The organism is Streptomyces sp. NRRL F-2664, from assembly GCF_000719345.1.
Lineage (GTDB): Bacteria > Actinomycetota > Actinomycetes > Streptomycetales > Streptomycetaceae > Streptomyces.
Genome location: NZ_JOFX01000015.1, coordinates 57,672 through 113,164 on the forward strand (window position 1 = coordinate 57,672; position 55,493 = coordinate 113,164).

A 55,493-nucleotide genomic window follows, 5' to 3' on the forward strand; every position below is an offset into this window, starting at 1 on the left:
GTCGATGTCCAGGCCGTCCAGCCCGTACTCGTCGATGATCTTCCCGACGGAGGCGACGAAGGTGTCGCGCGCGGCGGTGGTCGGCAGCTGGACCTGGCCGTTCTGGCCGCCGATGGAGATCAGCACCTTCTTGCCCGCGGCCTGCTTGGCCCGGACGGCGGCCTTGAACTCGGCGGGCGTCTCGACGTTCGGGCATTCCGCGACCGGGCAGAGGCGGAAGCGGATGTCGCCCGAGGTCACCGAGGTCGGTTCGCCGAAGGCGAGGTTGATGACGTCCCAGGAGGCGGGGACGTCGGCCATGCGGACGTAGCCGGAGCCGTTGGCGAAGCTCGTGTGCAGGTAGCCGACGAGCGCGTGGGCGGGGAGCCCGCCGCCGCCCCCGCCGCCGCTGCCCGTCGTCACGGTGACGGGTGCGCTGCGCGGGGACTCGCCGGCGGCGTTCACCGCGCCGACCCGGAAGGTGTACGGGGTCGAGGCGGCCAGTCCGGTCACAGTGGCCGAGGCGGCGGTGACCGCCAGGGGTGCGGCGCCGTCCCGGTGGACGGCGTACGAGGTGGCGCCGGGTACCGCCGTCCAGGACAGCAGGACCGAACTCGACGAGGTCGCGGAGGCGGTCAGGCCGGTGGGGGCGGCCGGTGGCCGGGGCTGCCCGGGGCCGACGAGGGTGACGTCGTCGGTCAGGTGGGCCGCCTGGCCGTACCAGCCGTGGGTGTGGACGGTGACCGAGGTGGTGGCCGGGCCGGTGCGGAAGGTGGTCGTCAGCTGCTTCCAGGCGCCCGGGCTCTGGGTCCAGACCGACACGTCGGTGGTACCGGTCCCGGCGGCGCCGAGGTAGACGTACGCGCCCTGCACCCAGGCGCCGAGCGTGTACGTGGAGTCAGGGGCGACGGTGACCGTCTGGGAGCAGCGACCGTTGTCCTGCCCGGCCGGGGTGGCCTTCAGGGCGGACGTCCCGCCGTGGACGGGGGTGGTGACGACGGCTCCGCTGCCGCCCGAGCAGCTCCAGCCGTCGAGGCCGACTTCGAAGCCGCCGTTGCGGACGAGGTCGGCGTCCGCGGCCGCGGCGGGCGGGCCCGCGGCGAGGAAGCCGGCCGCCATGAGGGCGACGGCCGTGAGGAGGGACCGGGTTCTGCGCACAACTGCCTCCGGGACGTGGGGGGATGGATCCGGGCTGCCGGCACGGGCACAGCGGCGCCCAAGATGGTCCAGACCAATCACCTTGTCAAGGGGTGCTGTGCTCCCCCACGACCGCGCGCGCGGCCGCCTCGTGCAGCGCCAGCTCCAGCAGGACGGGGTCCGTGAGGGTGCCCTCCCCGTCCGGGAGCACCTCCCAGCGCACCCCTCCGGTCGCGCGGCCCGGGTACGGGACCACGATCCACGCCCCGCGCCCGGCCCCCCGGACGCCCGTGCCGATCCAGTGCGAGGCGGTGCCCGCGGGCACGAAGAAGCCCAGCCGCGACGCGCCGAAGTCGGCGAGCACCGGGCCGGGCCGGTCGGTGAGCGGGCCGAGCACGTCGAGGGCGGTCCGCCCCAGCCCGCCGGGCAGGATCAGGACGTCCCAGAGCCGTCCCGCGGGCAGCAGGGCGACCCCGAGGGGGTTGCGCTCCCACGCCCGCCGGCAGGCACCGGGATCCGGCGCCGCCGAGGCCAGCCATTCCACCGCAGTCTTGTCCCCCGGGGTCGTCATCGCCCGGCCTCCGTTCCCTGTAGGTGAGGCGTACTCACCCGCAGAGAGCGGGGCCGGGTCCGGCTATGACGCGGGTTGCGTCACTCCGTGGGGGTGAATCGGGTCACACGGCGAACGGCGCGTGCGGCGCGCGGCGTTCCGACCGCGGGGCATGCCGGGGCGCCCCGCCCGCTCAGCTGTCGAAGCCGAGGCCGAGCTTGTCCATGGCCTTCAGCCAGAGGTTGCGGTGCCCGCCGCGGGCGTCCGCGCGGGCCAGCGACCACTTCGTCAGCGCGATCCCGGTCCAGGCGAACGGCTCCGGCGGGAACGGCATGGGCTTGGACCTCACCATCTCCAGCCGGGTCCGTTCGGTCGAGAGCCCGTCGAGCAGGTCCAGCATCACCTCCGCGCCGAAGCGGGTGGCGCCGACCCCGAGGCCGGTGTAGCCGGCCGCGTACGCCACCCTGCCGGCATGCGCCGTGCCGAAGAAGGCGGAGAAGCGCGAGCAGGTGTCGATGGCCCCGCCCCAGGCGTGGCTGAACTTCAGGCCCTCCAACTGAGGGAAGGCGGTGAAGAAGTGCTCGGCGAGCCGCAGGTAGGTCTCGGGGCGGTGGTCGTATTCGGAGTCGAGCCTGCCGCGGTAGGGGTAGATCGCGTCGTAGCCGCCCCACAGGATCCGGTTGTCCCGGGTGATCCGGAAGTAGTGGAACTGGTTGGCGCTGTCCCCCAGGCCCTGGCGGTTCTTCCAGCCGACGGACGCCAGCTGCGCCTCGTCCAGCGGCTCGCTCGTCAGGGCGTAGTCGTAGACGGGGACGGTGAAGGGGCGGATCCGCCGGACCAGCGAGGGGAAGATGTTGGTGCCCAGGGCGACCCGGCGGGCGAGGATCGTGCCGTAGGGCGTCTCCACGGTCATCCCCCGGCCCGCCGCGGCGAGCTTCAGGCCGCGGGTGTTCTCGTAGATCCGCACCCCGAGGTCCAGACACGCCTGCTTCAGGCCCCAGGCCAGCCTCGCCGGGTTGAGCATGGCGACGCCGTCGCGGTCCCACAGGCCCGCGAGGAAGGTCGGGGAGTCGACCTCGGCGCGCACGGCGTCGCGGTCGAGCCATTCGGACGTGCCCGCCAGGCCCAGGCGCAGCGCCTCCTCGTGGAGTTCGCGCAGCTCCTCGACCTGGTGGGGTTCGGTGGCGACGTCGATCTCGCCGGTCCGCTCGAAGTCGCAGTCGATGCCGTAGCGGGCGACGGCCTCCTCGATGGCGTCGAGGTTGCGGGCGCCCAGCTCCTCCAGCTTCGCCAGCTCACCGGGCCAGCGGGCGATCCCGTTGCCCAGGCCGTGGGTGAGGGAGGCGGCGCAGAATCCGCCGTTGCGGCCGGAGGCGGCCCAGCCCGCCTCCTTGCTCTCGATCAGTACGACGTCCCGGTCGGGGTCGCGCTCCTTGGCGATGAGCGCGGTCCACAGGCCGCTGTAGCCGCCGCCGACGACCAGCAGGTCGCAGCGCTCGTCGGAGGTCAGCGCCGGCTGCGGGGCCGGCCTGCCGGGGTCGTCCAGCCAGTACGAGACCGGCTTCGCTTCGGAAAGGGATTTTGCAGCACTGCGCATGGCGACTGGGGCCATGTCTTCCAACTCCCTACGGGAACCACGGAACTATTTCGGTTGTGCCTTCTTGCGGCGGTTGCCGACCATCTGGCCGGCGAGGACCACCAGCACCGCGATGACGAACATCGCCGTGCCGATGACGTTGATCTGCACGGGCGTACCGCGCTGGGCCGATCCCCACACGAACATGGGGAAGGTGACGGTGTTGCCCGAGTTGAAGTTGGTGATGATGAAGTCGTCGAACGAGAGCGCGAAGGAGAGCAGCGCGCCCGCCGCGATACCCGGTGCCGCGATGGGCAGGGTCACCCGCAGGAAGGTCTGCACCGGGCCCGCGTAGAGGTCCCGGGCGGCCTCCTCCAGCCGCGGGTCCATGGACAGGACACGGGCCTTGACCGCGGCGACGACGAAGCTGAGGCAGAACATGATGTGGGCGATGAGGATCGTCCAGAAGCCCAGCTCGATGCCCATGTTGAGGAAGAGGGCGAGCAGCGAGGCCGCCATCACGATCTCCGGCATGGCCATGGGCAGGAAGATCAGTGAGTTGACCGCGCCGCGTGCCCTGAAGCGGTAGCGCACCAGCGCGAAGGCGATCGCGGTGCCCAGGGCGGTCGCGGCGAGCGTGGACCACAGGGCGATCTGGAGCGAGAGCCCGAGGGAGCCGCACAGGTCGGCGACGCCGCAGGGGTCCTTCCACGCGTCCAGCGAGAACTCCTGCCAGGCGTAGTTGAACCGCCCGGAGGGGTTGTTGAAGGAGAAGACGGTGACGACGACGTTCGGCAGGATCATGTAGGCGAGCGTGGCGAGGCCCGCGATCACGACCAGGTTGCGCCGCAGCCAGGCGAGGGGGGTGCGCATCAGACCAGGTCCTCCGTCCCCGCTCGGCGGATGTAGATGGTGACCATGATCAGCACGATGGCCATGAGGATGAACGACAGCGCGGCCGCCGTCGGGTAGTCGAGGATCCTGAGGTACTGCGACTGGATGACGTTGCCGATCATCCGGGTGTCCGTGGAGCCGAGCAGCTCGGCGTTCACGTAGTCGCCGCTCGCCGGGATGAAGGTGAGCAGGGTCCCGGAGACCACGCCCGGCATGGACAGCGGGAAGGTGACCTTCCGGAAGACCGTGGCGGGGCGGGCGTACAGGTCCCCGGCCGCCTCGTGCAGGCGGGTGTCGATGCGCTCCAGCGAGGAGTACAGCGGCAGGATCATGAAGGGGAGGAAGTTGTACGTCAGGCCGCAGACGACCGCGAGCGGCGTGGCCAGCACCCGGTCCCCCTCGGTCATGCCGAGCCAGCTGGTGACGTCGAGGAAGCCGACGGCGTTGAGGCCGGCGACCACCGGTCCGCCGTCGGCCAGGATCGTCTTCCAGGCCAGGGTGCGGATCAGGAAGCTGGTGAAGAACGGGGCGATGACCAGCACCAGGAGCAGGTTGCGCCAACGGCCGGCCTTGAACGCGATCAGGTAGGCCAGCGGGTACCCGAGCAGCAGGCACAGCGCGGTGGCGGTGCCGGCGTACAGCAGGGAGCGCAGGAACTGGGGCAGGTACTCGGTGAAGGCGTCCCAGTACGTCTGGAAGTGCCAGGTGACCCGGAAGCCCTCTTCGAGGGAGCCGGTCTGCACGGAGGTGGAGGCCTGGTAGACCATCGGCAGCACGAAGAAGACCAGCAGCCACAGGATGCCGGGGAGCAGCAGCCAGTACGGGACCAGCCGCTTGCGCACGGACGGCTTGTGCACCGGGGGTTCGGCGGGGGCGGGCGCCTGGGGCGGCGCGGCGGTGGCGGTCACGCGCTCTCCTCGACCGTCTCGATGCCCGCGTCGATGTCCTGGGCCGCGTCGAGCCCGAAGGTGTGCTCGGGATTCCAGTGCAGAACGACCTCGGCGCCCGGGACCAGGCGGCCGTCGCGCTCGATGTTCTGGACGTAGACCTCCAGCTCGGGGCAGACGGGGCTGTCGATGACGAACTGGGTGGAGACTCCGATGAAGGAGGAGGCGGCTATCCGGCCGGTGATCCTGTTCCGGCCGGTGGCTACGGTGTGCTCCTCCTCGGCCGGCACCAGGGAGATCTTCTCCGGCCGCACCCCGACCAGCAGCTTCCCGCCCGTGCTGGGCGTGGTCGAGCAGCGGGCGGCGGGCAGCCGCAGGGTGGTGCCGCAGGCCGAGACGACGATGTCGGAGGCGGCGGACTCCACGGAGGCCTCGATGAGGTTGGAGGTGCCGAGGAAGTTGGCGACGAAGGTGGTCCGCGGGTTCTCGTAGAGCCCGGCGGGGGCGCCCAGCTGCTCGACGCGGCCGCCGTTCATCACGGCGACCGTGTCGGCCATGGTCATGGCCTCCTCCTGGTCGTGCGTGACGTGCACGAAGGTGATGCCGACCTCGGTCTGGATGCGCTTGAGCTCCAGCTGCATCTGGCGGCGCAGCTTCAGGTCGAGGGCGCCGAGCGGCTCGTCGAGGAGCAGCACCTGGGGGTGGTTGATCAGGGCCCGGGCGACGGCGACGCGCTGCTGCTGGCCACCGGAGAGCTGGTGCGGCTTGCGCTGGGCGAACTGGCCGAGCTGGACCAGCTCCAGCATCTCGTCGACCTGCTTCTTGACCGACTTGATGCCGCGGCGGCGCAGGCCGAAGGCGATGTTCTCGAAGATCGTCAGGTGCGGGAAGAGCGCGTAGCTCTGGAAGACCGTGTTGACCGGGCGCTTGTGGGGCGGCAGGTGGGTGACGTCCCGGTCGCCGAGGTGGACGGTGCCGGTGGAGGGCTCCTCCAGTCCCGCGATCATGCGCAGGGTGGTCGTCTTGCCGCAGCCGGAGGCGCCGAGCAGGGCGAAGAAGGAGCCCTGGGGGATGGTCAGGTCCAGCGGGTGCACGGCGGTGAAGGTGCCGTAGTGCTTGCTGATCCCGGAGAGGCGGACGTCGCCGCCCGCGGTCTTGTCAGTCATGGATGGTCCCGGGGTTGGTGGGCGAAGAGGTCGAGGGGGGAGGGCCGCCGCGGGGCGGCCGGCGCGGTCGGCCTAGGCGCCGATGAGCTTGGCGAACTTCTCCTCGTACGCCGTCTCTTCCTCGCCGGTGAGGGAGCGGAAGGCGTGCGACTTGGCGGTCATCGCCTTGTCCGGGACGATCAGGGTGTTCTCCGCGAGCTCGGGGTCGAGCTTCGCCAGCTCCTCCCCCACGCCCTCGACGGGGCAGACGTAGCTGATGAAGGCGGCGAGCTGCGCGGCGACCGGGAGCTCGTAGTAGTAGTCGATGAGCCGCTCGGCGTTGGCCTTGTGCCGGGCCTTGGCCGGGACCAGCAGGTTGTCGCTGGAAGTGATGTAGCCGGCCGCGGGGATGGCGAACTTGATGTCCGGGTTCCCGGCCTGGAGCTGGATGACGTCGCCCGCCCAGGCGAGACAGGCGGCGAGGTCGCCCTTGTCCAGGTCGGAGGTGTAGTCGTTGCCGGTGAAGCGGCGGATCTGGTTCTTGTCCACGCCCTTCTGGAGCCGGCCTATCGCCTCGTCGAAGTCCGCGTCGGTGAAGGAGGACGGGCTCTTGCCCTGGTCGAGCATGGTCATGCCGACGCTGTCGCGCATCTCCGTCAGGAAGCCGACGCGGCCCTTGAGGGAGGGGTCGTCGAGCATCTGCGTGACGGAGTCGACCTTCTTGCCGTCGGTCGCCTTCTCGTTGTAGGCGATGACGGTGGAGATGCCGGTCCAGGGGTAGCTGTAGGCGCGGCCCGGGTCCCAGTCGGGGCTGCGGAACTGCGGGGACAGGTTGGCGTAGGCGTGCGGCAGGTGCGCCGGGTCGAGCTTCTGGGCCCAGCCGAGGCGGATGATGCGCGCGGCGAGCCAGTCGGTGACGACGATCAGGTCACGGCCGGTGTCCTGGCCGGCCGCGAGCTGCGGTTTGATCTTGCCGAAGAATTCGACGTTGTCGTTGATGTCCTCGGAGTACTTGACCTTGATCCCGGTCCGCCGGGTGAACTCCTCCAGCGTGGGACGGGACTTCTCGTCCTCGCTGGTGTCCATGTACTCGGTCCAGTTGGAGAAGGTGATCTCCTTCTCCCGGTCCGAGTGGTCGTCGGAGGCAGCGGCCGGGCCGCTCTCCCGCTTGGCGGGCGGGATGCCGCACCCGGCGAGGGTGGACAGGCCGCCGAGGGTGAGCGCTCCGACTCCGGAGGCGCGCAGCAGTGAGCGGCGGGTGAGGGCGCCGCGCCCGCTGGTGAGGCTGCGCCGCATCGCGGCGAGTTGCGCCGCCGAGAGACGGTCGGGCTCGTACTGCTCCATGCGCTGTGGCCTTTCGGGAGGTGGTCCGCTGGTCAGGCGGTGATCGGCTATCGGTCCCCGAAGATCGTGCGGTGCCAGTCCTTCGCGGCCACCGCGGTGTTGTCGTACATCACGTGCTTCACCTGCGTGTACTCCTCGAAGGAGTAGGCGGACATGTCCTTTCCGAATCCGCTCGCCTTGTAGCCGCCGTGGGGCATCTCGCTGATGATCGGGATGTGGTCGTTGACCCATACGCAGCCCGCCTTGATCTCACGGGTGGCACGGTTCGCCCGGTAGACGTCGCGGCTCCAGGCGGAGGCCGCGAGTCCGTACGGGGTGTCGTTGGCCAGCGCGATGCCCTCGTCGTCGCTGTCGAAGGGCAGGACCACCAGGACGGGGCCGAAGATCTCCGACTGGACGACCTCGCTGTCCTGGGCGGCGCCGGTGATGAGGGTGGGCCGGTAGTACGCGCCGGCGGCGAGTTCGCCGCCGGGGACCTCGCCGCCGGTGACGACGGTGGCGTAGCCGCGGGCGCGCTCGACGAAGCCGGCGACGCGGTCGCGCTGGGCGTGCGAGACCAGCGGGCCGAGGTCGGTGCCGGGGGCGAAGGGGTCGCCGAGCCGGACGCTCTCCATCAGCTCGGCCACCCGGGCGGTGAAGGCGTCGTGCAACGGGCGCTGCACGTAGGCGCGGGTCGCCGCCGTGCAGTCCTGGCCGGTGTTGATCAGGGAGGCGGCGACGGCGCCGTGCGCGGCGGCCTCCAGGTCTGCGTCGTCGAAGACGAGGAAGGGGGCCTTGCCGCCGAGTTCCAGGTGGAGGCGCTTGACGGTGGCGGTGGCGATCTCGGCGACCCGCTTGCCGACGGCGGTGGAGCCGGTGAAGGAGGTCATCACGACGTCGGGGTGGCCCACCAGGTGCTCGCCCGCGTCGCGGCCGGCACCGGTGACGATGTTGATCACGCCGTCGGGCAGGCCCGCCTCCTTGGCCGCCTGGGCGAACATCAGGGAGGTCAGCGGGGTGAGCTCGGCGGGCTTGAGCACGATGGTGTTGCCCGCGGCGATCGCCGGGAGGATCTTCCAGGCAGCCATCTGCAGGGGGTAGTTCCAGGGGGCGATGGAGCCGACGACCCCGATGGCCTCGCGGCGTACGTACGAGGTGTGGTCGCCGGAGTACTCCGCGGCGGCCTGTCCCTGGAGGTGGCGGGCGGCGCCCGCGAAGAAGGCGGTGTTGTCGATGGTGCCGGGGACGTCGAACTCCGTGGACAGCTTGATCGGCTTGCCGCACTGGAGCGACTCGGCGTACGCGAAGTCCTCGGCCTGCTCCGCCAGTACGGCGGCCAGCCGGTGCAGCGCGTCGGAACGCTCGCCAGGGGTGGCGCCGGACCAGGCGGGGAAGGCGCGCCGGGCGGCGGCGACCGCCTCGTCGACGTCCGCGGTGCCCGCCAGCTCGTAGGTCAGCACCTCCTCGCCGGTCGCCGGATCGACCACCGTGTGTGACCGGCCGGAGGTCCCGGCCCGGAGCTGTCCGTCGATGTACTGCGCGCCGTCTGCGAAACGGTCCTTGACCTGGAAGCGGTTGCCCATCACGCTCTCACGCTCTCCGTAGCTACAGTTCGAGCTACAGCTCGAATTGAGTGCCGATCCTGACAGAGGTGATGCCCCCGGCCAAGTGATTCCGTTGTTGCCTTTTGATTACGCGACGGATTCGGTCGACCATGTGTCGAGGCGCGCCGGAAATCCCGTACGAAGTGTCAGTGGCGGGTGTCAGACTCGCGTGCATGGAGATGATCGACAACCTGATCGAGCAGGTCAGCCGCGGTGAGCGGGTGAAGTACCTGCCGTTCTGGGGGCATCGGCCGCGTCCCGACGGCACGCTCGGCCCGAGCTGCCTGAGCCAGTGGTGGCCGTCCGCTTTCACTGTGGGTGACGTCCGGTATGCCACGGCCGAGCACTGGATGATGGCCGGCAAGGCCCGGCTCTTCGGCGACCGGGAGGCGGAGCGCGCCGCGCTGGGCGCGAAGACCCCGGCCGAGGCGAAGAAGGCGGGGCGGCAGGTGCGCGGCTTCGACGACGCGGTCTGGGAGCGGGAGCGCTTCGCCCTGGTGGTGGAGGGCAGCGTGCACAAGTTCGGCTCGGATCCGGCGCTGCGCGGCTACCTGCTGGGCACCGGGAACCGCGTGCTGGTGGAGGCGAGCCCGATGGACCGGATCTGGGGCATCGGTCTGGCCGCCGACGACGAGCGCGCGCTGGATCCGGCGCGCTGGCGCGGGCTGAACCTGCTGGGATTCGCCCTGATGGAGGCCCGGGAGCGGCTGCGCGCCGGCGGCGCATGACGGGGCGGCGCCGGGTAGCCGCTGTGATCATCCGCGACGGCTGCGTCCTCATGGTGCGCGAGCGGGGGCCGGGCTCCACGGGACGGCACGACGGGCCCGAGTACTGGACGCTGCCGGGTGGCGGCCTGGAGGAGGGCGAGGACCCCGAGGACGCGGTGCGCCGGGAGGTCGCCGAGGAGGTGGGTCTGCGCGCCCTGGCCGTCCGGTTCGCGTACGAGGCGCCCTACCCCTCGGGCTGGACGACCTGCTTCCGCGTGGAGGTCGCGCCCGGCGATCCGGTGCTCGGGGTCGACGCGGACCTGGAGTGCGACTGCCCGCGGATGGTCGGGCTGGTCTGGGTCCCGCTGGCGCGCGGCACCGCCGACGGCGAGGCCATGGTGCCCACGCTGCTGACGGCGGCGAAGGTCTGAACCGGACGCCGTCGGCTGCGGAGGGGGCCGGGCGTTACCGGCTGCGGAGGGGGGCCTGGCGTTACCGGCTGCGGAGGGGGGCCGGGCGTTATTGGCTGGCGGTGCCGGCGGCCTCCGCCTAGCGTGTTCCTCGTCCAGGTGCGAAGGCGAGACCTACTTCGACTCTGATCGGGCGGCCGCGGGTTCGAGTCCCGTCACCGGCTTCACGGCCGGTGCAGCTCAATGGGTAGAACACCATGTGGTTTCGCCGGCCTTGCGCCCCGGACACCTACGTCACGCACCTCCCGGTGCGCAGGCTGCGGCTCCTTCTTCCGCAAAGAAACCCAGGCCGCCGCCACCTTGATCTCGGGAGGCCCGCGTGGGGGTTGCCCGGTGCGCAGGCGACGGTTACTTCTGCCCATCAGCGGGTCGCGGGTTCAAGTCCCGCCCGGCTTCCGGCCGGTAGCTCAGACGGGAGAGCAGCTGACAAGTCCGCCGCCGACTCCGATCTCGGGCATCCCCCACGCAACGCCTCCCCCGCTTCCATCGAATTCGGGGGGATTGACATGGCTCGCTTCAACGTGCGCGCACGCAAACCCGCGCCTGCGTCGCCGACTTCGCCGGTGCGCTCCACCGGCCCGGCCCGCACCGCCGAGGGCGGACCGGGCCGGCTGCGTGATCCACGCTCCGAACTCTTCCTGCTCGCCGTCGCCGACTTCGTCACGCAGCGCACCGCCTACGAGAGCGGCGGGGCGCGCGACGACCGCTTCGCCGCGCTCGTGCGCACCCTCGCCGTCGAGGATCCGGTGTGGACGGCCGGCCTGCTGGGCTGGCTGCGCGGGGACGCGAACATGCGCACCGCCTCGCTCGTCGGCGCCGCGGAGTACGTCAAGGCCCGGCTCGACCGGGGCGTCACCGCGGGACCGTCCAACCGCCGGGTGGTGGACTCCGTCCTGCGGCGTGCGGACGAGCCCGGCGAGCTGCTCGCCCACTGGACGGCCACGTACGGGCGGACCGTGCCCAAGCCCGTCAAGCGCGGGATCGCCGACGCCGTGCGCCGGCTCTACTCCGGCACCTCGCTGCTGAAGTACGACACCGACTCCAAGGCCTACCGCTTCGGTGACGTCCTCAACCTCGTGCACGCCTCGCCCGATCCGGACAAGCCGTGGCAGGGCGAGCTGTTCCGCTACGCCCTCGACCGCAGGCACAACCCGCAGAGCGCACAGGTGCCGGCGGGCAACCTGACCCTCGCCGCGCACCGGGCGCTGATGGGGCTTCCGGTCTCCGAGCGGCGTGGCGTGGTCCTCGCCCGGGACGGCGCCGAGCGGCTGGCGGCGGCGGGCATGACCTGGGAGGCGCTGGCCGGCTGGCTGCAGGGCCCGCTGGACGCGGCCGCCTGGGAGGCCGTCATCCCGTCCATGGGTGCGATGGCGCTGCTGCGCAACCTGCGCAACTTCGACGAGGCCGGGGTCTCGGACGCGGTGGCCGCGCAGGTCGCCGCGAAGATCTCCGACCCGGAAGTCGTCGCCCGGTCCCGGCAGTTCCCCTTCCGCTACCTGGCCGCCTACCAGCACGCACCCTCCCTGCGCTGGGCGTACCCGCTGGAACGGGCGCTCGGCCACTCACTGGCCAACGTACCGGCGCTGCCCGGCCGCACGCTGGTCCTCGTCGACCGGTCCGGGTCGATGTGGTCTCCGCTGTCGGACCGCTCCCGGCTCAACCGGGCCGATGCCGCGGCCGTCTTCGGGGCGGCAGTGGCGCTGCGGGCGGAGCGGGCCGACCTCGTGCAGTTCGGCACGGCCAGCGCGGCGGTCCCCCACGTCCGGGGAGAGTCCGTGCTGAAGGTGCTCGAACGGTTCGGGAGCCTCGGCGGGACCTGTACGGCGGAGGCCGTGAAACAGCACTACCGGGGTCACGACCGGGTGCTGATCGTGACGGACGAGCAGGCCGCTTCCCACGGATACGGCGGCGACCCCACGGAGCACGTGCCGTCCGACGTCCCCGTCTACACCTGGAACCTGGCCGGCTACCGGGTGGGCCACGGGCCGTCGGGCTCGGGGAACCGGCACACCTTCGGAGGGCTCACCGACGGGGCGTTCCGGATGGTGTCGCTGATCGAGGGCGGGCGGAACGCCGACTGGCCGTGGCTTCAGACCCGTTCGTGAAGCCGTGAGTCCGAGGAGGGGCTCTCGCGGCGCGGGCTGTCGTCCCATCCGCCGTCGAGGAAGGGGGCGAACATGGCGAACAGCATCAGGAGGCCCAGCGCGATACCGACCGCGCCCAGGATGATGCCGGCCAGGGCCATCCCGCCGTTGTCGGCCTCGCCGCGGTTGGCCTTGCCCCTGCCGAGCGCGCCGAAGACGACGGCCCCGATCCCGAGGGCGACGGCTATGAAACTGGTGATGCAGCCGACGACCGCGAGGATGCCGAGGACGAGCGCGGTGATGCCGAAGCCGTTGCTGGGCCGGGGCCCGTACGGCGGGTACGCGCCGGGGAAGGGGTACCCCGGCTGCGCGGGATGGCCCGGATAGGCCGGGTATCCGGCGTCGCCGGGGTATCCGTAGCCGTATCCGGCGTCGCCGGGGTATCCGTAGCCGGGCGTCGGTGCCGGATGGCCGTACGTCGCCGGGGCGGGCCCGGCCGCCGGCGTCGCGGAGGCGGCTGCAGGGCCCGGCGCGGAACCGGGCACGGCGCAAGCGGGTGAGGCGAAACCGGGTGCGGCGGAGGTCGCCCGCTCGCCCGGCATCCCGGCGAGCGTCGGCTGGTCGTGCACGGACGGCGGTCCCGACGCTCCCGCCGGTGTGCTGTGCGGACCCTGCGCCGCGCCCCGGTCCACCGCGGGCCGCTCCGGCGGCGCCCACGGGTCCCGCGGCTCGGGACTGCTGTCGTTCATACGGAGCCCCCCTCTCTCGTACAGCCATGCTAAGCGCTGCGACCGACAGTGACCGCCGTGCCTACGATGAGGACGACCTGCCCGCCCGTCCGTCCCTCCGGAGGCATCCCCCATGACCGACCTGCACCCCTTCATCGCGGGGCTGCCCAAGGCCGAGCTCCACGTCCACCACGTCGGTTCGGCCTCCCCGCGCATCGTGGCCGAGCTCGCCGCCCGGCACCCCGACTCGAAGGTGCCCACCGACCCCGAGGCCCTCGCGGACTACTTCACTTTCACGGACTTCGCCCACTTCATCGAGGTCTACCTGTCGGTCGTCGACCTCGTCCGCACCCCCGAGGACGTGCGGCTGCTGACCTTCGAGGTCGCCCGTGACATGGCGCGCCAGAACATCCGCTACGCCGAGCTGACCATCACCCCGTACTCCTCCACGCGCCGCGGCATCGACGAGAAGGCCTTCATGGAGGCGATCGAGGACGCCCGCAGGGCGGCCGAGAAGGAGCTCGGCGTCATCCTTCGCTGGTGCTTCGACATCCCCGGCGAGGCCGGCCTGGAGGCCGCCGCCGAGACCGCGCGCCTCGCGGTGGACCTGCGCCCCGAGGGTCTGGTCTCCTTCGGCCTGGGCGGACCGGAGATCGGTGTTCCGCGGCCGCAGTTCAAGCCGTACTTCGACGCTGCACGGGCCGCCGGCCTGCACAGCGTGCCGCACGCGGGCGAGACCACCGGTCCGGAGACCGTCTGGGACGCCATCCGCGAGCTCGGCGCCGAGCGCATCGGCCACGGCACCAGCTCGGTCCGGGATCCCGAGCTGCTGGCCCACCTGGCCGAGCACCGCATCGCGCTGGAGGTCTGCCCGACCTCCAACATCGCCACGCGCGCGGTCGCCGACCTCGACGCGCACCCCGTCAAGGAGATGGTCGCGGCGGGCGTGCTCGTCACCATCAACAGCGACGACCCGCCGATGTTCGGCTCCGACCTCAACAACGAGTACGCGGTGGCCGCCCGGCTCCTCGACCTCGACGAGCGCGGGCTCGCGCAGCTCGCGAAGAACGCCGTCGAGGCCTCCTTCCTGGACCCGGCCGGCAAGGAGAAGCTGAACGCGGAGATCGACACGTACACCGAGCAATGGCTCGCGCGCTGACGTCCCCCCGAGAATGGGCCCATGCGCTCCCTGACTGCCATCGGCCACCGCGGCGATCCGTACCGCGTCCGTGAGAACACCCTGCCGTCGATCCGCTCCGCCTTCGCCCGGGGGGCGGACGCGGTCGAGGTGGACGTGCGGCTGACCCGTGACGGGGTGCCGGTCCTCCTCCACGACGAGTCGCTCCAGCGGCTGTGGAACCACGACGTGCGACTCGACGAGATCTCGGCGGCACAGCTGAAGGAGATGACGGAGGGGGCCGTTCCGACGCTGCGCGACGCGCTCATGGTCCCCGGGGCAGGCCGGCTGATGCTCGACCTTCCGGGCGCCGCGCCCGAGGCGGTCCGCACCGTGGTGGACCTGGTCCGGGAGTGCGGTGCGGGCGAGCGTACGTTCTACTGCGCGGGGCCGGGGTCGATGCTGGCGGTCCGCGCGGCCGATCCCGGTGCGGAGATCGCGCTGACCTGGACCACGCTGTCACCGCCCCGGCGGGTCCTGATCGACGCGGTGGCGCCGCGCTGGCTCAACTACCGCTTCGGGCTGGTGAGCCGGGAGCTGGTGGACGCCCTGCACCGGGACGGCCTGCTGGTGTCGGCCTGGACCGCGGACACCCGGCGGACGATGAAGGGGCTCATGGCGGCCGGGGTCGACGCGATCACCACCAACCGGGTGGACGCGCTGACGGCCGTGCGGGCCGAGTTCGGCCGGTGATACCCCCGCTGGGCCGACCGGTCCGGCCGCTGCGCGCAGCCCGGCCCCGGCTCGTGGACGTGGGGCTGACCGTGCTGGTGCAGCTGGCCGTGACGATGCCGTTCGTGCTGCCGCGCGAGCCCGGGCTGCCGCCGGTGACCTGGGCCTCGTACGCCGTCACCACGCTCGGGGTGGTGCCTCTGGTGTGGCGGCGGCGCCGGCCCGTGCTCGTCCTGGCGGCGATCCTGCTGATCGGCGGGGTCTACCGGGTGGCGATGGACGGGCCCGGCCAGCCGCTGCCCTACGCAGGGCTGATGGCCTTCTACACGGTCGCCCTGCAGTGTCCCGGACGGGTGCGGGCCGCGGTCGCAGCGGGCTCGGTGGCGGTGGTCGCCGCGTCCGCGGGGCTGCGGACGGGCACGGCCAGGGAGTTGTCGTTCACCTTGTTCTGCGCGGGCGCCGCCTACGCGCTGGGCCGGTTGCAGTACACCCGCCAGGCCTATACCGCGGCCGTCGAGGACCGGGCGGCGCAGCTGGAGCGGGCCAACCGGATCGAGGCGGAGCAGGCGGTGGCCCGCGAACGGGCCAGGATCGCGCGGGAGATGCACGACATCCTGTCGCACGCCGTCAGCCTCATGATCGTGCAGGCCGAGGCCGGGCCGGTGGCGGTGCGGCGGGCACCGGAGCGCGCCGAGGCGGCCTTCGAGGCGATCTCCGAGACGGGCCGGGAGGCGATGGCGCAGCTGCGCACGATGCTGGGGCTGCTCCGCGAGACGGACGGCCCGGCGCCGCGCGAGCCGCAGCCGGGGGTGGCGGCGCTCCCGGCGCTGCTGGACCGGGTGCGCCGCGGCGGGCCGGAGATCGTGTTCGAGGAGACCGGCGAGGCAGGGGGCCTGCCCGCGGCGGTGGACACGGCGGTGTACCGCATCGTGCAGGAGGCGCTGACGAACGTGGTGAAGCACGCCCGGGCCGAGCGGGTGCAGGTCCGGCTGCACCACGGGGCGCGGGAGGTGGCGGTCACCGTGACGGACGACGGGCGCGGGCCGGCGGTCGGGGGCGCCGGCGGGGGGCACGGACTGATCGGGATCCGGGAGCGGGCGGCGGCGCACGGGGGTGCGGCGGTGTGCGGGCCGGGGCCGGACGGCGCCGGCTTCTCGGTACGGGCGGTCCTTGTAACCTCGCCGCTGGAGGTGGGGAGTTGACGATCCGTGTGGTGGTGGCCGACGACCAGGAGCTGGTGCGCAGCGGGTTCGCGATGATCCTCGACGTCCAGGAGGACATCGAGGTGGTGGCGGAGGTCGGGGACGGTGCGGCGGCGGTCTCGGCCGTGGCGCGGCTGGCACCGGACGTGGCGCTGCTGGACGTGCGGATGCCGGTGCTGGACGGGATCGAGGCGTGCCGGTCGATCACGGCGCGCAGCGCCTGCCGGACGGTGATGCTGACGACCTTCGACTCGGACGAGTACGTCTACGAGGCGCTGCACGCGGGCGCGAGCGGGTTCCTGCTGAAGGATGTGCGGCGGGACGACCTCGTCCACGCGGTACGGGTGGTGGCGGCCGGCGAGTCCCTGCTGGCGCCCTCGGTGGCGCGCCGGCTGATCGAGGAGTACACGGCGGCGACGGTGCGGACGCCGGCGCTGCCCGCGGAGCGGCTGGAGGTGCTGACCGCGCGGGAGCGGGAGACGCTGCTGCACCTGGGGCGGGGGCTGTCGAACGCGGAGATCGCGGCTGCGCTGGTGGTGAGCGAGCACACGGTGAAGTCGCACGTCGGGAACGTGTTGGCGAAGCTGGGGCTGCGGGACCGGATCCAGGCGGTGATCTGCGCGTACGAGACGGGCCTGATCGCGGCGGGTACTCCCTCCGGGGAGTGAGGGGGCGGTGTGTCGCCTCCCTCGCGCCGGTGAGTCGTCGTACCGGTGGAACCCCTCCCGTGGGTGATCCGCAACGACCCCTGTGCGCAGGAGCATGGAGTGGTCGGGGCGGAGGGCCCCGAAGGATCTCAGGGGGGTACACCGTCATGAACGCAGGCATGCGCACGCTGATCGCCACAGCACTGGTTCTCGGGATCGCGTCCGGTCCGGCCGTCGCCCACGCCGCACCGGCGTCGTCGGCGGCGGCGACACCGACGCCGGCCTCCGCGGACTCGGGGCGGCCCGCGCCGCTGGTGTCGACACCGCCGAACGCCGCCGCGCTGGAGGCGGCGATCGCCGGGCTCGGTCCGCTGCACCGGGACGCGACGGCCGCGCTGGTCCGGGTGGGCGGCACGGCCGGGCGCTGGCAGGGCAGTTCGGGCGTGGCGGACGTCCGTACGGGGCGGGCCGCCGTGGCGCAGGGCCGCTTCAGAGCGGGCTCCGTGACCAAGGTGTTCACGTCGGCGGTCGTCCTGCAACTGGCGGCGGAGGGACGGGTGGATCTCGACGGGCCGGTCCGGCGCCATCTGCCCGGCGTCGTCCCCGACCGCTACGGGGCCGTCACCGTACGGCAGTTGCTCAACCACACGAGCGGCATTCCGGCGGCCGACGGGCCGGGGGGCTCCTTCGAGGCGCAGTGGGAGCACCGGTTCGACGTGACCGATCCGCGCGCGCAGGTGGCGGAGGCGGTCGCGAAGGAGCGGGAGTTCGCTCCCGGCACGGCCCAGCACTACCTGAACATCAACTACACGGTGCTGGGGTTGCTGATCGAGGAGGTGACGGGCGGGCGGTACGAGGACGCCGTCGGTGTGCGGATCCTGAAGCCGCTGGGTCTGCACGGGACGTCGTTCCCCGGGCGGACCGGGACGCGGATCCACGGCCCGCACAACCGGGGCTATCAGGCGATACCGCAGGCCGACGGCTCGCGAGAGCTGCGCGACGTGACCGAGTGGAACTCCTCGGGCCGGTGGGCGGCGGGCGACATCATCTCGACGACGGCAGATCTGGAGCGTTTCACGGTGGCCCTGTTCAGCGGCCGCGTCGTACCGGAGCAGCGGCTGGAGGAGATGTTCACGGTGCCGGACGTGAAGGACTTCGCAAGCGGCGACCCGGCGGTGCTGACGGCCGGCCTGTCCCGGCTCGTCCTGCCGGACGGCACGGTCGCCTGGGGCAAGACGGGCAGTCGGCACGGCTACAGCACCGCCATCGGCGCGACCCGCGACCTGTCGCGCACCCTGGTCTACTCGGTGAACGCCACGGACGCCAAGGGCCAGGACACCAATCCCGTGCCCGTCGGCATCGCCATGGCGGCCTTCACGAAGTAGCGGCGCTCTCCAGGCTTTTGATCATGCGGCGCAGGAACAGGAGGGGGATTACGCCGAAGACACCGAAGGAGATGTCGATGACGCTCCACCAGAAGGGGATACCGCGGATCGGGCCGCAGATCAGGGCCAGCGGGACCACCCCGGCGCAGGCGATCATGCCGGCCTCCACGATCCAGATGTTGCGGACGGGGTCGCGGTACACGCCGTAGAAGAAGACGGCAATGACCAGGTGGGCGAAGGCGAGCCAGTCCGTCCCGTACAGGAGGAAGGGGTAGTCGGCGTCGGCCCGCTCCAGTCCTTCGCCTACGCGTCGCAGCCATACGTTGTCGACCAGGGCATTGCCCCAGCGGACCTCGCTGACCAGGGGGAAGGCCGTGAGGCCGCTGAGCACCAGGCAGATGACGAAGACGATCAGCCAGGCACGGATCCGCCATTCGAGGGCGCTTCTCTCGCTCATGGAAGGAGTCTAGGCAGCTTTCTGAACACGTTCAGCCAAAATACCTGAACATGTTCAGTTCCGTGTCCGGACCGTGACCGCGACCTCCGAGCACGCAGCGGCGCGAGAGGGCGGGAGGGGGCATGGCCGAGCCCTTCGCGAACGCGGAAGGGGCGGGCAATGGACGTGATGTCCACTGCCCGCCCCTTCGGAGCCCTGCTGTGATCGATGCGGCCGATCAGCCGTCGAGCGAGGTCATCACGTGCTTGATGCGCGTGTAGTCCTCGAAGCCGTAGGCGGAGAGGTCCTTGCCGTAGCCGGACTTCTTGAAGCCGCCGTGCGGCATCTCGGCGACGAGCGGGATGTGGGTGTTGATCCACACGCAGCCGAAGTCGAGGTTCTTGGACATGCGCATCGCCCGGCCGTGGTCCTTGGTCCACACGGAGGAGGCGAGGGCGAACTCGACGCCGTTCGCGAACTCCAGGGCCTGGGACTCGTCCGTGAAGGACTGGACGGTGATGACGGGGCCGAAGACCTCGTTCTGGATGATCTCGTCGTCCTGCTTGAGGCCGGAGACCACGGTCGGGGCGTAGAAGTAGCCCTTCTCGCCGACCTGGTGGCCACCCGCCTCGACCTTGGCGTGGGCGGGGAGCCGCTCGATGAAGCCCGCGACCTGCTTGAGCTGGTTGGGGTTGTTCAGCGGGCCGTACAGCACGTCCTCGTCGTCCGGCGCGCCGGTCTTCGTGTCGGTGGCAGCCTTGGCGAGGGCGGACACGAACTCGTCGTGGATCGACTCGTGCACGAGCACGCGGGTGGCGGCGGTGCAGTCCTGGCCGGCGTTGAAGTACCCGGCGACCGCGATGTCCTCGACGGCCTTGGGGATGTCGGCGTCCTCGAAGACCACGACCGGGGCCTTGCCGCCGAGCTCCAGGTGGACGCGCTTGACGTCCTTGGAGGCGCTCTCGGCGACCTGCATGCCGGCGCGCACCGAGCCGGTGATGGAGGCCATCGCCGGGGTCGCGTGCTCGACCATGGCCCGGCCGGTCTCCCGGTCGCCGCAGATGACGTTGAAGACGCCCTTGGGCAGGATCGAGTCGATGATCTCCGCCATCAGGACGGTGGAGGCCGGGGTGGTGTCGGAGGGCTTGAGCACGACGGTGTTGCCCGCGGCGATCGCCGGGGCGAACTTCCACACGGCCATCATCATCGGGTAGTTCCACGGCGCGACCTGGGCGCACACACCGACCGGCTCGCGGCGGACGATCGAGGTCATCCCGTCCATGTACTCGCCGGCCGAGCGGCCTTCCAGCAGACGGGCGGCGCCCGCGAAGAAGCGGATCTGGTCCACCATCGGCGGCAGCTCCTCGCTGGCCGTGAGGCCCAGCGGCTTGCCGGTGTTCTCCGACTCGGCGGCGACGAGCTCGTCGGCGCGCGCCTCGAAGGCGTCCGCGATCTTCAGCAGCGCCTTCTGGCGCTCGGCGGGGGTGGTGTCGCGCCAGCCCGGGAACGCGGCCGCGGCAGCGGCCATGGCGGCGTCGACATCGGCCTGGCCCGAGAGCGGGGCGGTCGCGTACACCTCGCCGGTGGCCGGGTTGACCACCTCGGTGGTGCGCCCGTCGGCGGCGTCCTTGAACTCCCCGCCGATGTAGTTGCGCAGACGACGCAGTTCGGTGGTCACTACAGCCACTCTCCTGATCACATGTCCAACGATTGAGACGAATACCAAGCCTAGCCCCTCGGCGGAGGCTTTCGACAGACCCGAAGGCCACCACCTACGAAATCAGTGACATCCAAGACGCCAAACAACGGATTTCATCGATTCCGTCTTGCGGAACAGACGACTCCTCGTGCACAGTGGGCTCGTGGTCAGTCGAAGCGCAGATTCCAGGAACAGACAACCGTCCCCTTCGGTCGATGCTGTGTCCCTGGCGATCATCGAGCAACTGCAGGAGGACGGCCGCCGTCCCTATGCGTCGATCGGCAAGGCCGTCGGCCTGTCGGAGGCTGCCGTACGCCAACGCGTGCAGAAGCTGCTCGACCAGGGCGTCATGCAGATCGTCGCCGTCACCGACCCGCTCACCGTGGGCCTGCGGCGTCAGGCCATGGTCGGCATCAACGTCGAGGGCGACCTCGACCCGGTGGCGGACGCCCTGACCGCGATGGCCGAGTGCGAGTACGTGGTGATGACCGCGGGTTCGTTCGACCTGATGGTGGAGATCGTCTGCGAGGACGACGACCACCTGCTGGAAACGATCAACAAGAAGATCCGCACGCTCCCCGGCGTGCGATCTACCGAAAGCTTCGTTTACCTGAAGCTGAAGAAGCAGACCTACATGTGGGGAACCCGATAACCGTGACCCAGGACCTGTCCAAGACCGCGTACGACCACTTGTGGATGCACTTCACCCGCATGTCGTCCTACGAGAACTCCCCCGTCCCCACCATCGTCCGCGGTGAGGGCACCTACATCTTCGACGACAAGGGCAAGCGCTACCTCGACGGTCTCGCCGGACTGTTCGTGGTCAACGCCGGTCACGGCCGCAAGGAGCTGGCCGAGGTCGCCTACAAGCAGGCGCAGGAACTGGCCTTCTTCCCGGTGTGGTCCTACGCCCACCCCAAGGCCGTCGAGCTCGCCGAACGCCTGGCGGACTACGCCCCGGGCGACCTGAACAAGGTCTTCTTCACCACCGGCGGCGGCGAGGCCGTCGAGACGGCATGGAAGCTGGCCAAGCAGTTCTTCAAGCTGCAGGGCAAGCCCACCAAGTACAAGGTCATCTCGCGGGCAGTCGCCTACCACGGCACCCCCCAGGGCGCCCTGTCCATCACGGGCCTGCCGGCCCTGAAGGCTCCCTTCGAGCCGCTGGTGCCCGGCGCGCACAAGGTGCCGAACACCAACATCTACCGCGCCCCGATCTACGGCGACGACCCCGAGGCCTTCGGCCGCTGGTGCGCCGACCAGATCGAGCAGCAGATCCTCTTCGAGGGCGCCGACACCGTCGCCGCCGTCTTCCTGGAGCCGGTGCAGAACGCCGGCGGCTGCTTCCCGCCGCCGCCCGGCTACTTCCAGCGGGTCCGCGAGATCTGCGACGAGTACGACGTGCTCCTCGTCTCGGACGAGACGATCTGCGCCTTCGGCCGCCTCGGCACGATGTTCGCCTGTGACAAGTTCGGCTACGTACCGGACATGATCACCTGCGCCAAGGGCATGACCTCGGGCTACTCCCCCATCGGCGCCTGCATCGTCTCCGACCGCATCGCCGAGCCGTTCTACAAGGGCGAGAACACCTTCCTGCACGGCTACACCTTCGGCGGACACCCGGTGTCCTCCGCCGTGGCCATCGCCAACCTCGACATCTTCGACAAGGAGGGCCTCAACCAGCACGTGCTGGACAACGAGGGCGCCTTCCTGAAGACGCTGCAGAAGCTGCACGACCTGCCGATCGTCGGCGACGTCCGCGGCAACGGCTACTTCTACGGCATCGAGCTCGTCAAGGACAAGGCCACCAAGGAGTCCTTCACGGACGAGGAGACCGAGCGCGTGCTCTACGGCTTCCTCTCCAAGGCGCTCTTCGAGAACGGCCTGTACTGCCGGGCCGACGACCGCGGCGACCCGGTCATCCAGCTGGCGCCGCCGCTGACCGCGGACCAGGGCACCTTCGACGAGATCGAAGGCATCCTGCGCACGGTGCTCACCGAGGCGTGGACCAAGCTCTGACCAGGCTGTAAATAGTCTGAGGGTGCAGTAGTCCGATCACACGGCCCGGATCCTTCGTTCGAGTGAGAACGCGGGGGTCCGGGCCGTGTGCTGTCACCATCCAAGCGGTTCATCTCTTTACATCTCAGTGCGGCGCCAGTGACCGACCCGGCTCCGCTTCGTTCCCTCGGACGGAGGTGTACGCCATGGTGGCCCCACCGGACAATGCCCCGCCGGACAATGACGTTCTCTGGGCGCGGTCCCTTCATTACGCGCACGGCGGTGCCCCCGCCCTCGTCGACGTCTCCCTCGGAGTCCGCCAGGGCGAGGTCCTGGCCCTGACCGGACCCCACGGCAGCGGCAAGACCACGCTGCTGCGGTGCCTTTCCGGGCAGCTGCGCCCCTCCGAGGGCGAGGTGTGGTTCAACAGCGTCCCCGTGCACACCATGGGAGACCTGGCTCGCGAACGGCTGCGCCGCGACCGCTTCGGCTGGCTCGGTCCCCGGCCGCAGCTGCTGCCGGAGCTGAAGGTGTGGGAGAACGCCGCCCTGCCGCTGCTGCTCGCCGGGGCCTCCCACCGCAGCGCCAAGCACGCCGCCTGTGCCTGGCTGGACCGGCTCGACATCGCCGCCCACGCCCGCAAGCGCCCCGCGGCGCTGACCCGCGCCGAGTGCCAGCGTGTCGCCCTGGCCCGGGCCCTGGTGAACGAGCCGTCGGTGATCTACGCCGATGAGCCCACGGCCCCCCTGCACCGGGCCGACCGGGCCCTGCTGCTGCGTACCCTGACCACCGCCGCCCGCTCCCACGGGATCACCGTGCTGCTGGCCACCGACGAGGAGGCCACCGCGGCCGTCGCTGACCGCCGCCTCGCCCTGGTCGACGGCCGTCTCGCCGTGAACGCCGGCACCTCCTCGTTCCCCGACACCCCGGAGGGCCAGGCCGCGTGCTCGCTCTCCGCCTAGCCCGGGGCTCCCGGCCCGCCGTCCAGCTGCGGCGGCTGCTCGTCGCCGCCGCCTCCGCCGGGACCGGCTTCCTGCTGCTCTACGTACTTGCCGGCGCCGTGGCCCGGCCTGCCGGATCGTTCCCCCGCCTGGTGTGGGCGCTGGTCCCGCTGGCCGCGACGGTCCACTTCGCCGTCGCCGTGGCCCGCGCCGATCCCGCGACCCGCCCCCGCGAGGGGATGGACGCCGCCGGGCTGGGGCGCGTGCGCCTGACCCTGGCCGCCGCGATCTCCACTGCCCTCGCCTGCACCCTGGGCAGCGCCCTGGCCCTGGCCGTCTTCCTCCACCTGCGCGGGGACCTGTCCGGGCTGCCGTTCGACGGCTCCGGCGCCCGGCTGCTCCACGCCGAGCAGCCCCTGCCGCTGGCGGCCGCCCTGACCCTGCTGGCCCTCGTACCGGTCACCGCGTCGGCGGCCACCGTCCTCGCGCTGCGCCCGCGCCGGCCGCTTGCCCCGCAGACCGCCCTGCCCTGGGGCATCGCACTGACCGCCTGCGGGCTGGCCGTCGAGGCGTACGCCGGCCGGGACGGCGGGGGGATCCTCGCCGGCTGGGTCCTGACCGCCGTCGGACTCGCCCTGGCCGGACCGGGCCTGGCCTACGCCTGCGGAACCCTGGTCCAGGCCGCGCGCCCGGGTGCGCTCCGGCTGCTGGCCGGACGGTCCCTGCAGGAGCAGGCCTCCCGCATCGGACCGCCGCTGGGCGTCCTGTGCTCCGTGGCCGCCGGAGCCCTCACGGCCTTCGCCCTGCGGGACCAGGGCGGGCTGCAGGTCCCCCTGGGTCCGCTGGCCTGGCCGGCCGTCGCCCTCGTGGCGCTGTGCGCGGCAGCGACCCTTCTCACATCCGCCGTGGAGACCCGCCGGGCGGGCGCCGCCCGCCGCGAGGGACTGCTCGATCTGGCCGCTCCCGCAAGGGTCCTGAGGACCGCGGCAGGTCTGCGGGCCGCGGCGCTCGTGGCCGTGTGCGTACCGCTCAGCTGGGGTGTGGCACAGCTGACGTCGCTCGCGCTGACCCGCTGAGGTACGCAGCCCTTAGGGTGGGCCGAATGGTCAACGCAGACATCGAGATCGAGACGCTCGCCGAATTCGACCAGGTCGTGGCACGCGGCTCGCTCAGCGGCTACCGGATCCAGTCGGTCAACCTGCTGGAGCGGACCTTCGCGCTGCTGGCCGCCGACACCTCGGCGGCCGTCTTCCTGGGCTGCGCGATGGAGCCCGATGCCTCGGCGAAGGTCCGTGCGGACGGCGCGCTGGTCTTCCCGCCCGTTCCGGACCTGCCCTTCGACCCGTACCGGGGCCTGCTCTACACGCCGCAGGAGCTCTTCGCGGGGCTGCCCGACGGGTATGAGGCCACCCCGGACGCCGGGGCGTACGCCTGGTTCCAGGAGACCGCGGCCGACGGCGACGTCTTCTCCTCGATGCTGCGGTCCCTCCACGACGACGCTCTCTCCGACGCCCTCGACGAGCACCTGGCCGCAGCCCGCGTGGTGGGTGTGATGGGCGGCCACGCCATGTCCCGGTGCGGCGCGGACTACCGCGGTGCGGCGGAGCTCGGCCGGGCGCTGACCCGCTCCGGGCTGACCGTGGCCACCGGCGGCGGCCCCGGTGCGATGGAGGCCGCCAACCTCGGCGCCTACCTGGCGCCGGCCCCCGACGACGCCCTCGACGAAGCCCTGGAGATGCTGGCCAAGGCGCCCTCCTTCGCGCCGTCGGTGTCCGACTGGGCGCGCGCGGCCTTCGCCGTGCGGGAGCGATGGCCCGGCGGCGGCGACTCGGTGGGCATCCCCACCTGGTTCTACGGCCACGAGCCGCCGAACGCCTTCGCCGCGCACATCGCCAAGTACTTCGCGAACGCCACCCGCGAGGACGGGCTGCTGGCCCGGTCCACGGCGGGCGTGGTGTTCCTGCCCGGCGCCGCCGGCACCGTCCAGGAGATATTCGACGCGGCGACGCCGAACTACTACGGGTCCCGGGGCGAGCCGGCGCCGATGGTCCTGGTCGACCGCAGCCACTGGACCGAGCACCTCCCGGCCTGGCCGCTGCTGCGGGCGCTGGCCCGGGGCCGGGCGATGGAGTCGCGGATCGCGCTCGTCGACTCGGTGGACGAGGTCCCCGGCGTGCTCGCTTCGATGAGCTGAGCGCCGGAGGCAACTTCCGGGGCGATTCCGACGTCTGGCAGAGGTACCGCACAACCTGCCAGACGTGAACGGAGCCCTCGGTGCTCATAGGCCTGCTGACCGCTGTCGCGGCATCCATCTGCTACGGCACGGGATCCGTGCTGCAAGCCGTCGGATCGCGCCGCGCCGCCCGGATGTCCCCGGCGGCGGGGGTGACCGCCCACGGCGGCCCCAACCTCTCGTCCACCGCTAAGGCGGCGATGACGTGGGAGTTCATCGTCGGCACGATCCTCGACTTCGTCGGCTTCGGGCTCGGTGCCCTGGCCGCGCGCATGCTCCCGCTCTTCCTGTCCCAGACGGTGATCAGCGCCAACCTGGTGATCACCGCCGTGCTGAGCGTGAGGATGCTCGGTATCCGGCTCACCCGCAAGGAATGGGCCTCGATCGGGGTCGTCTGCACCGCGCTGGTGCTCCTGGCGACGGCGGCGGGCCACGAGGGCGGCCACCACGCCCCGATGTCCACGCACTGGTGGCTGCTCGGGATCACCGCACTGCTGATGATCGGCGGCACCGTGGCCGTCCGCCTCCTCGGCGGCGGGGCCGCGATCCTCGCTGGCCTGCTGTCGGGCCTGGGCTTCGGCGCACTCGGCGTCGGCGTGCGGATCCTGGACGGCGTCGACCCGTTCGACCTCGCCACTCTCCTCACCGACCCGGCGCTGTACGCCATCCTGCTGGCCGGCGTCGGAGGCATGTACCTGCACACGGTCGCCCTGCAGATCGGCTCGGTGAACGGCGCCACGGCCGCCCTCGTCGTCGGCGAGACGGTGCTGCCCGGCGCGATCGGCGTGCTCTGGCTCGGCGACGCCTCGCGCCCCGGCCTGGGCTGGCTGGCGATCGCCGGTTTCGTCATGGCGGTGACCGGCGCGGTCGCCGTCGCCTGGTACGGCAAGCACGGCTCCGAGGAGGAGGAGAAGCAGGCCCCGGTACCGGTCCCGGAGCCGGTCGGCTGACACCGCGGTCGGCCGGGCGGCAGCCGCCCCCGCGCCCCTCACCCGGTCGGCCCTCCCCGGTGGTGGCGCGGCGGAGGCTGTCGCTTGCTGGACCGGGGGAGAGAGCGAGGGGCGCGTGGAGCCCACGACCGATCGGCTGAAGACGCCGCGCGCGGCCGGAATGGCCGGGGTCGCCTTCGCCCTGCTGCTGGCCGCGGCGATCGTCCTGATGCGGATCTCCCTACCGGCCGGCGACGCCGCCGCCGACGCCACCATCGACCAGGACCGCCGCTGGGCGGTCCAGCTGGCCCTGCAGATCGTGCCGTTCGCCGGCATCTTCTTCCTCTGGTTCATGGGCGCTCTGCGCGCACACACCGGGGAGGCCGAGGACCGGTTCATGGCGACCGTGTTCCTCGGCAGCGGCTTCGTGTTCGTGGCCACCCTGTTCGCCGCCGCCGCGGCGGCCGGCACCGTGCTGGACGAGGAGACGCCCTCCGACTTCGGCCGCCACTACGCCTACACGCTGCTCGCGACGTACTCCATGCGCATGGCGGCGGTCTTCGTCCTCGCGACCTCGATGATCGGGCGGCTCCTCGGTGTCTTCCCCAGGCCGCTGGCCGGACTGGGCACGCTCGTCGGACTGGTCCTGATCGTGGTGGGCTCCGGCGTTCCCTGGTCGGAGCTGCTGTTCCCGGCGTGGGCCCTGGTCATCAGCCTGTACATCCTGCGCGTCCGCCGCACGCGCGCTCCCGCGGACCCTCCCGGGCCGCTCTGAACCCCTTCCGACCTGCCGGTCCGTGCTCCGGCAGGCGGCCCGCCGGTACCGCGTGCATGCTGGTGGACGGGGGAGGAACGGGGGTACCCAGGGGGGCGACGGGGATCATCAGCCGAGGGAAAGGCAGATCCGCCATGAGGCTTGTCGTCGACCTCAACCGCTGCCAGGGATACGCACAGTGCGCCTTCCTCGCTCCCGATGTCTTCGCCATGCACGGCGACGAGTCGCTCCTCTACAACCCGCAGGCCCCCGCCGAGCAGCGGGACAACGTCGCCCGCGCCGTCGCGGCCTGCCCCGTCGGTGCGATCCTCCTCGAAGTCACCGACGAGGACATGGCGGACATGGTGGCGCAGGACGCCGCGGCCGGGGCCGGTTCCGGGGGCGCACGGTGACCGGAGAACGCGTCCGCGACGGGGCCCTGGAGCACCTCAAGCGCGAAGGCCGCATCGTCGTCGTCGGCGCTTCGCTCGCCGGTCTGCGCGCCGCCGAGACCCTGCGCGACAAAGGGTTCGGCGGTTCGCTCACGATGATCGGCGACGAGCCCCACGAGCCGTACGACCGGCCGCCCCTGTCCAAGCAGGTCCTGCTGGGCAACGCGCTCGCGGACCACACGGCGCTCCCCCGCCGCCGGGCGATCGACGCCGACTGGCGCCTCGGAGTCCCCGCGACGGGCCTGGACATGGCCGCCCGCCGGGTCCGGCTCGGCAACGGCGACGAGGTCGAGTACGACCGGCTGCTGATCGCCACCGGTGTCCGCGCCCGGCCGTGGCCCCATCCGGAGGAGGCCGAGCTCGAAGGGGTCTTCGTGCTGCGCACCCGCGACGACGCCGAGGCACTGCAACGCGCCCTGGCCGCCGGGCCCCGCCGGGTCCTCGTCATCGGAGCCGGGTTCACCGGATCCGAGATCGCCTCCGCCTGCCGGGAACGCGGCCTGAACGTCACCGTCGCCGAACGCGGCGGGGCGCCGCTGGTCGGTGCCCTCGGCGGGGTGATCGGCGAAGTGGCCGCCGAGATGCACCGGGAGCACGGGGTCGACCTGCGCACCGGCGTCATGGTCACCGGGCTGGAGGGTGATCCCGCCGGCCGGGTCCGCGCCGCCCACCTCTCCGACGGCTCCACCGTGGAGGCGGACGTGGTGGTCGTCTCGCTCGGCGCGCAGCGCAACACCGAGTGGCTCGCCGGTTCCGGGCTGGGCGCCGGTCCCCGCGGCATCGCCTGCGACGCGGGCTGCCGGGCGTTCGACGTCCGGGGCATCGTCACCGACGACATCTACGTCGCGGGTGACGTGGCACGTTCCCCGCACGCCCTGTTCGGCTACCAGTTCCTGTCCCTGGAGCACTGGGGCAACGCCGTCGCGCAGGCCGACACCGCCGCGCACAACATGCTCAGCGAGAGCTCGGACCGCCGCCCCCACCTGTGGGTGCCGGCCTTCTGGTCCTCGCAGTTCGGCGTGAACATCAAATCGGTCGGGGTCCCCCCGATGGGGACGGAGCTCCTCATCACGCAGGGTTCGCTCGCCGAGCGCCGGTTCGCGGCGGTCTACGGGTACCAGGGCCGCGTGATCGCCGCGGTGACCTTCGACAACTGCCGCTGGCTGCCGTTCTACGAGCAGCAGATCGAGGGGACGGCACCGTTTCCGCCGCCGTTCTCCACGGTGGACCGCAGGCCGGAGGGGAACAAGCCGCTGCCGGCGGACTTCCCCGACCCCTCGGTGCCGACCCACGGCCCGACCATCACCCTCAGCGGCTACTCGCCCGCCGACCGGAAGATGACCTTCACCCCCGGGCACTGACGCGCCGCGCCCGCCCCCGAGGATCACGAGGACCCGCCATGACCCAAGCCCTCCTGCGGGAGATCATCGACTACGCGAGCCGAGCCAATCCGTACCCGCTGTACGAGGAGCTCCGTAAGACCCCGGTGTCCCACGAGGGCAACGGCCCGTACGTCGTCAGTACGTACTACGAGATCCATAGCCTGCTGCACGACCCCAGGATCAGCTCCGACTCGCGCAACCTGAAGGCGACCGGCGACGATCCGCTGGGGCAGTCCGCCGGCGACGAGGGGACGGCGCTGCCGCCGTCCTTCCTCAAACTCGACCCGCCGGACCACGACCGGCTGCGACGGATGACGAACCGGCCGTTCGGGCCGCCGCACGCCCCGCGCCGGGTGCACGACATGCGCGGCGAGCTGGACGGCCTCGTCGCCGGGCTCATCGACGGCATCGCCACCTCCGGGAACCTGGACCGGGTGGACCTGGTCGACCAGTTCGCCTACCCGTTCCCCGTGACGGTGATCTGCCGGCTGCTCGGGGTACCGCACGAGGACGAACCGCGCTTCCACGTCTGGGCGGAGACCCTCGCCGCCAGCCTGGACCCCGACCCGGACGCGGACCCCGCCCAGCTGGGCAGGGGCGCCACGGACGCCCGCACGGAGCTGGGCATGTACCTGGCCGGGCTGATCGAGGAGCGGCGCAAGAACCCGGGCGACGACATGCTGTCGCAACTGGCGACCGCGGACGGCCCGGACGGCGCGATGACCACCATGGAGGCGCTCAGCACCTCCGCGCTGCTGCTCATCGCGGGCCACGAGACCACGGTCAACCTCATCACCAACGGCATGCTGACCCTGCTGCGCCACCCTGAGGTCCTCAAGCGGCTGCGCGAGGACCCCGGTCTGTCGATCCCGATCGTGGAGGAGCTGCTGCGGTACGAGCCGCCGGTGCAGCTACTGCCGCAGCGCACCACGCTCTGCGACATCGAGGTCGCGGGGGTCCCCATCCCCAAGGGCGCGTCCCTGTGGCTGATGCTGGCCTCCGGCAACCGCGACCCGAAGCGGTTCGAGCACCCGGACCGCTTCGACCCCGACCGCAAGGACATCCAGCACCTGGGCCTGGGCAGCGGCATCCACAGCTGTTTCGGGGCCCCGCTGGCCCGGCAGGAGGCGCAGCTGGCGCTGAGCGAACTGGCCCGCCGGCTGGTGAACCCGCAGCTGCTGGAGGACCCGCCGCCCTACCGCCGCAACGCGGTGCTGCGCGGCCCCCGCCACCTGCCGATCTCCTGCGACGGCGTCCTGCCGAGGGCCGCCTGAGCCGTACCGGGCCGGGCGGCCGGGACACGCCTAGCGGTCGCCCGGCGGGAGAACGACCACCTCGGCGGGGGCGAAGGTGACGGCGACCCGGTCGCCGACGGCCGGGGCCCCCGCCAGGCCGCACTCCGCCTCCAGCACCGGTCCGCCCTCCGGTCGCAGCTGCAGGGTGACGTGGGTGCCGCGGAAGGTCCGGGCCGCCACCTCGCAGCGCAAGCCCGCCTCGCAGAGCACCACGCCCGCCGGGCGGATCAGCAGCCGCTGCTGCCCCTCGGGGGAGCCTGCCGGGACGGGGACCCTGCCCCACGGGGTCGCCGCGGCCGCTCCCGCCACGGTCGCCGGGACGACGTTCTCGAAGCCGAGGAAGCGCGCCACGAACTCCGAGGCGGGCCGCTGCCACACCTCCAGCGGGCTCCCCGCCTGCGCGATCCGGCCGTCCCGCATCACCACCACCCGGTCGGCCAGCGCGAAGGCCTCGCCCTGGTCGTGCGTGACGGCGAGGACCGTCGTCCCCAGCCGGGAGAACAGCCCCCGCAGTTCGACGACGAGCCGTTCCCGCAGGCCCCGGTCCAGCTGCCCGAGCGGCTCGTCGAGCATGAGCAGCCGCGGTGACGGCGCCAGCGCCCGGGCCAGCGCCACCCGCTGCTGCTCGCCGCCGGACAGCGAGGCCACCGCCCGGCCCTGGGCCCCCGGCAGCCCGACCAGCTCCAGCAGCTCGGCGACCTGCGCGGCGTACGCCGCGCGGCCGGCGCCGCGCATCCGCAGCCCGAAGGAGACGTTGGCCCCGACGTCGCGGTGCGGGAAGAGCTGGTGGTCCTGGAACATCAGGCCCACCCCCCGCCGGTGCACGGGGACGCAGGCCTGGTCGGCCCCCTCCAGCAGCACGCGCCCCGCGGACACCTGCTGGAGCCCGGCAACGACCCGAAGCAGGGTGGACTTCCCGCTGCCGCTCGGGCCGAGGACGCACACGATCTCGTGTGCGTCGACCGCCAGGTCGACGGAGTCGACGACCGCGCGCTCACCGAAGCGGACCGACACCCCTTCCAGCTGCAGCAGGGTCATCAGAACTCTCCGGAGGTCTTGTCGGGGCGCAGCCGCTCCAGCACCAGCAGGGACACCGCGCACACCAGCATCAGGATCGTGCTCAGGGCCATCGCCTGCCCGTAGTTCAGCTCGCCGGCCCGCCCCAGCAGCCGCGCCACGGCCACCGGCAGCGTCGGCCGGTCCGGCCGCGCGATGAAGACGGTCGCGCCGAACTCGCCGAGCGATACGGCGAAGGCGAACCCCGCCGCGATCAGCAGCGCCCTGCGGACCAGCGGCAGGTCCACCTCCCGCCAGGCGCGCAGCGGTGACGCGCCGAGCACGGCGGCGGCTTCCCGGAGCCTGCCGTCGACGGCGCGCAGGACCGGCAGCATGGTGCGTACGACGAAGGGCACGCCCACCAGGGCCTGGGCCAGCGGCACCAGGATCCACGAGGTCCGCAGGTCCAGCGGCGGTTCGTCCAGGGTGATCAGGAAGCCGAAGCCGACCGTCACGGCGGACACCCCGAGCGGGAGCATCAGCATCGCGTCGAAGCCGCGGGCGAAGCGGCCTCCTCGCCGGGTCAGGGCGGCGGCCGCGAGTCCCCCGACGACCAGGGCGATCGCGGTGGCGGCGAGCGCGTACTGCAGGGAGTTCCAGATCGCCTGCAGCGGCGGCACGAGGAAGGTGCCGCCACCGGCGCCCGTCTCCTGCAGGGCCCGGTAGAAGCCGAGGCCGTGGCCGCCGGGGGTGTCGAAGGACCGCTCGACGAGCACGGCCAGCGGCGCGACGATCAGCAGCCCGACGGTCAGCAGGACGCCGCCCAGGAGGGTGCGCTGCGCCCAGCCGCGCGGGCGGTGCGCGGTGCGGCCCGGGTCGACCAGGCGCAGCGCCGTCTCGCGCCGGCGCACCGTCCAGGCGTGCAGGGCGAGGATCGCGCCGATCGCGGCGAACTGCACCATGGTCAGGACGGCGGCCGTGGACAGGTCCAGGAGCTGTGCGGTCTGCCGGTAGACCTCCACCTCCAGGGTGGAGTAGGCGGGTCCGCCGAGGATCAGTACGACGCCGAAGGAGCTGAAGGTGAAGAGGAACACCATCAGGGAGGCGGCGGCCACGGCCGGGCCCAGCGCGGGCAGGGTCACCCGGCGCCAGGCGGCGAACCGGCCGGCGCCCAGCACCCGCGCGGCCTCCTCCTGGCGCGGGTCGAGCTGGGCCCACAGCCCGCCGACCGTGCGGACGACGACGGCGTAGTTGAAGAAGACGTGCGCGAGCAGGATCGCCCAGACGGTGGTGTCGAGCCGGACGCCGGCGTGTTCGTCCAGCAGTCCGCCGCGGCCGAGCAGCGCCAGGAAGGCGGTGCCGACGACCACGGTCGGGAGCACGAAGGGGACGGTGACCACGGCCCGCAGCAGTTGCTTGCCGGGGAACTCGAAGCGCGCGAAGACGTACGCGCCGGGCAGGGCGATCAGCAGGGTGAGCACCGTGGAGGCGAGCGCCTGCCAGGTGGTGAACCACAGCACGTCGGCGATGTCGGGCCGGGACAGTACCTCGCCGAACCGGCCGAACTGCCATCCCGCGGCGGTCTTGAGGCCGCGGCCGACGATCGCGGCGACGGGGTAGGCGAAGAACAGCCCGAAGAAGGCCACGGGGACGGCCATCAGGGCGAGGCGGACGGCGGTGGACCGCCCGTCCCCGCCCCTTCGGGGACCCCTCCCCGGTGCGGGGGCCGGGGCGGTGCCGGCCGGCGCCGCCCCCAGCTCCTTCGTACCGGTTACTTCACGACGAGCGCGGTCCATGCCTTGACCCACTGCTCACGGTTCTTGGCGATGGTCTCGGGGGCCACGACCTCGGGCTTCTCGACGACCACTCCGTGCTTGGTGAACAGCTCCGGCAGCGCGGCGTCCTTGGCCACGGGGTTCACGAACATCTGGAGCGGCATGTCCTCCTGGAACTTCTTGCTGATCAGGAAGTCCACGAGGGCCTTGCCGCCCTCCTCGTTCTCGGCCCCCTTCAGCAGGCCCGCGAACTCGATCTGCCGGAAGCAGGTGCCGGTGGCGACACCCGTGGGGGCCTCGGCCGGCTGCGGCTCGCCGTACAGCACCTCGACCGGCGGGCTGGAGGCGTAGGAGACGACCAGCGGGCGGTCGCCCTTGGCCTTCTTGCCGCCCGCGGAGCCGGAGAAGCGCTCGTTGTAGGCCTGCTCCCAGCCGTCGACGACCTCGACGCCGTTGGCCTTCAGCTTGCTCCAGTAGTCCTTCCAGCCCTCCTCGCCGTACTTGCCGACGGAGGCGAGCATGAAGCCGAGGCCGGGCGAGGAGGTCGCGGCGTTCTCGACCACGAGAAGGTTCTTGTACTCGGGCTTCACCAGGTCGTCCAGCGTCTGCGGCGGGGCGATCCCCTTGTCGGCGAAATAGGCCTTGTCGTAGTTGACGCAGATGTCGCCGGAGTCGACCGGAGTGACCCGGTGCTCCTTGTCGAGCACGTACTCCGGCTTCACCCCGGCCAGGCCCTTGGCCTCGTAGGGGGTGAAGATGCCGTTGTCGAGGGCGCGCGAGAGCAGGGTGTTGTCCACGCCGAAGAAGACGTCGCCGCGCGGGGAGCCCTTGGTGAGGATCTCCTGGTTCAGGGCGGCTCCGGCGTCGCCGGACTTCAGGACCTTGACGGTGTAGCCGCTCTGCTGCTCGAACTCCTTGAGCACCGATTCGGTCGCGTTGAAGGAGTCGTGGGAGACGAGGGTGACGGTCTTGGACTTCGGGGCGTCGCCCGCGCCGGCGGGCTTGTCCTTGGTGTCGCCGCCGCCGCAGGCGCTGAGAGCGGTGACGCCCAGCGCGGCCGCGAGGGCCGCGCCCGCGATCTTCTTGGTGGTGCTCACTGGTGAATTCCTCCTGGGATGACCAGGAGAAGACGCGGCCCTGCCCGGCGCTCTGTGGAGCGGACGCCGGGCAGGGCGCAACAGCTTGAGTGGTGACCGAACTTCCTACCCCGAATGACCGGGGCGAGGTTCAGAGGGTCTGCGGATGACGGAACCGCACTCTCAGCGCTGTGGCGCTCCCCTGTCGGAATATGCAATTGGTTCGGCCACAGGGTACCTGGTGGCCGAATGCGACCGGTCGGGAGCGGACGTCAGCGCTCGGAAGCGGCCAGCTGGCCGCACGCGCCGTCGATCTCCTGACCGCGGGTGTCACGGACGGTGACCGGCACGCCATGGCGGGCGATGGCCTCGACGAACGCCTTCTCGTCCTCGGGCCGCGAGGCGGTCCACTTGGAGCCGGGCGTCGGGTTCAGCGGGATCAGGTTGACGTGTACGCGCTTGCCCTTGAGCAGGCGGCCGAGGAGGTCGCCGCGCCAGGCCTGGTCGTTGATGTCCCGGATGAGGGCGTACTCGATGGAGATCCGGCGGCCGGACTTCTCGGCGTACTCCCAGGCGGCGTCGAGGACCTCGCGGACCTTCCAGCGGGTGTTCACCGGGACCAGGGTGTCGCGCAGCTCGTCGTCCGGGGCGTGCAGCGAGACGGCGAGGCGGCACTTGAAGCCCTCGTCGGCGAAGCGCAGCATGGCCGGGACCAGGCCCACGGTGGAGACGGTGATGCCGCGCTGGGACAGGCCCAGGCCGTCGGGCTCGGGGTCGGTGAGCCGGCGGATGGCGCCGACCACGCGGTTGTAGTTGGCCAGCGGCTCGCCCATGCCCATGAAGACGATGTTGGAGAGGCGGGCGGGACCGCCGGGGACCTCACCGTCGCGCAGCGCCCGCATGCCGTCGACGATCTGGTGCACGATCTCGGCCGTGGAGAGGTTGCGGTCCAGGCCCGCCTGGCCGGTCGCGCAGAACGGGCAGTTCATGCCGCAGCCGGCCTGCGAGGAGATGCACATGGTGACCCGGTCGGGGTAGCGCATCAGCACGGACTCGACCAGCGTGCCGTCGTGCAGCTTCCACAGGGTCTTGCGGGTGGTGTCGTTGTCACAGCTGATGTGCCGGACGACGTTCATCAGGTCCGGGAGGAGCTCCTGCTGCAGCTTGCTCCGCGAGCCCGCGGGGATGTCCGTCCACTCGGCCGGGTCGTGGGCGTAGCGGGCGAAGTAGTGCTGGGAGAGCTGCTTGGCCCGGAAGGGCTTCTCCCCGATCGCGGCGACGGCCTCGCGGCGCTCGGCCGGGGTCATGTCGGCGAGGTGCCGGGGCGGCTTCTTGACCCCGCGGGGAGCGACGAAGGTGAGCTCACCCGGAGCGGGACGGGGGGCCATGCGGTACTCCTCAGTACGACGAGGTGGGGGTCACCCCGCGCGTGCAGGGCCGGTCCGCGGCTCGGCCGCTGGACGGAAAGGGCGCGCCGCGAACACGCGGCGCGCCCTCCAGGATAACCCGACCGGGACCGGTCAGCCGGTGCCGACGAATGCCGCCAGCAGCAGCCACACCACCGGAGCGGTGGGCAGCAGCGAGTCCAGCCGGTCCATGATGCCGCCGTGCCCCGGCAGCAGAGTGCCCATGTCCTTGATTCCCAGGTCCCGCTTGATCATCGACTCGCCCAGGTCGCCCAGGGTGGCGCTGACGGCGACCGCGAGGCCGAGCAGCAGGCCCTGCCACCAGGCGCCGCCGTCGATCAGGAACTCCATGCAGAGCGCGCCGGCGCCCATCGCGAAGGCCACCGCCCCCAACAGCCCCTCGCGGGTCTTGCCGGGGCTGATGCGTGGTGCGAGCTTGGTCCTGCCGAAGCGCCAGCCCACCGCGTAGGCCCCGGTGTCACTGACCACGGTCAGCAGCAGGAAGGTGATCACGCGCTGCGGCCCGTCGTCGGCGGTGAGCAGCATGGCGACGAAGGTGGCGAGGAAGGGCACGTAGAACGCCGCGAAGGCGCCCGCCGTGACGTCCTTGAGGTAGTCCTCGGGCGGTTCGGTCATCCGCCACACCAAGACGGCCAGCACGGTCAGCGCCATGGCGACCCAGGCGCCTTCGGCCCCTCGGACGTATCCGGCGATGACCATGGCCGCGCCGCCGACCGCGAGCGGGACCAGGGGGGCCTTGATGCCCTTCTTCTCCTGCAGCCGCGAGGTGAGCTCCCACAGGCCGACGACGACCGCGACGACGACGACGCCGACGAACACCGCCTTGACGATCAGGAGCGAGGCGAAGATCACCGCGCCCAGGCCGACGCCCACCCCTATCGCTGCGCGCAGGTCCCGCCCCGCGCGCTTCTTCTGCGGCGGGGGTGAGGAGTCCTGCGGGTGCTCTGCATGCGGGGGCGGGGGGCTGGGCATGGGCTCCTGCGGCGGCGTATCGGCGCGGAAGAGGGAGCCGCCGTACGGGGCGGCCCCCCGATCGCGTGCTTCCCGGTCGTCGAAGTCACGGCCGGCGGCATCGGGCACGATGGGCATGGGCCGAGTGTGCGGGCCCACCTGCGCATCGTATGCGGGACCCGCCGGAACCGGCTCCGGCTGCCAGGAAGAGTCGTTCATCAGACTTCGAGGAGCTCGGCTTCCTTGTGCTTGAGGAGCTCGTCCACCTGCGCGACGTACTTCGCGGTGGTGTCGTCGAGCTCCTTCTCGGCGCGACGGACCTCGTCCTCGCCGGCCTCCTTGTCCTTGACGAGCTTGTCGAGCGCGTCCTTGGCCTTGCGGCGCACGGAACGGATGGAGACCTTGGAGTCCTCGGCCTTGTTCTTGGCGACCTTGATGTACTCCTTGCGGCGCTCCCCGGTCAGCTCGGGGAAGGTCACCCGGATGATCCGGCCGTCGTTGCTCGGGTTGACGCCGAGGTCGGAGTCGCGGATGGCCTGCTCGATGTTGCGCAGGGCGGACGCGTCGAACGGCGTCACGATGGCCATGCGCGGCTCGGGCACCGCGAAGGAGGCGAGCTGGTTGATGGGCGTGATGGCGCCGTAGTACTCGGCGACGATCTTGTTGAACATCGCCGGGTGCGCACGGCCGGTACGGATCGCGGCGAAGTCCTCCTTCGCTACGACGACGGCCTTCTCCATCTTCTCCTCGGCCTCGAGGAGGATTTCTTCGATCACCACGTGCTCCTGCATGTCTTGAATGGATGGTTCAGGCGGGCGGGCGGGCCGGTCGGGGCCGCCCGGACCGGCAGCGGACTGCTCAGGCCCGGGTTTCCTGGTCGCTGACGAGCGTGCCGATCTTCTCACCCTTGACCGCGCGGGCGATATTGCCCTCGGCGAGCAGCTCGAAGACGAGGATCGGCAGCTTGTTGTCACGGCAGAGGGTGATCGCCGTGGCGTCGGCGACCTTGAGGTCGCGCGAGAGGACCTCGCCGTACTCCAGCGCGTCGAACTTCACCGCGTCCGGGTTCTTCTTCGGGTCGGAGTCGTAGACCCCGTCGACACCGTTCTTGCCCATGAGGAGGGCCTCGGCGTCGATCTCCAGGGCGCGCTGGGCGGCCGTGGTGTCGGTGGAGAAGTAGGGCATGCCCATGCCCGCGCCGAAGATGACGACACGCCCCTTCTCCAGGTGGCGCACGGCGCGCAGCGGGATGTACGGCTCCGCGACCTGGCCCATGGTGATGGCGGTCTGCACGCGGGAGTCGATGCCCTCCTTCTCCAGGAAGTCCTGGAGGGCGAGGCAGTTCATGACCGTGCCGAGCATGCCCATGTAGTCGGACCGCGCCCGGTCCATGCCGCGCTGCTGGAGTTCGGCGCCGCGGAAGAAGTTGCCGCCGCCGATCACGACCGCGATCTCCGCGCCGTCGCGGACCACTGCGGCGATCTCACGCGCGATGGCGTGGACGACGTCGGGATCGACGCCCAGTCCTCCGCCGCCGGAGAAGGCCTCGCCCGACAGCTTCAGCATGAAGCGGCGGCCCTTCTTGAAGTGGTCGCTCTTGTTGTCGGATGCGGTGTGGGGGTCCACGCCCTGATTCATGGAGATCTCCTCGTGCACATACGAAGAAGGCCATTGCCGGTGGGTCCTTGCGGTTCCCTCTACGGCAATGGCCTCCTCGTCAGATCTGCGGTCGCCTCGCGCAAGCGCGGACGACTGCTTCAGACCCTACCGGGGTCCGGTGTCCGTCGCGTACGGACGGACTCAGATGCCGACCTTGATGCGGGTGAAGCGCTTCAGGGTGACACCGGCCTCGTCCAGGACCTTCTGGACGGACTTCTTGTTGTCCAGGGCGTAGGCCTGGCCGAGCAGCGTGGCGTCCTTGAAGAAGCCGTTGACGCGACCCTCGACGATCTTGGCGATGGCAGCCTCGGGCTTGCCCTCCGCGCGGGTGACCTCTTCGGCGATGCGGCGCTCGGACTCGACCTTCTCGGCCGGGACGTCCTCGGCGGACAGCCACTGCGGGGCGAACGCGGCGATGTGCTGCGCGACGCCGCGGGCGACCTCGGCGTTCTCCTTGTCGAGCTCGACCAGGACGCCGATCTGGAACGGCAGGTCGGGCATCGTGCGGTGCATGTACGCGGTCACGTAGCCGCCGGTGAACTGCGCGAAGCGGTCCAGGACGATCTTCTCGCCGAGGTTGGCGTTGGCCTCGTCGACGAAGGCGGTGACGGTCTGGCCGGGCTTGATCTCGGACGCGAGGAGCGCCTCGATGTCGGCCGGGGAGGTGGCGGCGACGTGCGCGGCCAGCTCGTTGGCGACGGCAAGGAACTTCTCGCCCTTGGCGACGAAGTCCGTCTCGCACTTCAGCTCGACGAGGACACCGGAGGTGTTGTCGTCGGCGATGAGGGAGACGACGGCACCGTTCTCGGCAGAACGGCCCTCGCGCTTGGCGACGCCCTTCTGGCCCTTGATGCGGAGGGCTTCCTGGGCCTTCTCGACGTCGCCGTCGGCGTCCACGAGCGCGTTCTTGCAGTCCAGCATGCCGGCGCCGGTGAGCTCGCGGAGCTTCTTGACGTCAGCGGCGGTGTAGTTCGCCATGAGTCTGTGATTCTCTCTCGAAGTCGTAGATCTACGGGTGAACGGCGGAGGCGCCGCGCTCGTGGCGCGGCTCCCCCGCCGTCATCGTCCGTGCTGTGAGTGCCCGGCGCATGAACGCCGGGCGCTCTCAGTGGGTCAGGCCTGCTCGGCGTCGGCGGCCGGAGCAGCCTCGGCGGTGGCGTCGGCGGCCGGAGCAGCCTCGGCGGCGGCGTCGGCGGCCGGGGCCTCGTCAGCCTTCTTGTCGCCCTCGAGCAGGTCGCGCTCCCACTCGGCGAGCGGCTCGGCGGCGGCCTTCTCGCCCGGCTTCGAGTCGCCGGTCGCGGCGCCGGAGCGGGCGATGAGGCCCTCGGCGACGGCGTCGGCGATCACGCGGGTGAGCAGGGTGACGGAACGGATCGCGTCGTCGTTGCCCGGGATCTTGTAGTCGACCTCGTCGGGGTCGCAGTTGGTGTCGAGGATCGCGACGACCGGGATGTGGAGCTTGCGCGCCTCACCGACGGCGATGTGCTCCTTCTTGGTGTCGACGATCCAGACGGCGCTGGGAACCTTCGACATCTCGCGGATACCACCGAGGGTCTTCTCCAGCTTGGCCTTCTCGCGGGAGAGGACCAGGAGCTCCTTCTTGGTGAGACCCGAGGCGGCGACGTCCTCGAAGTCGATCGCCTCAAGCTCCTTCAGACGCTGGAGGCGCTTGTAGACGGTGGAGAAGTTGGTGAGCATGCCGCCGAGCCAGCGCTGGTTGACGTACGGCATGCCGACGCGCGTCGCCTGCTCGGCGATGGCCTCCTGGGCCTGCTTCTTGGTACCGACGAACATGATGGAGCCGCCGTGCGCGACGGTCTCCTTCACGAACTCGTAGGCGCGGTCGATGTACGACAGCGACTGCAGCAGGTCGATGATGTAGATGCCGTTGCGCTCGGTGAAGATGAAGCGCTTCATCTTCGGGTTCCAACGGCGGGTCTGGTGACCGAAGTGGACGCCGCTCTCCAGCAGCTCCCGCATCGTGACGACGGCCATGGCCATCTCCTTGGTTTCTCGGTTTGGTTCCTGACGCCCCACCGCGCCCTGCCCCCGTGGAGGGGACCGAGAGACGCTGTCACCTGGCCGTTTCGGGCTGGTGCCGGGGCGTGCGAAGTCGACCCGGTGACCCGGATCGCCACAAGAAGTGTACGGGACCCGGCGGTATGCCGGGTGACGCCGTTGTCCCCAGTGCCCGGGCCGTCCACAGCCCGGCCCGCGTCCCGACCGGCTGCGGCACGCTCTGCTGCATGATGACACTGCTGCTCAGCCTGCTCCTGGCCGTGGCCCAGGCCGCCTTCCCCGCCGTCCGCCCGCTGCCCGCGCCGCTGTCGGTGGCGCGCTGGTGGGATCCGCCCCCGACCCCGTACGCCGCGGGGCACCGCGGGGTGGACCTGGCCGCGCCGGTGGGCGCGCGACTGCGGGCGGTCGCCGCCGGCCGGGTGCACTACGCGGGACAGGTCGCGGGCCGCGGGGTGCTCTCGCTCGCCCTGCCCGGCGGGCTGCGCACGACCTACGAGCCGGTCCGGCCACTGGTCGCGGAGGGTGAGGAGGTCGCGGCGGGGCAGGTGGTGGCGGTCCTCACGGAGGGGTCCCACTGCCCGGAGCCGTGCCTGCACTGGGGGCTGCTGTCGGGCGAGGTGTACCTCAACCCGCTGACGCTCCTGGCGCGGCCCGCCCCCCGCCTGCTGCCAGAGCCGCTCCCGGGCTCGGACCCGCGGACGCAGCCGCAGCCGCACGGGGCCGAAGGCGGGCCGGCGGGCGCCGGGGCGGCACGGGACTCAGCCCCGGACGCCCCGCAGGGCGATGGCCAGGGCCGTCTCCGTGATGACCTCGGGGTCCTCGGCGGCACCGAGCTCGATGCGCCGCACGGCGGCGTCCACGACGCCCTGGAGGAGCATCGCGGCCAGTCTGGGCTGCTCCTGCCCGAGGGCGGCCAGCGCCTCGACGATCATCGCGATCAGTCCGCCGTGCGCGGCACGGATCTTCTCCCGGGCCCCCGCGTCCAGTTCGCCGGCCGAGATCGCCACGACCGCCCGGTGCCGCCGGTCCCCCACCAGCGCCAGCTGGCTGCGCACGTACGCCTCGACCTTGGCCTCCGGCGCGTCGGCCTGCTCCATCGCCGCCTCGATCTCGGCGGCCCAGACGGGGAAGTCCACGGCGCACAGCTCTTCGACCACGGCGGCGCGGGAGCGGAAGTACTCGTACACGGAGGACCGGGCGAGCCCGGTCCGCTCGGCCAGGGCGGGGAAGGTCAGGGCCTCCGTCCCGCCTTCGGACAGCAGGGAGCGCGCGGCGTCCAAGAGGGCGCCGCGCTGCATCGACCGGTGCTCGGCCACGGAGGCCGCTCGAATCCTGGGCACACGTCCACTCTACGGAGGTACCGCAAGCTCAACGCCCCATATCTGCCAACTTCGCGCGCAACTGCAGCACGGACTTGGTGTGGATCTGGCTGACCCGGCTCTCGGTGACACCGAGCACGTTGCCGATCTCCGCCAGGGTGAGGCCCTCGTAGTAGTAGAGGGTGACCACCGTCTTCTCGCGCTCCGGCAGGGTGTTGATGGCCCGGGCCAGCAGGCGGCGCAGTTCGCGGTCCTCCGCCACCTCGACCGGGTCGTCGGCGGCGGTGTCCTCCAGCGTGTCCATCAGCGAGAGGCGGTCGCCGCCCTCCCCGCCGACGTGCAGCAGTTCCTCCAGGGCGACCACGTTCGCCAGGGACAACTGGCTGAAGACCGCGTGCAGGTCCTCCACACCGATCCCCATCTCCCCGGCGACCTCGGCCTCCGTCGGGGTGCGCCGCAGCTGGGCCTCCAGCGTGGCGTAGGCCCGCTCCACGGCGCGGGCCTTCTGCCGGACGGAGCGGGGGATCCAGTCCAGCGCCCGCAGCTCGTCGATCATCGCGCCGCGGATCCGGGTGATCGCGTACGTCTCGAACTTGATCGAGCGGTCGATGTCGAACTTCTCGATGGCGTCGATCAGCCCGAAGACTCCGGAGGAGACGAAGTCGGCCTGCTCGACGTTGGGCGGCAGGCCCACGCTGACCCGGCCGGCCACGTACTTCACCAGCGGCGAGTAGTGCAGGATCAGCTGCTCCCGCAGCCGCTCGTCACCCGAGTCCTTGTACGAGCGCCACAGCACCTCCAGGGACGAGGGCGCGGTGGACCGCACGCTGCCGCGGGCAGCGGGAGGCACCGCAGCGCGGTCGGACCCTGAGGTGTGTGGGGGCATGCTTCGCCTTTGCCGGAGCCGGATTCGTTGGGAGCGTAGCGTGACGGAAGTGTCGCGGTGCGCGAAGAGTACGGGATGGCGCGGGGGCCGAGGGGCGCCCCGGCTCGCGCGGGCGACCCGGGACCGGCGCCTCGCGCACGGTCCCGGCGACTGCCACCGGGAGGACCGCGTCTGTCATCGCATTCACTCTTCCACCGGAAGTCCCCAGGTCAACGACCGCCTCGCCGAGCGGCCCGGCTTTGTGTGCACCTGATGCCGTTCATCGGCTCAACTGCCAGCCGTCGCCCTGCCGTTCGACGAACCCCAGAGAGTGAAGTTCGTACAGTCTGCCGATGACTTCATCGGCGCCGGTGCCGGCGGCACGTGCCAGGTCGGCGGCGGTCGTCGGCCTGCCGGCCGGGAGCGCTTCGAGCACGCGGGCGGCGTCGGGGTCCAGCAGGTCGCGGGCGAGCACGGGGCCGCGCCGCTCCGGGGCCAGCTCGCCCATGGCGCCGACCAGTTCGACCACCTCCGCCGCGTCGGTGACCAGCAGGGCCTCGCCCCGCAGCAGTTCGTGCACGCCGGCCGAGAGCCCGCTGGTGGCGGGCCCGGGGACGCCCATGGTGAACCGGCCGAGCCGCTGGGCGCGCCGGGCGGTGACCAGGGAGCCGCTGCGGTGGGCGGCCTCCACGACGACGGTGCCGCGGGTCAGGGCGGCGATGACCCGGTTGCGCAGGACGAAGCGGCTGGGCGTGGGGTGGCTGCCGGGCGGCAGCTCTCCGAGGACGAGCCCCTGGCCCGCGATGCGGCCGAGCAGGCCGGCGTGTCCGCGGGGGTAGGCGACGTCCACTCCGCAGGCGAGCACCGCGGCGGTCGCTCCGCCGGAGGCGAGGGCTCCCCGGTGCGCGGCCCCGTCGATCCCGAAGGCCGCGCCGGATACGACGACCCAGCCCCGCTCGGCGAGGCCGGCGGCGAGCACCTGGGCCATGTGTGCGCCGTACGGGGTGCAGGCCCTGGCTCCGACCAGGGCGACCGAACGCAGCGCCCAGGTGCGCAGGTTCGGCCGGCCCCGCAGCCAGAGGCCCACGGGGCGTTCGTCCCCGAGGTCGTCCAGCTGCGTCGGCCACTCCGCCGACCCGGGGTGCACGAAGCGGCCTCCGGCCTCGGCGGCCCGTTCGAGGTCGCGCCGCGGGTCGGCGAGCGCGGCCCGTCTGCGGTAGGCGTCGAGTCGTTGCGGCCCCACCCCGGGCGCGGGCGCCCACCGTGCCTCCGGCTCGGTCAGCAGTCGCATCAGCCCCGGGGCGCCGTGCTCCCGGATCCAGCGGCCGCCGTGCGCGTCCCCCGGCTCCAGCACACGGGTCAGGGCCGCCCGGGCCAGCAGCTCCTCGTCCTGCGGATCCGTCCCGGCCCCGGCCTGCGGATCAAGCTGTGTCCCGGCCCGCGGGTCGGCCTGCGCCCCGGTCATGTCCCGGCTCCCGTCAGCGAGATGGCACCGCGGGCGATGCCGGTCCGCAGCTCCAGCGCCACGGCCACATCGAGCGCCTCGGGACGCTCGCGCCCCCGCAGGTCGGCGACGGTCCATGCGACCCGCAGGACGCGGTCCAGCCCGCGGGCGGTGAGCAGCCCCCGCTCCAGTTCCCGCTCGGCCTGCGCCAGAGCTCCCGGCGCCGCCTGCCAACGGGTACGCAGCTCCGGTCCGGGCACTTCGGAGTTGAGCCGCCAGGGCGTACCGGCGAGCCGCGCCCCGGCGCGTTCCCTCGCTTCCCGCACCCGGTCGGCGACCACCTCGGTGGACTCCCCCCGGCCGCCCCGTCCCAGCAGGTCGCTGCGGGTCACGGGCTCGACCTCCACCCTCAGGTCCACCCGGTCGAGCAGCGGCCCCGACAGCCGGGCCTGGTAGCGCCGCACGGCCGAGGGCGGGCATTCGCATCCCGCGCCGTGCCGGCTGTGCCGTCCGCACGGGCAGGGATTCGCCGCGAGGACCATCAGGAACCTCGCGGGCAGCCGTACCACTCCCGCGGCGCGGGCGATGACCACGTGCCCCGACTCCAGGGGCTGGCGCAGTGCGTCCAGCGCCCGGCTGTGGAACTCCGCGGCCTCGTCCAGGAAGAGGACCCCCCGATGGGCGAGGGAGACCGCTCCGGGCCGGGGCACCCCCGTACCGCCGCCCACCAGGGACTGCATGGTCGCCGAGTGGTGCGGGGCGCAGTACGGCGGCCGGGAGACCAGCGGTTCGCCGGGCGGCAGGATTCCCGCGACCGAGTGGACCGCCGTGACCTCCACGGAGTCCTGGCGGGTGAGCGGCGGCAGGATCCAGGGCAGCCGCTCCGCCAGCATCGTCTTGCCCGCGCCGGGCGGCCCGCTCAGGAACAGGTGGTGGCCGCCGGCGGCCGCCACTTCGAGGGCGCGGCGTGCTGTGTGCTGCCCGGTGACGTCGGCGAGGTCGGGGAAGTCCGCGCGGTCCCCGCCGGGCCCGCCCGGGGCGAGCCCGGTGCCCAGGCCCGCTCCCGGGACGAGCAGTCCGGCCAGTATCGGGTCCGGGCGGCCCGGCGGGTCCCCGGGATCCTCCTGGGGCACCTCGCCGTCGGTGAGGACGGCGATCAGCTGGCGCAGGCTGCGCACGCCGAGCACCGAGACGTCCGGCACGAGCGCCGCCTCGGCGGCGCACTGCTGGGGCACGACCACCTGCCGGTAGCCCGCTTCGGCCGCGGCGAGGACGGCCGGGAGGATGCCCCGCACCGGCCGCACCCGCCCGTCCAGCCCCAGCTCGCCGATCAGCACGAGGTCGGCGATGGCCGCCGGGTCGACGACCTCGGCCGCCCCCAGTACGGCCGCCGCGACGGCCATGTCGAAACCGGCTCCCGACTTCGGCACGGAGGCCGGGCTCAGCCCCACCGTGAGCTTCTTCTGCGGCCAGGCCGCTCCGGAGTTGACCACGGCGGCACGCACCCGGTCCCGGCTCTCCACCAGGGTCTTGTCCGGGAGCCCGACCAGGGTGAAGGCGGCGACTCCGGGCTCCAGGTCGGCCTGGACCTCGACCACCACGCCGTCCACGCCGGCCAGGGCCACCGAGCAGGCCCGCGCGAACCCCATCAGGCCACCCCCCTGACGTGTTCCACCAGGGGTGCGCCGCGCCGCGGCAGCAGCACGCCGACGAGGTCGATGCGGACCCCGCCCGGCGGTGGTCCGCCGTGGTCCGCGAGCCAGCGCCCGGCGAGCCGCCGCAGCCGGTCGGCCTTCGCGGCCCGTACGGCCGCCATCGGGTGCTCGAAGTCACCCGCCCGCCGGGTCTTGACCTCGCACACGACGAGGGCGTCCCCGTCACGCGCGACGATGTCGATCTCCCCGCCGCGGCACCGCCAGTTCCGTGCGATCACGGTCATGCCGGCCTCGGTCAGCCGCCGCGCCGCGAGCTCCTCGCCGTACCGCCCCAATGCCTGTCGTGCCACGCCCTTCGCGTCCATCGGGCACCACCTCCGGCACCGACGGTCCCGCGTCCCCGCCCACCGTGTGGATCTTGGTGGACAACCCCGCCCCTGTGGACGAACCCGTCACCCTCCCGGGTGAGGCGATCAGCTCCCGGGCAGTTCGAGGTCGGTCTTGTTGAGCTCCTCGATGTTCACGTCCTTGAAGGTGAGCACCCTGACCTGCTTGACGAAGCGGGCCGGCCGGTACATGTCCCAGACCCACGCATCGGCCATCGAGACCTCGAAGAACACCTCGCCCTGGACCGAGTGCACCTGCATCTCGTAGTCGTTGGTGAGGTAGAAACGGCGTTCGGTCTCGATCACATACTTGAACAGCCCGACGACGTCGCGGTACTCCCGATAGAGCTTCAGCTCCATCTCGGTCTCGTACTTCTCGAGGTCCTCGGCACTCATGGCATGTTCCCCTTCAGCCGTGCGTCCCCCTATTGTGCGCCAGCGCCGTCCGCCCCTAAACGATTTCCGGGGCCAGGACCACGGGCGCACCCGGAGGACCCTCGTCGAGCAGCGTGCGGAGCAGCTCGGCGAGCCTGGTCGGGTACACCGTCTCACGTGCCGCGAGAAGTTCCTCGGAGGTCCACCACCTGGCTCCGGCGACGCTGCGCCGCTCCAGCTCGGTCAGGCCGTCCATCCGGGTCTCGGTCCGGCGGGTCCGGGCCAGGAAGTACCACTCGTCCTGCTCCCAGCGCCGGCCGTCGAAGGGGAAGGAGCAGTACCGCCGCCACAGCACCGGCCCGAGTTCCACCTCGGTGATCCCGGTCTCCTCGGCCAGCTCCCGCAGCGCGGCCTGCTCCCGGGTCTCGGTCCCTTCGAGGCCGCCGCCCGGCGTGAACCACCAGTCGTCCGAGGGGTCGGCCGGCTCGAAGCCGTGCAGCAGCAGGATCCGGTCCGCCGGGTCCAGGAGGATCACCCGGGACACCTGGCGGGGACCGCGGTCGCCCGCCGGTTCAGGCGGCACCGGCCCGCTCCCGCCGCCCGCGCCCCCGCAGCCGTACGAGGGGCCCGTACGCCGCTCCCAGCACCACCAGGACGGCGCCGGCGACCACGGCCGCCACCTGCAGCCGCAGCGGCCCGTGCCCCGAAGTACCGCCGGGCAGAGCCGCGTAGGTCCTCGGCCGCTCCAGCATCCCCATGGACGGCCAGGCCAGGGCGTCGACGCGGGCGCTGACGGCGGACCGAGGCACGGTGCCTTGCCCGGCCTCCTGCAGGTGGGAGCGCGAGTCCAGCGAGGCGGCGCGCCGGTCGCCGAGCAGGAAGAGGTTGCCCTCGGGCACGGTCACCTCGAAGGGGGTCCCGGGGGGCGGGGCCTGCCCGGGCGGCATGGCCAGGCCGGAGTCCGGCCGGCTGGTGTCGGCGTAGGGCTCGTCCAGCGGGGTGCCGTTCACGGTCAGCTCGCCGCCCGCGCCGCAGCACTTCACGGTGTCACCGCCGACTCCTACGACCCGCTTCACCATGGGCAGGTCGCTCCACGTGGAATCGGTGAAGACGACCACATCGCCGCGGCGCACCTCACCGCCGTCGATGCGCTGCGCCAGCAGCCGGTCGCCGGGCCGCACCGTCGGCATCATCGAGTCCGTCGGGACCGTGTAGGGCCGGTAGACGAGCGCGCCCCACACGAAACCCCCGAGGAACAACGCAAAGCCGATGGCCACGACGATTCCCGACACCACGTTGCCGAGCCCGCCGCGGCCGTCCGCGCCCCTGCGTATCGCTTCTGTTCCGCCCATACCAGCGCCCCCACATCGGGATCGTCGACCTGGGCGGCACCCTACCCGTCGGTACGGCCGCCGGTCAGCTTCCGGCGGCGCCACATCACGACGGGGACCGCTCCGGCGAGCCCCAGCGCGGCCGGGCCGGCGCCGAGCGCGGTGGCCGCGGCCTGGTTGCCGATGCCCGGCTGGTCGAAGGTGTCCGGGACGGGCAGCGTGGACCAGCGGGTCACCGGCCACGCGATCACGACGGCGCGTCCGACGACCTTGTCGACCGGTACGAAGCCCTGGGTGGAGTCCTCCGTGTGGTAGCGGGAGTCCTGGGAGTTCTGCCGGTGGTCGCCCATCACCCAGATCTTGCCCTCGGGCACCTTGAACGGGCCGAAGGGGCGGTCGTCGCACGCGGTGTCGCCGGGGTAGATGTACGGCTCGTCGAGCGCCTTGCCGTTGACGACGACCGGTCCGCCCTTCTTGCACTCGACCGTGTCACCGCCGATGGCGATGGTCCGCTTGATCAGGTCCTTCTCCTCGGCGGACGGCATGAGGCCGATCCAGCTGAGGGCCTTCTGCGCGATGTTCGGCTCCGGCGTGGGCTCGCCCGACAGCCAGTTCGCCGGATCGTGGAAGACCACGACCTCGCCGCGCTCCGGCTCCGAACCGAACCACGGGGTGAGCTTGTCCACCAGCACCCGGTCCCCGCGCTGAAGGGTGTCCTGCATCGAGTCCGACGGGATCGAGAACGCCTGGACCAGGAAGGTCTTGATCAGCAGGGCCAGCAGCAGGGCGATGCCGATGAGGAGCGGCAGCTCCTTCCAGAAGGAGCGGTGCGGCTTCTCCAGAGGGCCGTCCTCCTCGGTCTCGTGCGCGACGGCGTCGTCCGGCCGCTCCTCGCCCTCGTCGCGTCCGGACCGTGCGCCTACCGCCACGTCCCCCACATCCACTCCTCACTCACGAACGCCGCCCGCGCCGAACCGGACACGGGCCCTCCCCTCCCCTAACGAGCGAGAGTTCCCTAAGGCTCGGGAGACCGAGGACACACTATGCGAACGGTGTGCCCGGAGGTTGCCGTCTGCGACCGCGTCCCGCACGACGTGCCTGATCGGGCACCATGCGGAAGGTCGCGGGCTGCTCCAGACGGGCCCAGTGCCCGAACGGCCATGCGATCACCACGGCCTCCCCCACGACCCCGTTCTCGTCGATGGTGCCCTCGAAGGCCTCGTCGAGATGGAAACGGGAATCGGCCGAATTCGCCCGGTGGTCCCCCATCACGAACAGCCGCCCGGCCGGCACCCGCACCTCGAACGGAATGTCGGAGGGCGTGTTGCCCGGCTTCACGTACGGCTCGTCGAGCGGCGAACCGTTGACGGTGACCCGGCCACGGGCGTCGCAGCACTTGACGGTGTCGCCGCCGACCCCGATGACGCGTTTGATCAGGTCCTGCTCGTCGGACGAGGGGAGCAGGCCGATGAAGGTCAGGGTCTGCTTGATCTGCTTGACCACGACCGGGTCCGGGGCCTGCCGGGCCGACTCGCCCTGGAGCCAACCCCCGGGATCCTTGAACACGACCACGTCGCCGCGCTCGACCTTGGAGCCGAACCACGGCGTCAGCTTGTCCACGAGGACCCGGTCGCCGATGCGGATGGTCTGCTCCATGGAGCCCGACGGGATGAAGAAGGCCTGGACCAGGAAGGTCTTGAGGAGCAGGGCTATGCACAGCGCCACCACCACGAGCAGCGGCAGCTCACCGGCGCGGCGCGTGCGACGGCGCCGCCGGATCCGGCGCGCCATCCGGCGGCGTTCGGCCCGGCCGCCGCTCTCCGCCGCGGCCCGCGCCGGCTCCGGTTCGGGCTCGCGGCGGCCCCGCGGCCTTGCGCGCGGCTCCGGCTCGGGGTCGTCGTCGAGCCAGTCCCGCCGGCCCCGCGGCCTGCCGTGCGGCTGGGGCTCGGGCCGATCCCGCCGGCTCCGCGGCCTGCCGTGCGGCTGCGGCTCGGGCTCCCGCTCCCGTCGGCCCTTCGGCCGTCCGCGGCTACCCATGGCCACCGCCCGCGGCGCCCCAGCGCGAAACCGGCCAGCCGATCCAGTCCGCCCGCCCGATCACCTTCTCCACCGGCACCATCCCCCCGCCCGGCTCGCCGAGGTGGTCCCGAGAGTCCCGGGACTGGGAACGATGGTCACCCATCACCCACAGGGTCCCCAGGGGCACCACGATCCGGAAGGGCACCGCCGACGGGGCGTCCCCCGGATACAGGTACGGCTCCTCCAGCGGGACACCGTTGACCGCGACCCGGCCGCCCGCGTCGCAGCACACCACGTCGTCACCACCCACGCCCACCACCCGCTTCACGAAGTCGGAGTCGGAGGGCTCGGCGAGCCCGAGCGCCGAGGCCGCGCCGTGCACGAGGCCGCCGAGCGGACCGGCGTCCGGGCGTTCCCGCACGAAGGACCCCGTGCCGTCGAAGACCACCAGGTCCCCCCGGCGCGGCTGATCGCCGAAACGGTACGCCAGCTTGTTCACCAGTACCCGGTCCCCGACCCGGAAGGTCGGCTCCATGGAGCGGCTCGGGATCATGAAGGGCTGGACCACGAAGTTGCTGAGCAGCAGCAGGAAGACCGTGCAGATCACGCCGAGCACCCCGGCCCGGCGCCAGGTCGGCCGCCTCTCCGGAGCCCCGCCCGCGGCGGACGCGTCGGCGGGGGTCCGGGAGAACGCAGAACGCGGCCACCCTTGCCCCTCGCGGGGGGAAGAGTGGCCGCGCTGCGTGTGAGGTGCTTCGGTGTCCATCGGGGGCGAGCCTATCCGGCCGCCCCCGAACACCGGTGGCGACCTTACTTGTCGCGCTTCTCCTTGATCTTCGCGGCCTTGCCGCGGAGCTCACGGAGGTAGTACAGCTTCGCACGGCGGACGTCACCGCGGGTGACGAGCTCGATCTTCTCGAAGATCGGGGAGTGGACCGGGAAGGTGCGCTCCACGCCGACGCTGAAGGAGACCTTGCGCACGGTGAAGGTCTCGGAGACGCCGGAGCCCTGGCGACGGATGACGACGCCCTTGAACTGCTGGATACGGGAGCGGTTGCCCTCGATCACGCGGACGTGCACGTTGATCGTGTCACCCGGGCGGAAGGCCGGGACGTCCGAGCGGAGCGCGGCGGCGTTGACGCCATCGAGCAGGTGAGACATGTTCTTCGCTGCTTTCTTCGCATGACGCCACAGGTCGCCGATGCGGGTTTCCGTAGAGAATTCGGGAGCCGTGCCACTCGGCGGCCGACGGTCCCCCTGTGGCAGGGGCGTCCGGCGAGCACACAGCAGCCGCCTATTCTTCCACGGCCTGCGGCCTGCGCCAAAATCGGCCGTCCGGCGTCGGCTGCCAGCCCAGGATGGAGAGGATCTCCCGGTCCTTCTTGTCGAAGGCGGAGGCCTCGCAGCGCTCGATAAGGTCGGGGCGGTTGCTCGCGGTCCGGCGGAAGGCCTCGTCCCGTCGCCACCGGGCGATCCTGCCGTGGTGGCCGCTGAGCAGCACGTCGGGGATGTCGCGGCCGCGCCAGACCGGCGGCTTGGTGTAGACGGGCCCCTCCAGCAGGTTCGCCATGTCGCCGGGCGCGAAGGAGTCGTCCCGGTGCGACTCGGCGTTGCCGAGGACGCCGGGCAGCAGTCGCGCCACGGCCTCGGTGACGACCAGGACGGCCGCCTCGCCGCCCGCCAGGACGTAGTCGCCGATGGAGACCTCGTACACCGGCATGCGGGTGGCGTACTCGTCCATCACGCGGCGGTCGATGCCCTCGTAGCGGGCGGGCGTGAAGATCAGCCACGGCCGTTCGGAGAGCTCGGCGGCCAGTTCCTGGGTGAACGGGCGTCCGCTGGGGGTGGGGACGACCAGGACGGGGCCGTGGGCGCCGGCCTCGTAGCCGTCGGCCAGGGCCTCGTCCAGCGCCTCGCCCCACGGCTCGGTCTTCATGACCATGCCGGGGCCACCGCCGTACGGGGTGTCGTCGACCGTGTTGTGCCGGTCGTGGGTCCAGTCCCGCAGGTCGTGGACGTGTACATCGAGCCGCCCGCGGGCGCGCGCCTTGCCGACCAGGGAGACGTTCAACGGCTCCAGGTACTCGGGGAAGATCGTGACGACGTCGAGCCGCATCAGGCGTCGTCCTCGGAGCCTGCGGCCTCGGCGTCACGGGCGGAGGCGGTCTCGGCGCGGTCGTCGATCAACCCGGGCGGCGGGGTGATGACGCAGCGCTGCTCCTCCAGGTCGATCTCGGCGACGATCTCCTCCACGAAGGGGATCATCACCTCGGTGCCGTCGGGGCGTTCGACGATGAAGAGGTCCTGCGAGGGCAGGTGGGAGATCTCGGTGATCCGGCCGACCTCGGTACCGTCCTCCAGCACCACGTCCAGGTCCATGAGCTGGTGGTCGTAGTACTCGTCCTCCTCCTCGGGCAGCTCCGCCGGGTCCACGTCGGCGATGAGGAGGGTGTTGCGCAGCGCCTCCGCGGCGGTGCGGTCCTTGACGCCGGCGAAGCGGAGCAGCAGGCGGCCGCTGTGCACCCGGCCCGTCTCGATGGTCAGCGGGCCCACCGAAGCCGGTTCGGTGCGCAGCACGGCGCCGGGGCTCAGCCGCAGTTCCGGCTCGTCCGTGCGCACCTCGACGGTGACCTCACCCTTGATGCCGTGGGCGCGGCCGATCCGCGCGACTACCAGCTCCACTGTCTGTTGCCTCTCCTGTTCAGACGACGACGGGCCGGGGCGGGCACGTATGCCCTCCCCGGCCCGTGCCGGTGATTCAACTGCTCAGCGGACCTGGTCCACGTCGACGAGGTCGACGCGGATCCCCCGGCCGCCGATGGCGCCCACGACGGTGCGCAGAGCACGTGCGGTGCGGCCGTTGCGACCGATCACCTTGCCGAGGTCGTCGGGGTGGACCCGGACCTCGAGCACCTGCCCGCGGCGCAGGTTGCGCGAGGCGACCTGCACTTCATCGGGGTTGTCCACAATGCCCTTTACGAGGTGCTCAAGAGCCTCCTCGAGCATGCTCAGGCCTCGGTCGACTCGGCGGCGGCCTCAGCCTCGTCCGCCTTCTTGTCGGCCTTCTTCTTCTGCGTGATGGCCTCGCCCTTGCCCTCGCCGACGCCCTCAAGGGCCTTGGCGAACTCGTCGAAGGAGCGACGCTTGTCCTCCTTCGTGGCCGGCTGCAGCAGCGGCGCGGGGGCCGGGAGGCCCTTGTGCGCCTGCCAGTCACCGGTGAGCTTCAGGATGGCGAGGACGGCCTCGGTCGGCTGGGCGCCGACGGAGAGCCAGTACTGGGCGCGCTCGCCGTTGACCTCGATGCGCGACGGGTTGTAGGTCGGCTGGTAGATGCCGATCTCCTCGATCGCGCGGCCGTCCCGACGGGTGCGGGCGTCGGCGACGACGATGCGGTAGTGCGGAGAGCGGATCTTACCGAGGCGCTTGAGCTTGATCTTGACTGCCACTGGAGTGGTGTCTCCTGAACTTGACGTGGTTGGGCACATGAGATGCCACGTGGGGTTGCGGTACTCGGGTGCCCGATGGACGCGTCAGCCGGAGGAGAGAGGGGTCCTGTGCGACTGTCGAGTACAGCTAGCCATTGTGCCATACGCCTGCGGAGCGCTCGGCCGGTGGGCAGGACGGACTGCCGCGGGCGGTACGGCGGTACGGCCTGCCCGTGCGTCACGCCGGCGGCCGCCCCGGTGGGGGCGGGGGCCGGGCGGCCGGTTCCACCCCGGGACGGTGGTCCCGACGGCGGCAGGGGGCGGGCGGTCAGGAGGCCGCGGCGATGGCGACTTCGGGAATGCGGAACGGCTTCATGCAACCGCCGCACACGATCGGCGCCTGGGCGAGCACGGAAGGGACGACCCGGACGTTGCGTCCGCAGTCGCAGACGGCTTTGACACGCACGCCCCCGCCGGAGGAGCCGTGCCGGGCGGCGGGTCCGCGGAAGGTGCGCTTGGTGTCGGCGGTGGTGGCAGCGGTGTGCGCCTTCAGGGCGCGCTGGAGCCGCTCCATCGTGGGGCGGTAGCGCCGCTTGGCCTCGGGATTGAGCGTGACCAGGGAGAAGCCGCTGCTGGCATGCGGCTCGTCGGAGTGGTCCAGCCCCATCTCCTCGGCGATCGCGAGGAACCTGCGGTTGTGGTAGCGGCCTGCGCGCGAGGTGTCACGGACACCGCGGGCGGCCGCGATGCCGTGGACTGCCTCGTGCAGCAGTCGCTCGAAGGAGAGCTCGGCGCCACAGGCGGACGAGGACTCTCCGATCAGGGACTCGGGCGCGGCAAGGTCAGGCAGCTCGGGGTGGTACCGCTGAATGTCGGCCCACGCCTGCGCCAGCTCTGCGGCGAGAACAGGTGGTGTCGTGCTCACGTCGTGACAACGAGCCGGGGTGCCCGGGTGTTCCGATTCCGGGCCATTCCAAAATTTTTTGCACGTACCAGTCAGTTCGGCCTCATGCGTCGCGACGAGGACGGGTGCGCCGAACTCAGGAGGAGTCGGTACGTAACGCCGACCGGAAAGGACCGGCCCCGGCGTGCGGCTGCTGCCGCGCGCCGGGGCCGGGGAGCCTTCGGCAGCGTGATCAGTAGGAGCGCGCCACGATCGCGAGGGTACCGGGAGCGTCGTCGGTGTCCGGCACGGACCCGTCCTCGGACACCAGGCAGCGCACGGAGACGGCCTGCTCGGCGAGCTTCGCCTCGCCCTCCGGGCCGAGGTCGGCCCACGGGATGCGCGCCCAGCCGCCGGCGACGGCGGCCTCGGCGGCCTCCTCGATGGTGGCGACGTCGGACGTGCGGGACTCACGGCGCTCGCGGGACTCGCGCAGCAGCTGCGCCTGGTCCTCGTCCAGCACCTTGGGCAGCAGGTCGACCAGTGCGTCGATCTGCACCGGGGTCTTCCCGCCCGGGATGCGGCGGGCCAGCATCGCGGTGCCGGCCTCCAGGTCGCGGGGGCCGATCTCGATGCGGACCGGCACGCCCTTGAGCTCCCAGTCCACGGCGCGGCGGCCGAAGGGGGTGTCGACGCGGTCGTCGACCTGCACGCGGATGCCGGCGGCCTTCAGCCGGTCGCCGAGCTCGCGGACCTTGGCGACGGCCTCGTCGCCCTTGATCGCCATGACGACGACCTGGACGTGCGCCAGGCGGGGCGGGACGCGCAGGCCGTTGTCGTCGCCGTGGGACATGATCAGACCGCCGACCATGCGGGTCGACACGCCCCAGGAGGTCTGCCAGACGAGCTCCTGCTTCCCCTCCTTCGACAGGTACTGGGTGTTGAAGGCCTTGGCGAAGTTGGTGCCGAGCTCGTGGCTGGTGCCCATCTGCAGGGCCTTGCCGTCACCCATCATGCCCTCGAGGGTGAGGGTGTTGATGGCGCCGGCGAAGCGCTCCTTGGCGGTCTTGCGGCCGAGTACGACGTCGATGCCGAGCACGTTCGTCATGAAGTCGCCGTACACGTCGCGGTGGATGCGCGCGGCGTAGTCACGGGCGTCCTCGTAGGTGGCGTGGGCCGTGTGGCCCTCCTGCCAGAGGAACTCGCTCGTGCGCAGGAAGACGCGGGGGCGCATCTCCCAGCGGACGACGTTGGCCCACTGGTTGATCAGCAGGGGCAGGTCCCGGTAGCTCTGCACCCACTTCGAGAAGTAGTCGTTGATGATCGTCTCGGACGTGGGCCGGACGACGACCGGCTCCTCCAGCTCCTTGCCGCCGCCGTGGGTGACGACCGCGAGCTCGGGGGCGAAGCCCTCGACGTGCTCGGCCTCCCTCGTCAGGTACGACTGCGGGATGAAGAGGGGGAAGTAGGCGTTCTGGGCGCCCTGGTCCTTGATGCGGGCGTCCATCTCCTGCTGCATCCGCTCCCACAGGCCGTAGCCGTACGGTCGGATGACCATGGTGCCGCGGACCGGACCGTTGTCGGCCAGCTCGGCCTTGTTGATCA

The 55,493-nt window shown here is 71.8% G+C and carries 56 protein-coding genes, 1 pseudogene and 1 riboswitch (2 of these 58 cut by a window edge); of the genes and pseudogenes, 19 read left to right on the top strand and 38 right to left on the bottom strand.

All coding sequences use genetic code 11. The features are described from left to right. The 8 genes from IF89_RS0115845 to IF89_RS0115880 form a co-directional block, all read right to left on the bottom strand. Positions 1-1,098, bottom strand: partial view of a chitinase gene (locus IF89_RS0115845; RefSeq protein WP_078628328.1) — the 5' portion only. The gene continues 657 nt to the left of window position 1, outside the view; only the first 1,098 of its 1,755 coding nucleotides appear in the window; the start codon lies at positions 1,096-1,098; its stop codon lies off the left edge, out of view. A gap of 124 nt (positions 1,099-1,222) precedes the next feature. Beyond that, positions 1,223-1,687 carry a hypothetical protein gene (locus tag IF89_RS0115850; protein ID WP_030767401.1) on the bottom strand — a complete coding sequence of 155 codons (465 nt, stop codon included), beginning with the start codon at positions 1,685-1,687 and terminating at the stop codon, positions 1,223-1,225. A gap of 172 nt (positions 1,688-1,859) precedes the next feature. Then, a complete protein-coding gene (locus IF89_RS0115855) occupies positions 1,860-3,278 on the bottom strand; it encodes an NAD(P)/FAD-dependent oxidoreductase (protein WP_030767404.1) in 1,419 nt (472 codons plus the stop codon). A 30-nt stretch (positions 3,279-3,308) separates the two neighbouring features. Beyond that, positions 3,309-4,115 carry an ABC transporter permease gene (locus IF89_RS0115860; RefSeq protein ID WP_030767406.1) on the bottom strand — a complete coding sequence of 269 codons (807 nt, stop codon included), beginning with the start codon at positions 4,113-4,115 and terminating at the stop codon, positions 3,309-3,311. Then, the gene (locus IF89_RS0115865; RefSeq protein ID WP_030767409.1) at positions 4,115-5,044 is read right to left on the bottom strand and encodes an ABC transporter permease; all 930 of its coding nucleotides are present in this window, start codon (positions 5,042-5,044) and stop codon (positions 4,115-4,117) included. The genes IF89_RS0115860 and IF89_RS0115865 overlap by 1 nt, the downstream gene beginning before the upstream one ends. After that, complete coding sequence (locus IF89_RS0115870; protein ID WP_030767412.1) at positions 5,041-6,189, bottom strand: ABC transporter ATP-binding protein; 1,149 nt, start codon at positions 6,187-6,189, stop codon at positions 5,041-5,043. Before IF89_RS0115870 ends, IF89_RS0115865 begins: the two co-directional genes overlap by 4 nt. 72 nt (positions 6,190-6,261) lie before the next feature. Continuing rightward, positions 6,262-7,512 carry a polyamine ABC transporter substrate-binding protein gene (locus IF89_RS0115875; RefSeq protein WP_030767415.1) on the bottom strand — a complete coding sequence of 417 codons (1,251 nt, stop codon included), beginning with the start codon at positions 7,510-7,512 and terminating at the stop codon, positions 6,262-6,264. 47 nt (positions 7,513-7,559) lie between these two features. Further along, entirely contained in the window at positions 7,560-9,074 is a 1,515-nt protein-coding gene (locus tag IF89_RS0115880) for a gamma-aminobutyraldehyde dehydrogenase (protein ID WP_030767418.1), read from the bottom strand. Between the two features lie 194 nt (positions 9,075-9,268). Between IF89_RS0115880 and IF89_RS0115885 the strand changes: the two genes are divergently transcribed. The 3 genes from IF89_RS0115885 to IF89_RS0115895 all read left to right on the top strand — a co-directional run bounded on the left by IF89_RS0115885 (position 9,269) and on the right by IF89_RS0115895 (position 12,377). Continuing rightward, entirely contained in the window at positions 9,269-9,823 is a 555-nt protein-coding gene (locus IF89_RS0115885; RefSeq protein ID WP_030767421.1) for an NADAR family protein, read from the top strand. Continuing rightward, positions 9,775-10,233, top strand: coding sequence for an NUDIX hydrolase (locus IF89_RS0115890; protein ID WP_420706923.1), 459 nt, complete (start codon positions 9,775-9,777; stop codon positions 10,231-10,233). Before IF89_RS0115885 ends, IF89_RS0115890 begins: the two co-directional genes overlap by 49 nt. Positions 10,234-10,778: 545 nt before the next feature. Further along, positions 10,779-12,377 carry a TROVE domain-containing protein gene (locus IF89_RS0115895; protein ID WP_030767426.1) on the top strand — a complete coding sequence of 533 codons (1,599 nt, stop codon included), beginning with the start codon at positions 10,779-10,781 and terminating at the stop codon, positions 12,375-12,377. On the opposite strand, the gene IF89_RS0115900 is transcribed toward IF89_RS0115895, so the two are convergent. After that, positions 12,362-13,105: a DUF4190 domain-containing protein gene (locus IF89_RS0115900; protein ID WP_051807109.1), complete on the bottom strand. Its 744-nt coding sequence runs from the start codon at positions 13,103-13,105 to the stop codon at positions 12,362-12,364. The two genes, IF89_RS0115895 and IF89_RS0115900, sit on opposite strands and share 16 nt — an antisense overlap. A gap of 112 nt (positions 13,106-13,217) precedes the next feature. Between IF89_RS0115900 and IF89_RS0115905 the strand changes: the two genes are divergently transcribed. The 5 genes from IF89_RS0115905 (at position 13,218) to IF89_RS0115925 (ending at position 18,167) form a co-directional block, all read left to right on the top strand. Continuing rightward, complete coding sequence (locus IF89_RS0115905) at positions 13,218-14,243, top strand: adenosine deaminase (protein ID WP_030767432.1); 1,026 nt, start codon at positions 13,218-13,220, stop codon at positions 14,241-14,243. 21 nt (positions 14,244-14,264) lie between these two features. After that, on the top strand, positions 14,265-14,954 hold the full coding sequence (locus IF89_RS0115910; protein WP_030767434.1) for a glycerophosphodiester phosphodiesterase: 690 nt from the start codon (positions 14,265-14,267) through the stop codon (positions 14,952-14,954). Beyond that, positions 14,951-16,135, top strand: a complete 1,185-nt coding sequence (locus IF89_RS0115915) for a sensor histidine kinase (protein ID WP_420706922.1) — start codon at positions 14,951-14,953, stop codon at positions 16,133-16,135. Before IF89_RS0115910 ends, IF89_RS0115915 begins: the two co-directional genes overlap by 4 nt. Then, positions 16,132-16,803, top strand: coding sequence for a response regulator (locus IF89_RS0115920; protein ID WP_030767438.1), 672 nt, complete (start codon positions 16,132-16,134; stop codon positions 16,801-16,803). The genes IF89_RS0115915 and IF89_RS0115920 overlap by 4 nt, the downstream gene beginning before the upstream one ends. A 146-nt stretch (positions 16,804-16,949) precedes the next feature. Then, the gene (locus IF89_RS0115925; RefSeq protein ID WP_030767440.1) at positions 16,950-18,167 is read left to right on the top strand and encodes a serine hydrolase domain-containing protein; all 1,218 of its coding nucleotides are present in this window, start codon (positions 16,950-16,952) and stop codon (positions 18,165-18,167) included. On the opposite strand, the gene IF89_RS0115930 is transcribed toward IF89_RS0115925, so the two are convergent. Both IF89_RS0115930 and IF89_RS0115935 read right to left on the bottom strand, forming a co-directional pair. After that, positions 18,157-18,624 (bottom strand): hypothetical protein, encoded by a 468-nt coding sequence (locus IF89_RS0115930; RefSeq protein ID WP_030767442.1) that lies wholly within the window; start codon positions 18,622-18,624, stop codon positions 18,157-18,159. The genes IF89_RS0115925 and IF89_RS0115930 overlap by 11 nt on opposite strands. A gap of 217 nt (positions 18,625-18,841) precedes the next feature. Then, positions 18,842-20,281, bottom strand: coding sequence for a gamma-aminobutyraldehyde dehydrogenase (locus tag IF89_RS0115935; RefSeq protein ID WP_030767445.1), 1,440 nt, complete (start codon positions 20,279-20,281; stop codon positions 18,842-18,844). Positions 20,282-20,450: 169 nt separating this feature from the next. Between IF89_RS0115935 and IF89_RS0115940 the strand changes: the two genes are divergently transcribed. The 10 genes from IF89_RS0115940 (at position 20,451) to IF89_RS0115985 (ending at position 30,262) form a co-directional block, all read left to right on the top strand. Continuing rightward, the gene (locus tag IF89_RS0115940; RefSeq protein ID WP_030651035.1) at positions 20,451-20,954 is read left to right on the top strand and encodes an Lrp/AsnC family transcriptional regulator; all 504 of its coding nucleotides are present in this window, start codon (positions 20,451-20,453) and stop codon (positions 20,952-20,954) included. Next, the gene (locus IF89_RS0115945; protein WP_199820509.1) at positions 20,939-22,318 is read left to right on the top strand and encodes an aspartate aminotransferase family protein; all 1,380 of its coding nucleotides are present in this window, start codon (positions 20,939-20,941) and stop codon (positions 22,316-22,318) included. The genes IF89_RS0115940 and IF89_RS0115945 overlap by 16 nt, the downstream gene beginning before the upstream one ends. Before the next feature lie 185 nt (positions 22,319-22,503). After that, positions 22,504-23,259 (top strand): ABC transporter ATP-binding protein, encoded by a 756-nt coding sequence (locus IF89_RS0115950; RefSeq protein ID WP_030767451.1) that lies wholly within the window; start codon positions 22,504-22,506, stop codon positions 23,257-23,259. Next, complete coding sequence (locus IF89_RS0115955; protein WP_030767454.1) at positions 23,241-24,314, top strand: hypothetical protein; 1,074 nt, start codon at positions 23,241-23,243, stop codon at positions 24,312-24,314. Before IF89_RS0115950 ends, IF89_RS0115955 begins: the two co-directional genes overlap by 19 nt. A gap of 26 nt (positions 24,315-24,340) precedes the next feature. Continuing rightward, entirely contained in the window at positions 24,341-25,432 is a 1,092-nt protein-coding gene (locus IF89_RS0115960; RefSeq protein WP_030767457.1) for an LOG family protein, read from the top strand. Between the two features lie 80 nt (positions 25,433-25,512). Continuing rightward, complete coding sequence (locus IF89_RS0115965; protein ID WP_030767460.1) at positions 25,513-26,421, top strand: hypothetical protein; 909 nt, start codon at positions 25,513-25,515, stop codon at positions 26,419-26,421. Between the two features lie 115 nt (positions 26,422-26,536). Beyond that, positions 26,537-27,175, top strand: coding sequence for a hypothetical protein (locus IF89_RS0115970; RefSeq protein WP_030767463.1), 639 nt, complete (start codon positions 26,537-26,539; stop codon positions 27,173-27,175). A 134-nt stretch (positions 27,176-27,309) separates the two neighbouring features. After that, the gene (locus tag IF89_RS38025; RefSeq protein ID WP_043193998.1) at positions 27,310-27,567 is read left to right on the top strand and encodes a ferredoxin; all 258 of its coding nucleotides are present in this window, start codon (positions 27,310-27,312) and stop codon (positions 27,565-27,567) included. Then, the gene (locus IF89_RS0115980) at positions 27,564-28,967 is read left to right on the top strand and encodes an NAD(P)/FAD-dependent oxidoreductase (RefSeq protein ID WP_030767468.1); all 1,404 of its coding nucleotides are present in this window, start codon (positions 27,564-27,566) and stop codon (positions 28,965-28,967) included. The genes IF89_RS38025 and IF89_RS0115980 overlap by 4 nt, the downstream gene beginning before the upstream one ends. 38 nt (positions 28,968-29,005) lie before the next feature. Beyond that, positions 29,006-30,262: a cytochrome P450 gene (locus IF89_RS0115985; RefSeq protein ID WP_030767471.1), complete on the top strand. Its 1,257-nt coding sequence runs from the start codon at positions 29,006-29,008 to the stop codon at positions 30,260-30,262. Between the two features lie 30 nt (positions 30,263-30,292). On the opposite strand, the gene IF89_RS0115990 is transcribed toward IF89_RS0115985, so the two are convergent. The 9 genes from IF89_RS0115990 to rpsB form a co-directional block, all read right to left on the bottom strand. After that, complete coding sequence (locus IF89_RS0115990) at positions 30,293-31,321, bottom strand: ABC transporter ATP-binding protein (RefSeq protein ID WP_030767473.1); 1,029 nt, start codon at positions 31,319-31,321, stop codon at positions 30,293-30,295. Further along, positions 31,321-32,937, bottom strand: coding sequence for an ABC transporter permease (locus IF89_RS0115995; RefSeq protein ID WP_030767476.1), 1,617 nt, complete (start codon positions 32,935-32,937; stop codon positions 31,321-31,323). The genes IF89_RS0115990 and IF89_RS0115995 overlap by 1 nt, the downstream gene beginning before the upstream one ends. A 113-nt stretch (positions 32,938-33,050) precedes the next feature. Next, on the bottom strand, positions 33,051-34,151 hold the full coding sequence (locus IF89_RS0116000) for a thiamine ABC transporter substrate-binding protein (RefSeq protein WP_030767478.1): 1,101 nt from the start codon (positions 34,149-34,151) through the stop codon (positions 33,051-33,053). A gap of 84 nt (positions 34,152-34,235) precedes the next feature. After that, positions 34,236-34,344, bottom strand: a riboswitch (TPP riboswitch). Positions 34,345-34,402: 58 nt separating this feature from the next. After that, positions 34,403-35,518 (bottom strand): 23S rRNA (adenine(2503)-C(2))-methyltransferase RlmN, encoded by a 1,116-nt coding sequence (gene rlmN, locus IF89_RS0116005; RefSeq protein WP_030767481.1) that lies wholly within the window; start codon positions 35,516-35,518, stop codon positions 34,403-34,405. Between the two features lie 132 nt (positions 35,519-35,650). Beyond that, complete coding sequence (locus IF89_RS0116010) at positions 35,651-36,727, bottom strand: phosphatidate cytidylyltransferase (RefSeq protein ID WP_030767484.1); 1,077 nt, start codon at positions 36,725-36,727, stop codon at positions 35,651-35,653. Beyond that, positions 36,727-37,284, bottom strand: a complete 558-nt coding sequence (frr, locus tag IF89_RS0116015; protein ID WP_030767486.1) for a ribosome recycling factor — start codon at positions 37,282-37,284, stop codon at positions 36,727-36,729. Before frr ends, IF89_RS0116010 begins: the two co-directional genes overlap by 1 nt. Before the next feature lie 82 nt (positions 37,285-37,366). Continuing rightward, positions 37,367-38,146 (bottom strand): UMP kinase, encoded by a 780-nt coding sequence (gene pyrH / locus IF89_RS0116020; RefSeq protein WP_030767489.1) that lies wholly within the window; start codon positions 38,144-38,146, stop codon positions 37,367-37,369. Positions 38,147-38,308: 162 nt separating this feature from the next. Continuing rightward, positions 38,309-39,145: a translation elongation factor Ts gene (tsf, locus tag IF89_RS0116025; protein ID WP_030767490.1), complete on the bottom strand. Its 837-nt coding sequence runs from the start codon at positions 39,143-39,145 to the stop codon at positions 38,309-38,311. Between the two features lie 135 nt (positions 39,146-39,280). Continuing rightward, on the bottom strand, positions 39,281-40,162 hold the full coding sequence (gene rpsB / locus IF89_RS0116030; RefSeq protein ID WP_030767493.1) for a 30S ribosomal protein S2: 882 nt from the start codon (positions 40,160-40,162) through the stop codon (positions 39,281-39,283). Positions 40,163-40,416: 254 nt separating this feature from the next. Here rpsB and IF89_RS42090 point away from each other — a divergent pair. Next, positions 40,417-40,758: pseudogene (locus IF89_RS42090) on the top strand (M23 family metallopeptidase); the annotation flags it as partial. A gap of 186 nt (positions 40,759-40,944) precedes the next feature. Here IF89_RS42090 and IF89_RS0116035 read toward each other — a convergent pair. The 18 genes from IF89_RS0116035 to proS form a co-directional block, all read right to left on the bottom strand. After that, entirely contained in the window at positions 40,945-41,484 is a 540-nt protein-coding gene (locus tag IF89_RS0116035) for a TetR/AcrR family transcriptional regulator (RefSeq protein ID WP_043194002.1), read from the bottom strand. 70 nt (positions 41,485-41,554) lie between these two features. Next, positions 41,555-42,391 (bottom strand): RNA polymerase sigma factor WhiG, encoded by an 837-nt coding sequence (gene whiG / locus IF89_RS0116040; protein WP_051807110.1) that lies wholly within the window; start codon positions 42,389-42,391, stop codon positions 41,555-41,557. Positions 42,392-42,650: 259 nt separating this feature from the next. Further along, positions 42,651-43,835, bottom strand: a complete 1,185-nt coding sequence (gene dprA, locus IF89_RS0116045) for a DNA-processing protein DprA (RefSeq protein WP_051807111.1) — start codon at positions 43,833-43,835, stop codon at positions 42,651-42,653. Then, entirely contained in the window at positions 43,832-45,463 is a 1,632-nt protein-coding gene (locus tag IF89_RS0116050) for a YifB family Mg chelatase-like AAA ATPase (protein ID WP_030767503.1), read from the bottom strand. Before IF89_RS0116050 ends, dprA begins: the two co-directional genes overlap by 4 nt. Beyond that, on the bottom strand, positions 45,463-45,834 hold the full coding sequence (locus tag IF89_RS0116055) for a YraN family protein (RefSeq protein WP_030767505.1): 372 nt from the start codon (positions 45,832-45,834) through the stop codon (positions 45,463-45,465). Before IF89_RS0116055 ends, IF89_RS0116050 begins: the two co-directional genes overlap by 1 nt. A gap of 108 nt (positions 45,835-45,942) precedes the next feature. Then, a complete protein-coding gene (locus IF89_RS0116060) occupies positions 45,943-46,251 on the bottom strand; it encodes a DUF2469 domain-containing protein (RefSeq protein ID WP_008737534.1) in 309 nt (102 codons plus the stop codon). Positions 46,252-46,306: 55 nt separating this feature from the next. After that, positions 46,307-46,813 carry an NUDIX hydrolase gene (locus IF89_RS0116065; RefSeq protein WP_030767509.1) on the bottom strand — a complete coding sequence of 169 codons (507 nt, stop codon included), beginning with the start codon at positions 46,811-46,813 and terminating at the stop codon, positions 46,307-46,309. After that, positions 46,803-47,582 carry a signal peptidase I gene (lepB, locus tag IF89_RS0116070; RefSeq protein WP_030767512.1) on the bottom strand — a complete coding sequence of 260 codons (780 nt, stop codon included), beginning with the start codon at positions 47,580-47,582 and terminating at the stop codon, positions 46,803-46,805. Before lepB (IF89_RS0116070) ends, IF89_RS0116065 begins: the two co-directional genes overlap by 11 nt. 41 nt (positions 47,583-47,623) lie before the next feature. Further along, the gene (gene lepB / locus IF89_RS0116075; protein WP_078628329.1) at positions 47,624-48,490 is read right to left on the bottom strand and encodes a signal peptidase I; all 867 of its coding nucleotides are present in this window, start codon (positions 48,488-48,490) and stop codon (positions 47,624-47,626) included. 112 nt (positions 48,491-48,602) lie between these two features. Then, positions 48,603-49,598 carry a signal peptidase I gene (lepB, locus tag IF89_RS0116080; protein ID WP_030767517.1) on the bottom strand — a complete coding sequence of 332 codons (996 nt, stop codon included), beginning with the start codon at positions 49,596-49,598 and terminating at the stop codon, positions 48,603-48,605. Then, positions 49,591-50,346: a signal peptidase I gene (gene lepB, locus IF89_RS0116085; protein ID WP_030767520.1), complete on the bottom strand. Its 756-nt coding sequence runs from the start codon at positions 50,344-50,346 to the stop codon at positions 49,591-49,593. Before lepB (IF89_RS0116085) ends, lepB (IF89_RS0116080) begins: the two co-directional genes overlap by 8 nt. Before the next feature lie 44 nt (positions 50,347-50,390). Further along, positions 50,391-50,741 carry a 50S ribosomal protein L19 gene (gene rplS, locus IF89_RS0116090; RefSeq protein WP_030031062.1) on the bottom strand — a complete coding sequence of 117 codons (351 nt, stop codon included), beginning with the start codon at positions 50,739-50,741 and terminating at the stop codon, positions 50,391-50,393. A 133-nt stretch (positions 50,742-50,874) separates the two neighbouring features. Then, positions 50,875-51,696, bottom strand: a complete 822-nt coding sequence (gene trmD / locus IF89_RS0116095) for a tRNA (guanosine(37)-N1)-methyltransferase TrmD (RefSeq protein WP_030767524.1) — start codon at positions 51,694-51,696, stop codon at positions 50,875-50,877. After that, complete coding sequence (rimM, locus tag IF89_RS0116100) at positions 51,696-52,262, bottom strand: ribosome maturation factor RimM (RefSeq protein ID WP_030767527.1); 567 nt, start codon at positions 52,260-52,262, stop codon at positions 51,696-51,698. Before rimM ends, trmD begins: the two co-directional genes overlap by 1 nt. An 84-nt stretch (positions 52,263-52,346) precedes the next feature. Further along, complete coding sequence (locus IF89_RS0116105; protein ID WP_030011889.1) at positions 52,347-52,586, bottom strand: RNA-binding protein; 240 nt, start codon at positions 52,584-52,586, stop codon at positions 52,347-52,349. Positions 52,587-52,588: 2 nt separating this feature from the next. Beyond that, positions 52,589-53,026, bottom strand: a complete 438-nt coding sequence (gene rpsP, locus IF89_RS0116110) for a 30S ribosomal protein S16 (RefSeq protein ID WP_030767532.1) — start codon at positions 53,024-53,026, stop codon at positions 52,589-52,591. Positions 53,027-53,333: 307 nt separating this feature from the next. Further along, entirely contained in the window at positions 53,334-53,930 is a 597-nt protein-coding gene (locus tag IF89_RS0116115; RefSeq protein WP_030767535.1) for a hypothetical protein, read from the bottom strand. A gap of 211 nt (positions 53,931-54,141) precedes the next feature. Beyond that, a protein-coding gene (gene proS, locus IF89_RS0116120; RefSeq protein ID WP_030767537.1) for a proline--tRNA ligase crosses the window boundary here: on the bottom strand, positions 54,142-55,493 show its 3' portion. 61 nt of this gene lie beyond the right edge of the window; the window shows 1,352 of its 1,413 coding nt (coding positions 62-1,413); its start codon lies beyond the right edge, outside the window; the stop codon is at positions 54,142-54,144.

Excerpts from the sequence above, each read along its gene's own strand:
- IF89_RS0115870 (WP_030767412.1), bottom strand. The coding sequence starts at position 6,189 with ATGACTGACAAGACCGCGGGCGGCGACGTCCGCCTCTCCGGGATCAGC.
- rlmN (WP_030767481.1), bottom strand. The coding sequence starts at position 35,518 with ATGGCCCCCCGTCCCGCTCCGGGTGAGCTCACCTTCGTCGCTCCCCGC.
- IF89_RS0115990 (WP_030767473.1), bottom strand. The coding sequence starts at position 31,321 with ATGACCCTGCTGCAGCTGGAAGGGGTGTCGGTCCGCTTCGGTGAGCGC.
- IF89_RS0116055 (WP_030767505.1), bottom strand. The coding sequence starts at position 45,834 with ATGGACGCGAAGGGCGTGGCACGACAGGCATTGGGGCGGTACGGCGAG.
- IF89_RS0115910 (WP_030767434.1), top strand. The coding sequence starts at position 14,265 with ATGCGCTCCCTGACTGCCATCGGCCACCGCGGCGATCCGTACCGCGTC.
- lepB (WP_030767520.1), bottom strand. The coding sequence starts at position 50,346 with ATGGACACCGAAGCACCTCACACGCAGCGCGGCCACTCTTCCCCCCGC.
- rpsB (WP_030767493.1), bottom strand. The coding sequence starts at position 40,162 with ATGGCCGTCGTCACGATGCGGGAGCTGCTGGAGAGCGGCGTCCACTTC.
- pyrH (WP_030767489.1), bottom strand. The coding sequence starts at position 38,146 with ATGAATCAGGGCGTGGACCCCCACACCGCATCCGACAACAAGAGCGAC.
- IF89_RS0116105 (WP_030011889.1), bottom strand. The coding sequence starts at position 52,586 with ATGCTCGAGGAGGCTCTTGAGCACCTCGTAAAGGGCATTGTGGACAAC.
- trmD (WP_030767524.1), bottom strand. The coding sequence starts at position 51,696 with ATGCGGCTCGACGTCGTCACGATCTTCCCCGAGTACCTGGAGCCGTTG.
- whiG (WP_051807110.1), bottom strand. The coding sequence starts at position 42,391 with ATGCCCCCACACACCTCAGGGTCCGACCGCGCTGCGGTGCCTCCCGCT.
- lepB (WP_030767517.1), bottom strand. The coding sequence starts at position 49,598 with ATGGGTAGCCGCGGACGGCCGAAGGGCCGACGGGAGCGGGAGCCCGAG.
- IF89_RS0115960 (WP_030767457.1), top strand. The coding sequence starts at position 24,341 with ATGGTCAACGCAGACATCGAGATCGAGACGCTCGCCGAATTCGACCAG.
- IF89_RS0116010 (WP_030767484.1), bottom strand. The coding sequence starts at position 36,727 with ATGAACGACTCTTCCTGGCAGCCGGAGCCGGTTCCGGCGGGTCCCGCA.
- IF89_RS0115895 (WP_030767426.1), top strand. The coding sequence starts at position 10,779 with ATGGCTCGCTTCAACGTGCGCGCACGCAAACCCGCGCCTGCGTCGCCG.
- IF89_RS0115855 (WP_030767404.1), bottom strand. The coding sequence starts at position 3,278 with ATGGCCCCAGTCGCCATGCGCAGTGCTGCAAAATCCCTTTCCGAAGCG.
- IF89_RS0115995 (WP_030767476.1), bottom strand. The coding sequence starts at position 32,937 with ATGGCCGTCCCCGTGGCCTTCTTCGGGCTGTTCTTCGCCTACCCCGTC.
- IF89_RS0115905 (WP_030767432.1), top strand. The coding sequence starts at position 13,218 with ATGACCGACCTGCACCCCTTCATCGCGGGGCTGCCCAAGGCCGAGCTC.
- IF89_RS0115875 (WP_030767415.1), bottom strand. The coding sequence starts at position 7,512 with ATGGAGCAGTACGAGCCCGACCGTCTCTCGGCGGCGCAACTCGCCGCG.
- IF89_RS0116060 (WP_008737534.1), bottom strand. The coding sequence starts at position 46,251 with ATGAGTGCCGAGGACCTCGAGAAGTACGAGACCGAGATGGAGCTGAAG.
- IF89_RS0115850 (WP_030767401.1), bottom strand. The coding sequence starts at position 1,687 with ATGACGACCCCGGGGGACAAGACTGCGGTGGAATGGCTGGCCTCGGCG.
- IF89_RS0116050 (WP_030767503.1), bottom strand. The coding sequence starts at position 45,463 with ATGGGGTTCGCGCGGGCCTGCTCGGTGGCCCTGGCCGGCGTGGACGGC.
- IF89_RS0115880 (WP_030767418.1), bottom strand. The coding sequence starts at position 9,074 with ATGGGCAACCGCTTCCAGGTCAAGGACCGTTTCGCAGACGGCGCGCAG.
- IF89_RS0116035 (WP_043194002.1), bottom strand. The coding sequence starts at position 41,484 with ATGCAGCGCGGCGCCCTCTTGGACGCCGCGCGCTCCCTGCTGTCCGAA.
- rplS (WP_030031062.1), bottom strand. The coding sequence starts at position 50,741 with ATGTCTCACCTGCTCGATGGCGTCAACGCCGCCGCGCTCCGCTCGGAC.
- IF89_RS0115930 (WP_030767442.1), bottom strand. The coding sequence starts at position 18,624 with ATGAGCGAGAGAAGCGCCCTCGAATGGCGGATCCGTGCCTGGCTGATC.
- IF89_RS38025 (WP_043193998.1), top strand. The coding sequence starts at position 27,310 with ATGAGGCTTGTCGTCGACCTCAACCGCTGCCAGGGATACGCACAGTGC.
- IF89_RS0115885 (WP_030767421.1), top strand. The coding sequence starts at position 9,269 with ATGGAGATGATCGACAACCTGATCGAGCAGGTCAGCCGCGGTGAGCGG.
- IF89_RS0115950 (WP_030767451.1), top strand. The coding sequence starts at position 22,504 with ATGGTGGCCCCACCGGACAATGCCCCGCCGGACAATGACGTTCTCTGG.
- IF89_RS0115900 (WP_051807109.1), bottom strand. The coding sequence starts at position 13,105 with ATGAACGACAGCAGTCCCGAGCCGCGGGACCCGTGGGCGCCGCCGGAG.
- dprA (WP_051807111.1), bottom strand. The coding sequence starts at position 43,835 with ATGACCGGGGCGCAGGCCGACCCGCGGGCCGGGACACAGCTTGATCCG.
- tsf (WP_030767490.1), bottom strand. The coding sequence starts at position 39,145 with ATGGCGAACTACACCGCCGCTGACGTCAAGAAGCTCCGCGAGCTCACC.
- IF89_RS0115985 (WP_030767471.1), top strand. The coding sequence starts at position 29,006 with ATGACCCAAGCCCTCCTGCGGGAGATCATCGACTACGCGAGCCGAGCC.
- IF89_RS0115860 (WP_030767406.1), bottom strand. The coding sequence starts at position 4,115 with ATGCGCACCCCCCTCGCCTGGCTGCGGCGCAACCTGGTCGTGATCGCG.
- IF89_RS0115925 (WP_030767440.1), top strand. The coding sequence starts at position 16,950 with ATGAACGCAGGCATGCGCACGCTGATCGCCACAGCACTGGTTCTCGGG.
- lepB (WP_030767512.1), bottom strand. The coding sequence starts at position 47,582 with ATGGGCGGAACAGAAGCGATACGCAGGGGCGCGGACGGCCGCGGCGGG.